The sequence below is a fragment of the Vibrio sp. AH4 genome (assembly GCF_030710545.1).
Classification (GTDB): domain Bacteria; phylum Pseudomonadota; class Gammaproteobacteria; order Enterobacterales; family Vibrionaceae; genus Vibrio; species Vibrio metoecus.
Genome location: NZ_JALAIV010000003.1, coordinates 115,343 through 173,013, shown reverse-complemented (window position 1 = coordinate 173,013; position 57,671 = coordinate 115,343). Strand labels below are relative to the sequence as shown.

43 protein-coding genes (2 of these 43 running past the window's edge) are annotated in these 57,671 nt (G+C 46.8%); 17 read left to right on the top strand and 26 right to left on the bottom strand.

The genetic code is table 11. The features are described 5' to 3' along the window. From MKA69_RS13910 to MKA69_RS13890, 5 genes are all read right to left on the bottom strand, one after another. Positions 1-623 carry the beginning of a DUF1566 domain-containing protein gene (locus tag MKA69_RS13910; protein WP_305848316.1) on the bottom strand. The gene continues 817 nt to the left of window position 1, outside the view, so the window shows 623 of its 1,440 coding nt (coding positions 1-623); the start codon lies at positions 621-623; its stop codon lies beyond the left edge, outside the window. Continuing rightward, positions 620-2,920 (bottom strand): proprotein convertase P-domain-containing protein, encoded by a 2,301-nt coding sequence (locus MKA69_RS13905; protein ID WP_305848315.1) that lies wholly within the window; start codon positions 2,918-2,920, stop codon positions 620-622. Before MKA69_RS13905 ends, MKA69_RS13910 begins: the two co-directional genes overlap by 4 nt. Before the next feature lie 9 nt (positions 2,921-2,929). Then, positions 2,930-5,071: a TonB-dependent hemoglobin/transferrin/lactoferrin family receptor gene (locus MKA69_RS13900; protein ID WP_305848314.1), complete on the bottom strand. Its 2,142-nt coding sequence runs from the start codon at positions 5,069-5,071 to the stop codon at positions 2,930-2,932. After that, positions 5,071-7,071: a S9 family peptidase gene (locus tag MKA69_RS13895; RefSeq protein WP_305848313.1), complete on the bottom strand. Its 2,001-nt coding sequence runs from the start codon at positions 7,069-7,071 to the stop codon at positions 5,071-5,073. The genes MKA69_RS13900 and MKA69_RS13895 overlap by 1 nt, the downstream gene beginning before the upstream one ends. 195 nt (positions 7,072-7,266) lie before the next feature. Further along, complete coding sequence (locus MKA69_RS13890; protein WP_305848312.1) at positions 7,267-8,613, bottom strand: DEAD/DEAH box helicase; 1,347 nt, start codon at positions 8,611-8,613, stop codon at positions 7,267-7,269. 328 nt (positions 8,614-8,941) lie between these two features. Between MKA69_RS13890 and MKA69_RS13885 the strand changes: the two genes are divergently transcribed. Beyond that, positions 8,942-9,190 carry an Lpp/OprI family alanine-zipper lipoprotein gene (locus tag MKA69_RS13885; RefSeq protein ID WP_001038492.1) on the top strand — a complete coding sequence of 83 codons (249 nt, stop codon included), beginning with the start codon at positions 8,942-8,944 and terminating at the stop codon, positions 9,188-9,190. Positions 9,191-9,260: 70 nt separating this feature from the next. Here MKA69_RS13885 and MKA69_RS13880 read toward each other — a convergent pair whose 3' ends face one another. Genes MKA69_RS13880 through MKA69_RS13865 form a run of 4 tightly spaced genes read right to left on the bottom strand, consistent with a single transcriptional unit; the run spans position 9,261 to position 13,352 of the window. Further along, positions 9,261-10,181 carry a L,D-transpeptidase family protein gene (locus tag MKA69_RS13880; RefSeq protein WP_305848311.1) on the bottom strand — a complete coding sequence of 307 codons (921 nt, stop codon included), beginning with the start codon at positions 10,179-10,181 and terminating at the stop codon, positions 9,261-9,263. Between the two features lie 8 nt (positions 10,182-10,189). Beyond that, positions 10,190-11,599 carry a deoxyribodipyrimidine photo-lyase gene (gene phrB / locus MKA69_RS13875; RefSeq protein ID WP_305848310.1) on the bottom strand — a complete coding sequence of 470 codons (1,410 nt, stop codon included), beginning with the start codon at positions 11,597-11,599 and terminating at the stop codon, positions 10,190-10,192. A 9-nt stretch (positions 11,600-11,608) separates the two neighbouring features. Next, positions 11,609-12,409 carry a MerR family transcriptional regulator gene (locus MKA69_RS13870; RefSeq protein ID WP_055027947.1) on the bottom strand — a complete coding sequence of 267 codons (801 nt, stop codon included), beginning with the start codon at positions 12,407-12,409 and terminating at the stop codon, positions 11,609-11,611. After that, complete coding sequence (locus tag MKA69_RS13865; protein ID WP_195708041.1) at positions 12,399-13,352, bottom strand: DUF523 and DUF1722 domain-containing protein; 954 nt, start codon at positions 13,350-13,352, stop codon at positions 12,399-12,401. Before MKA69_RS13865 ends, MKA69_RS13870 begins: the two co-directional genes overlap by 11 nt. Before the next feature lie 313 nt (positions 13,353-13,665). Between MKA69_RS13865 and deoD the strand changes: the two genes are divergently transcribed. The 4 genes from deoD (at position 13,666) to MKA69_RS13845 (ending at position 19,117) form a co-directional block, all read left to right on the top strand. Next, positions 13,666-14,376, top strand: a complete 711-nt coding sequence (deoD, locus tag MKA69_RS13860; protein WP_305848309.1) for a purine-nucleoside phosphorylase — start codon at positions 13,666-13,668, stop codon at positions 14,374-14,376. A 66-nt stretch (positions 14,377-14,442) separates the two neighbouring features. Continuing rightward, a complete protein-coding gene (locus MKA69_RS13855; RefSeq protein WP_055029282.1) occupies positions 14,443-15,912 on the top strand; it encodes a hypothetical protein in 1,470 nt (489 codons plus the stop codon). Positions 15,913-16,068: 156 nt separating this feature from the next. Further along, positions 16,069-17,556, top strand: a complete 1,488-nt coding sequence (locus MKA69_RS13850; protein ID WP_055027949.1) for a hypothetical protein — start codon at positions 16,069-16,071, stop codon at positions 17,554-17,556. Then, positions 17,537-19,117: a GGDEF domain-containing protein gene (locus tag MKA69_RS13845; protein ID WP_305848308.1), complete on the top strand. Its 1,581-nt coding sequence runs from the start codon at positions 17,537-17,539 to the stop codon at positions 19,115-19,117. Before MKA69_RS13850 ends, MKA69_RS13845 begins: the two co-directional genes overlap by 20 nt. 56 nt (positions 19,118-19,173) lie before the next feature. On the opposite strand, the gene MKA69_RS13840 is transcribed toward MKA69_RS13845, so the two are convergent. Continuing rightward, positions 19,174-22,431, bottom strand: coding sequence for a S41 family peptidase (locus MKA69_RS13840; protein ID WP_305848307.1), 3,258 nt, complete (start codon positions 22,429-22,431; stop codon positions 19,174-19,176). A 142-nt stretch (positions 22,432-22,573) separates the two neighbouring features. Next, positions 22,574-22,861 (bottom strand): GNAT family N-acetyltransferase, encoded by a 288-nt coding sequence (locus MKA69_RS13835; protein ID WP_055029280.1) that lies wholly within the window; start codon positions 22,859-22,861, stop codon positions 22,574-22,576. A gap of 130 nt (positions 22,862-22,991) precedes the next feature. On the opposite strand from MKA69_RS13835, the gene MKA69_RS13830 reads away from it, so the two are divergent. Next, a complete protein-coding gene (locus MKA69_RS13830) occupies positions 22,992-23,750 on the top strand; it encodes a flagellar brake protein (RefSeq protein ID WP_055029279.1) in 759 nt (252 codons plus the stop codon). 116 nt (positions 23,751-23,866) lie between these two features. Here the strand turns inward: MKA69_RS13830 and gltS are convergent, their stop codons facing one another. Then, the gene (gene gltS / locus MKA69_RS13825; protein ID WP_305848306.1) at positions 23,867-25,093 is read right to left on the bottom strand and encodes a sodium/glutamate symporter; all 1,227 of its coding nucleotides are present in this window, start codon (positions 25,091-25,093) and stop codon (positions 23,867-23,869) included. A 609-nt stretch (positions 25,094-25,702) separates the two neighbouring features. Between gltS and MKA69_RS13820 the strand changes: the two genes are divergently transcribed. The 5 genes from MKA69_RS13820 (at position 25,703) to sstT (ending at position 29,840) form a co-directional block, all read left to right on the top strand. Then, positions 25,703-26,614: a DUF368 domain-containing protein gene (locus tag MKA69_RS13820; RefSeq protein ID WP_055029278.1), complete on the top strand. Its 912-nt coding sequence runs from the start codon at positions 25,703-25,705 to the stop codon at positions 26,612-26,614. A 166-nt stretch (positions 26,615-26,780) separates the two neighbouring features. Then, on the top strand, positions 26,781-27,203 hold the full coding sequence (locus MKA69_RS13815; protein ID WP_305848305.1) for a hypothetical protein: 423 nt from the start codon (positions 26,781-26,783) through the stop codon (positions 27,201-27,203). After that, on the top strand, positions 27,200-27,790 hold the full coding sequence (locus MKA69_RS13810; RefSeq protein WP_000042308.1) for an SCO family protein: 591 nt from the start codon (positions 27,200-27,202) through the stop codon (positions 27,788-27,790). Before MKA69_RS13815 ends, MKA69_RS13810 begins: the two co-directional genes overlap by 4 nt. Positions 27,791-27,794: 4 nt before the next feature. Beyond that, complete coding sequence (locus MKA69_RS13805) at positions 27,795-28,247, top strand: copper chaperone PCu(A)C (RefSeq protein ID WP_000769875.1); 453 nt, start codon at positions 27,795-27,797, stop codon at positions 28,245-28,247. A 333-nt stretch (positions 28,248-28,580) separates the two neighbouring features. Further along, entirely contained in the window at positions 28,581-29,840 is a 1,260-nt protein-coding gene (gene sstT / locus MKA69_RS13800) for a serine/threonine transporter SstT (RefSeq protein ID WP_055033826.1), read from the top strand. A gap of 42 nt (positions 29,841-29,882) precedes the next feature. On the opposite strand, the gene MKA69_RS13795 is transcribed toward sstT, so the two are convergent. Further along, positions 29,883-30,635, bottom strand: a complete 753-nt coding sequence (locus MKA69_RS13795; RefSeq protein WP_305848304.1) for a phosphatase PAP2 family protein — start codon at positions 30,633-30,635, stop codon at positions 29,883-29,885. 229 nt (positions 30,636-30,864) lie between these two features. Here MKA69_RS13795 and MKA69_RS13790 point away from each other — a divergent pair, with 229 nt between their 5' ends. Beyond that, positions 30,865-31,695 carry an HDOD domain-containing protein gene (locus tag MKA69_RS13790; protein ID WP_305848303.1) on the top strand — a complete coding sequence of 277 codons (831 nt, stop codon included), beginning with the start codon at positions 30,865-30,867 and terminating at the stop codon, positions 31,693-31,695. Positions 31,696-31,751: 56 nt separating this feature from the next. On the opposite strand, the gene MKA69_RS13785 is transcribed toward MKA69_RS13790, so the two are convergent. Next, positions 31,752-33,626 carry a PhoX family phosphatase gene (locus tag MKA69_RS13785; RefSeq protein ID WP_305848302.1) on the bottom strand — a complete coding sequence of 625 codons (1,875 nt, stop codon included), beginning with the start codon at positions 33,624-33,626 and terminating at the stop codon, positions 31,752-31,754. A 292-nt stretch (positions 33,627-33,918) separates the two neighbouring features. Here MKA69_RS13785 and MKA69_RS13780 point away from each other — a divergent pair, with 292 nt between their 5' ends. Together MKA69_RS13780 and MKA69_RS13775 are read left to right on the top strand one after the other, a co-directional pair. Then, complete coding sequence (locus MKA69_RS13780; protein WP_305848301.1) at positions 33,919-34,479, top strand: hypothetical protein; 561 nt, start codon at positions 33,919-33,921, stop codon at positions 34,477-34,479. Positions 34,480-34,569: 90 nt separating this feature from the next. Continuing rightward, a complete protein-coding gene (locus tag MKA69_RS13775; protein WP_305848300.1) occupies positions 34,570-36,135 on the top strand; it encodes a methyl-accepting chemotaxis protein in 1,566 nt (521 codons plus the stop codon). Between the two features lie 75 nt (positions 36,136-36,210). Here MKA69_RS13775 and MKA69_RS13770 read toward each other — a convergent pair whose 3' ends face one another. The 3 genes from MKA69_RS13770 to MKA69_RS13760 all read right to left on the bottom strand — a co-directional run bounded on the left by MKA69_RS13770 (position 36,211) and on the right by MKA69_RS13760 (position 40,710). After that, positions 36,211-37,047 (bottom strand): arginase family protein, encoded by an 837-nt coding sequence (locus tag MKA69_RS13770; protein ID WP_305848299.1) that lies wholly within the window; start codon positions 37,045-37,047, stop codon positions 36,211-36,213. A 6-nt stretch (positions 37,048-37,053) separates the two neighbouring features. Then, a complete protein-coding gene (locus MKA69_RS13765) occupies positions 37,054-37,788 on the bottom strand; it encodes an IclR family transcriptional regulator (protein ID WP_055033831.1) in 735 nt (244 codons plus the stop codon). A 375-nt stretch (positions 37,789-38,163) separates the two neighbouring features. Next, entirely contained in the window at positions 38,164-40,710 is a 2,547-nt protein-coding gene (locus tag MKA69_RS13760; RefSeq protein ID WP_305848298.1) for a glycosyl hydrolase family 18 protein, read from the bottom strand. Between the two features lie 432 nt (positions 40,711-41,142). Here MKA69_RS13760 and MKA69_RS13755 point away from each other — a divergent pair, with 432 nt between their 5' ends. Next, on the top strand, positions 41,143-41,778 hold the full coding sequence (locus MKA69_RS13755) for a DUF2057 family protein (protein ID WP_000803881.1): 636 nt from the start codon (positions 41,143-41,145) through the stop codon (positions 41,776-41,778). A gap of 75 nt (positions 41,779-41,853) precedes the next feature. Here MKA69_RS13755 and MKA69_RS13750 read toward each other — a convergent pair whose 3' ends face one another. Both MKA69_RS13750 and MKA69_RS13745 read right to left on the bottom strand, forming a co-directional pair. Continuing rightward, a complete protein-coding gene (locus tag MKA69_RS13750) occupies positions 41,854-43,179 on the bottom strand; it encodes an IS4 family transposase (protein ID WP_305847582.1) in 1,326 nt (441 codons plus the stop codon). 136 nt (positions 43,180-43,315) lie between these two features. After that, positions 43,316-44,704, bottom strand: a complete 1,389-nt coding sequence (locus tag MKA69_RS13745) for a DASS family sodium-coupled anion symporter (RefSeq protein WP_055031279.1) — start codon at positions 44,702-44,704, stop codon at positions 43,316-43,318. 313 nt (positions 44,705-45,017) lie between these two features. Here MKA69_RS13745 and MKA69_RS13740 point away from each other — a divergent pair, with 313 nt between their 5' ends. Together MKA69_RS13740 and MKA69_RS13735 are read left to right on the top strand one after the other, a co-directional pair. After that, entirely contained in the window at positions 45,018-45,974 is a 957-nt protein-coding gene (locus tag MKA69_RS13740; RefSeq protein WP_305848297.1) for an AEC family transporter, read from the top strand. Between the two features lie 130 nt (positions 45,975-46,104). Then, on the top strand, positions 46,105-47,130 hold the full coding sequence (locus tag MKA69_RS13735) for an acyltransferase (RefSeq protein WP_055031281.1): 1,026 nt from the start codon (positions 46,105-46,107) through the stop codon (positions 47,128-47,130). 172 nt (positions 47,131-47,302) lie between these two features. Here the strand turns inward: MKA69_RS13735 and MKA69_RS13730 are convergent, their stop codons facing one another. From MKA69_RS13730 to glgB, 7 genes are all read right to left on the bottom strand, one after another. Then, on the bottom strand, positions 47,303-47,704 hold the full coding sequence (locus tag MKA69_RS13730; RefSeq protein WP_000258877.1) for an MAPEG family protein: 402 nt from the start codon (positions 47,702-47,704) through the stop codon (positions 47,303-47,305). 140 nt (positions 47,705-47,844) lie between these two features. Next, positions 47,845-48,792, bottom strand: a complete 948-nt coding sequence (locus tag MKA69_RS13725) for a hypothetical protein (protein ID WP_305848296.1) — start codon at positions 48,790-48,792, stop codon at positions 47,845-47,847. A gap of 37 nt (positions 48,793-48,829) precedes the next feature. Next, complete coding sequence (locus MKA69_RS13720) at positions 48,830-52,360, bottom strand: toxin VasX (RefSeq protein WP_305848295.1); 3,531 nt, start codon at positions 52,358-52,360, stop codon at positions 48,830-48,832. Beyond that, a complete protein-coding gene (locus MKA69_RS13715) occupies positions 52,350-53,153 on the bottom strand; it encodes a DUF4123 domain-containing protein (protein ID WP_305848294.1) in 804 nt (267 codons plus the stop codon). Before MKA69_RS13715 ends, MKA69_RS13720 begins: the two co-directional genes overlap by 11 nt. Then, positions 53,153-55,255 carry a type VI secretion system Vgr family protein gene (locus MKA69_RS13710; RefSeq protein ID WP_305848293.1) on the bottom strand — a complete coding sequence of 701 codons (2,103 nt, stop codon included), beginning with the start codon at positions 55,253-55,255 and terminating at the stop codon, positions 53,153-53,155. The genes MKA69_RS13715 and MKA69_RS13710 overlap by 1 nt, the downstream gene beginning before the upstream one ends. Before the next feature lie 127 nt (positions 55,256-55,382). Continuing rightward, positions 55,383-55,901, bottom strand: a complete 519-nt coding sequence (gene hcp-2, locus MKA69_RS13705; RefSeq protein WP_029628351.1) for a type VI secretion system effector Hcp-2 — start codon at positions 55,899-55,901, stop codon at positions 55,383-55,385. A 303-nt stretch (positions 55,902-56,204) separates the two neighbouring features. Further along, positions 56,205-57,671, bottom strand: the 3' portion of a protein-coding gene (glgB, locus tag MKA69_RS13700; protein ID WP_305848292.1) for a 1,4-alpha-glucan branching protein GlgB. It continues 723 nt past the right edge of the window; only the last 1,467 of its 2,190 coding nucleotides appear in the window; its start codon lies off the right edge, out of view; its stop codon occupies positions 56,205-56,207.

The window sequence follows — 57,671 nt, the reverse complement described above, 5'->3', positions numbered from 1 at the left end:
TGCACAATGCCCGGATCCTCTTCACCAAACGTTTGTGCCAAGGCAGCCAACACTTGTGGGCGTAGTTCAGGTTCGATCAGCGACAACATGTCCAACATATTGGCTTCGAGCTGCGCCAAAGCATTGTCAGTCAACAGGGAGCGCAAATCACGCGTGGCCACAATGCCACGTTGTTCTAATTGCCCAACAAACAAAGTGAGTGCGTCATGCTCGGTGTAACCGGCGAGCATTAATGCGGCGAACAGCGTACTCACGCCATTAATCACTCGCTCTCCGGCACGATTGAGCCCAGGAGCGGCTAACACCATGCGGGATGAGGTTGGGTGGGTGGAGCGAGCGGCACTCCCGCTGATCTCGGCCAAAATCGGTAGCGAGTAGAGAGATTTATCCACGCTGCGCAAAGTGAAGCGGCCATCGCTATCGGCTTGTGTCGTTAACTCACCATCATCACACATAAAATTCTGATTATGGTCTAAGCAAATTTTACTGTTCAGGGCGATTTGCTGTGCGACCAGAGCCCCAGAGACCACGTACTCCGGTAAGCTCACATCCGTGGTTTCCTCACCACCACCACAGCCCACCAACAGCAGCGCGCTATACATCAAAGTGTTGTGAAATTTCATTGTTGATTGCCTTTTTTCGCCAAACGACGACGGTGAAAAACACTCAGTAACAGCAGCAATACGCCGCTCAAGGACGTGCCGCCTGCGGCAATGTCTTCCTCTTCTAACGGTTTGTTCTGCTCTTGCGTTGCTTTATCGCAGGTATAGCGTTTAACTTGTCCTACTCCCCACAGCTGCAAGGTGCCGGTGTTGCCCGCCACATTGTCGAGGATTTCCAAACGCCAATAGCCATCTAACCGCTCACCGCGCAACACTTGTAGCGCCTTTTGGTGAGCCAATACCCAGTAGTCATCCAATTGCGCAACAGGCGTCGTTTGATTATTGAGGATTTCCACCCGAGTACCCTGAGGCGAAATCAAGGTGATACGAAGATCCTGCATATTGCTGTGATTGAGTTTTAAGCGCAGTGCAAAATCGTCGCCAACCGTGCGAGCTTCTCCATCTACGAAGAAATTGTAACTTTTGAAGCCGGAAGCAAGTTTGCCATCGTCACCCAACTGCGCATCACGCAACTTTGAGTCAATCGCAGTGAAGGTGTGATCCATTTGTGGAATACCAAACACTACCGGTAACTCTGCTTGCCAAGTTTGTGCGCTTAAATGCTGGGCATATTGGTAACGGAGATCGACTTGCACCGAGGTCGCAACACCACATTCATAACGGCTTGGAGCAGGCAAGCGCCACACCGCACTCGCCAGATTTTCTTGGCTGAACGTATGGGTTTGACCCGCCATCACCACCGTTGCTTGGGTGCTGGCAGAACGTTCAGCCGCCTTCACGTAGATGTTTTGGCTTGCCTGCGGATCAAGATATTGCTTAGCGAAAGCCACCTTAAACGGTGCTTTAAGCAAACCATGATGCTGAAGATTGCGCTGTAAGATCTGCTGATAGTCTTTGTCTGGATAAAGTGCGTTAGCGACATACAGCATGTTTTGCGCAAGATCGTGCATCAGCACCCCACGCCCGACACCAAACATCGACTCCAACACCACCGTGTTGAATTCATCAAAGGCACCCACACCATACTGCTCCACCGATTGCTTCAAACTTTGAAACAGCGGTGTTGACCACAGTTCATCCCCCAAGTAACCCGCTTCATGTTCATGAGCACGATAATCACCGGCTGAATAATAACGCGCCGCTAAGTTAGCCAGACTGCGAGTGGAAATGGTCGTTCCAAAATAGCCATCCCAGTTGAAAAGAGTATCAACTTCAAATGCTTTGCCCTGCTCAAATTGGTTGCGGTAACTATGCGCTCCTGCCCAATAATCGCCAAAGCCTTCGCCTAACGCCCCCGTGTGTCCATACGCCCAATCTGGCACGATCTGGTAATGAATCGCGTGACCAAACTCATGCCAGATGATGTCGGCATCCAGTGCATCGGGAGAGCCTCCTTGTCCAAATAAAATGGCATTCGGTCCCACATAATAAGACGAGTTATTGGTTGACAGTGCCGCGGCATCAAACAGTACAGGTTGCAAACCGGAGCCATCGGCTTTCTCAAAGAGTGAATAACCTAGTGACGTCAAATACTGCAACGAGCGATCCAGATGCACAAACGCCATCAGGTGAGCAAAGCCTTCATCGGCTAACTGAGTCGCTTGTAGTGACGCAATCGAATCCCAGCTCACCACACCTTTCGCCTCTAACAAACTCACATCACTGTCGGTGTAAACCGCACTGTCAGCTGCTTTCTCTTGGATCGCTTGCGCATCGACCATCTTTACTTGCTCGTTAGCAAGATAATAGCGACCACCCGATTGAAGCAATGACACTTGGGTTCGAACATACTGTGCGGGGTTAGGGTAGTCCTCTATCGTTGACCAAGGGATCAGAGGAGCCGCCAAACCATCCATAGTGCGCAGATCCGGGTCGACAATCGAGACTTGAACCTTAACCAAAGTCCCCGCCGTTAATTCTGGTGGTTGAAGCGCGGTTAAACGTTGTGGGGCAACCAATTCAGCGGCCACACTCGGCACGCCGTTAACCAACACGGTATCGTTTAAGCTTTTAAACACTCGTGTGACGTTACCCAGCTTGTCGGTGGACAGCACAATCGTCTTTTGCCCTTGTGGCTCACCATTTTGGGTCAAATCAAAGTTGTAGTGTGTGCCTAACAAGCTGGTTTTATGGTAACGCAGCGCAGCTTGCCCAACTTGCGGGTAATACTTTTGCACAAAAGCTAATGCCTCCGCATCGTTAAGCACCTTATCGCTTGTGGCTGGATAATCCCACTGTGCCGCCAGTGTCAGCGGTGCGAACAGGCTGGCTAACGTTAGAGTTAGTATTGATTTCATCGTTAACTCCTAGAACACATATTTAGCGTGCAGGGTGAAATAGCGTCCCGGCTCAGTGGAATAACGCGTGTCACTTTGCGCCACGCCCGCGACGTCTTGATAGCGGATGTACTCCTTATCAAGTAGGTTGACCACGTTGAAGCTGGCACTCCATTGAGCGTTCCATTGGTAGTTGAACCCCATGTCCCAACTCACCCAACCGGCAGTAGTCGCACATTCCGTTTCACTACCTTGCTCTGTGACGCAGGTGGAGACTCGGTTCATGGCACTCGCCCAGTTCAGGCGGCTGTATGCATCCCACTGCTCACGTTGGTAGTTGATCTGCACATTGCCTTCTAAGGGTGTCAAGGTACGAACATATTGGCCTTGGCCATCTTTTCCGTTGACATATCCCAGTTTGTTTTCAAAGCTCCAACGCTCATCTAAGCGATGAACTAACGACATTTCAGCCCCGTAGGTTTTGACTCCAGCGATATTTTGGTACTGCTGGATCACTGAACCCGTGGTGTCGTCATAGCCGATTTGTTTAACATCGATAAAGTTATCGAAGAGGGAATAAAACACCGCCGCATAGAGCTGAGTCTGGCCATTGTCGTATTTGCTGCCCAACTCGAAACTGTCACTGGTTTCAGCGCGCAACTTATTGTTGGGTTTGATCATAAATGGCGTCAGGGGAACGAAACTGTGATCGCTTGCGCCATAGGCCTTATCGTAACTTGGCGCACGAAAACCGTGGTTATAGCTCAGGTACGTGTTCCACTCTGGATGCCATTGATAGGCAATGGAAGCGCTCGGCGACCATTCGCTACTGCCCATCGTCACCACTTTGTAACCTTGAATGCGATCGGCACTTTTTGGGGTCAGTTTTTGTGCATCAAAGCGTAGACCTGCCGTCAACGCCCAATCACCGAGCGTGAGGTGATCTTGCCCATACACACCAAAACGATACTCGCGTGCGGGCGCAAAAGGCTCGTCCGGTTGCTGCTGCTCGCCCGACGATTCAATCACACGCATGGTTTTGGGACGTTGATAATCATGCCCATCAACGCTCATTCCATAAGCAACCTGGTGCAACTGTTCTCCCTGTTGCCACTCTTTTTGCGCATTGAGCGTGGCCCCTAACGCGGCATCGTCAAACCCTTCATCTCGTAATTCACGACGATAGGAAAGGATGCCCGAGCCAGAAAGATCGTTCGACATTAAACGGTTCGTTTGGGTGATATTATTTGTACTGCGCCAGTAAAGTTTCCCTTCCAGCGTATCCATCCAAGCCAAGTAAGCATCATAATCCGCGCCGACGCTTATCAGGCGCGTCTGGCTACGTTGATATTCATTAAACGTCACTAAATCCCATTTATCGTCTTTTTGGATCGAAGCGGAACCTTCACGGCGTTGCGCGTTATCATCAAAATATTCTAAGCGGGTTTTCAAACGCAACGCATCGTTCAACCAGTAATGGTGAGTAAGTGCGAGGTTGTAACCCTCCACTTCACGGTGATACAAATCCTGCTCAAAGTTACGCGTTTCTTCACCTTGCCAATAGTCTACCGTCAACAAAGTTTCGCCATCGCCACGGCGCATCGCCAACGCATGGCTGCCTTGGTAACGATTGCTGATACCGCTGTAAGTCAACGCGGCATCGACGTAATAGTCACGACCATGCAGATAATCTTCCGGCGTTTTACTTTCAATAATCACGACTCCGCCAATCGCACCAGAACCATATAGCGTTGAGCTTGCCCCTTTCACGACTTGGACTTGTTTGACCTGACTCAAGCTAAAGGTATTGCGACCATATTTGTCGTTAATATCGGCTGCGCCATAGCCATCAGCGCTTTGTACTCCATCGCGTACAATCGCAATGCGGTTGCCGGTCATACCACGAATCGTAATATTTTGTGGACGCCCCGCGCCGCCAGTGACGCTCACGCCCGGCTCTTGGTTCAGTGCATCATACAATTCAGTCTTGCCTTGCTTTTCAAGAGTTTCCCCTTCAAGCACCGCGACTGAACCTGCCACTTCTGACAACGGTTGTTCAATTCGATTGGCCGTTACCACCACTTCTTCGTAGTGACTAGGCTCAGATTCGGCATGAGCGAACCCCGCCGCGAGTACACTAAGTACCGCAGCTGATACTGGAGAAAGCTTCATTACTGCCCCGCTTTTCTGTTTTTATCTAAGGTGAGAAAGAAAGCATATTCACGCGCCTGTTTTTCGAGCGCTTGGCGCCGATCACTGGCGTGACCCGCCTGAAAATCTGTGGATAAAAGGTAAGGTCCCGCTCCTTGTGACAAGTCACTCAGACGAGCGAGATAACGAGCCCCTTCCCAATAAGGCACTCGGTTATCCCACCATCCGACATTGACTAATGTCGGTGGATAAGCCACCGCGCGCAGATTGCTCACCGGATCATAAGCGGCCATGACTTGGCGCTGTTCCGGCAGCGTAGGGTTACCCCATTCCTGATACTGTTGGGCGGTCAATGTTTGGCTGGTATCACTCATACTGGCGAGCACATCGACAAACGGTACTTGCAGTACAGCTCCGGCAAATACGTCAGGTTGCTGATTGAGCGCCGCGGCGACTAACGTCCCCCCCGCACTCCCGCCGATGGCATAAATGGCTCGTGTACCTTGATCAAAATTCGTCAAAAATCGAGCTGCCGCAAGGAAATCGTCAATGCCGTTCTGTTTATTCAGTCCAGCGCCAGCTTGATGCCACGCTTCACCGAGATAGCCGCCGCCACGCACATGAGCAATCGCGTAGATCATGCCGCGATCAAGCAAGCTGACAATTTGCGGCATAAAATAGGGCTTCATCGTCACGCCGTAAGCACCATAGCCATACAGCACCACACTGCTGCTTGGTGTTAACTTGTCTCGCCGATACGCCAACGTAACAGGAACCTTAATGTCGCCTTGCGCAACCCAAACCGTATGAGTTTGATATTGAGCAGAGTCAAACCCCGCGTAGCTATCTTGACTTAACGTTTGCCACTGTAACTGTGCTACATCCAATTCATGCCAGCTGGCTGGCTCGGTCATCGACATCGCACGCACTCGCAAGCGATTGCTAGATGCATCACCATTGCGGGAAATCCAAGCCACTTGTCCCAACGCTTTTAAATCAAAGTGAGTACGCACTTCGCCTTGGTAATCGAGAACCCAAATTTTCGGTGCTAAGGATTGATCTTCCACCAACACAATTCCTGCATCAAACAAATAAAAATTGCTCAGTGAGCCTATCTCTTTGTGTGTGATGAACGGTTGCCAATTCAGCTCCGCTTGCGGTAATGGTTGGCGATAAAGCTGGAATGTCCCTTGATGATTACTGTTGATGTAAAGCGTGTCACCCAACACATCGACGTAATACTCCACACCCTCTTCGGCACTGCGCAACCATGGCATCAAACGACCCGTTTGCGTATCCAAAAGACGTTGTTGGGTCGCGTTTTCATTATTTTGCTGTATCACGATATAACGCGAATTACTGGCAGAATAGAGCGAAAATAGCCACTCAGCCGATCGCCACTCACCAAGCTGAGTGGATTCGCCACTCGCTAACTCAAAACGTTGCAACTGAGTGGTGCTATTCAAATTGGATAAGTAATAAAGGCTTTTACCATCAGGAGCCCAAGCAAAGTAAGTGCTCGCAGTTGTAGAGATAACTCGCTCGGTACGATCGGTTACATGCACTAAGGTGATCCTAAACTGCTCGTCACCGCGGGTATCTTCCGCTAATGCAATCCACTCTCCTGAGGTATCCGGCATCCACGCGGCTAATTGGTAGTAATCAAAGGCATCAGCACGCACTGAGAGGTTAAGAAGTGGTTTTACCTCATGTTGTGCATTGAGTTTGACCAACTGTCTATCGCCATTCCATTGGATATCGTTGTACTGCTGATGCGATCGGATCAATGCCGGAGATGGCGCTTTATGTTGCGCCGTTTGTTGCCATTCTCCGACCAATGCCTGAATCTCAGAATTATGCGGTTCAAACCAGCGATCGGCTTTCGCATTTTGATCGCGCAGGTACTGTTGCACACGAGGCTCAGAACGGGAGTCATCACGAAGCCATTGGTAGGAATTGTCTGCGTAGGCATAAAAAACCGACAGAGATGTCGTCAGCGCCAATACATTGAGCAGTTTCATCGAAATAGTGATTACTATAAGAAATAAAAATCGGTCGCCACTCTAGCACAAATACAAACAAGATCAATTATCATTTGCATTAATTTAGAGTAAAACGTCTATTCGTCAACCCCAACTCAATAGATAGGCTTTTTTCGGTATAAAAAAACCGCCAGAAAGGCGGTTTTTATTCAAGCTTAGCTCAAGTTCGAGCAATTATTCGATCTCATTTTCCTGATCAAGTTCAGGCTTCGGTGCCACTTTCTTTTTCGGAATAAATACCGAATCACCCACTGCAACGTTTTGATAGAAACTCTTATCACGCGAAACTGGTTTTTTCGCTTTGGCCGGAGCTTTCGTTTTGTTCACACGTTTACTTGGCGCAGCTTTAGGCATCGCTTGACGTGGTTTTAGGCCTTTAAACTTACCTTGCAGCCCTTCCAGCACTTCAAACTGAATTTCTTGTTGTAAGAAAGCTTCTACTCGTTTGAAACTATCCCAATCTTTAGGCCCAACCAGTGACATCGCATCGCCTTTGTTACCCGCACGACCTGTACGGCCGATACGGTGAACGTACTCTTCCGTATGTTTTGGCATATCAAAGTTGATTACATGGGTGACCGACGGAATATCAAGCCCACGAGAAGCCACATCGGTGGTCACTAAAATCTTAAATACGGTGCGCTCAAACTGGCTCATGATGGTGTTGCGCTGTGTTTGGTTTAGGTTACCGCTCAACGCAACCGCTTTGAGGTTACTCTTATTAAGTTTTTCTGTCAGGCGATCGGTATCAGCACGCGTTGCGGTAAAGATGATCACTTGTCGGTACTCTGCATCTGCGAGAATGCGATCCAACAAGGCTTCTTTATGGTCTAAATGGTCACACAGGTAGAAGTGTTGAGTAATGTCTTTATGCTCTTCACTACCAATGCCAATCGCGATGCGTTTTGGCTCATTGAGCATTTCCATCGCCATGTCATTCACATCGGCGTGATCCAAAGTTGCAGAGAACATCAATGTTTGACGACGACGATGCTTCGCGGCGTTATGGATACGGCGCAACTCTTTGGCAAAACCCAAGTCCAGCATACGGTCGGCTTCATCCAACACCAGCGTTTCTAAACCTTCCAGAAACAGTGAACGGTGATCTAAGTGATCGGCTAAACGTCCCGGCGTAGCCACAATAAAGCGAGGACCACGAGCTAACGCCTTTACCTGATCGTTAAAGTTCTCACCACCCGTGATTAATGTCGCCGTATAGCTAAGACCTGCAAGCATAGAACGCAGTTCACCATACACTTGTTTTGCCAGTTCACGAGTTGGAACCAAAATGACGCCGCGAGGATCTTTTGCCGAAAATGCTTTGGTTTTTAAAGATTTGTGCAACATCGGCAGCACAAAGGCCAACGTTTTGCCCGAACCTGTCTTAGATGAAGCCAACAAATCGCGCCCGGCAATCGTTAACGGAATCGCCTGTTGTTGAATCTCTGTCGCTTGTTTGAAATTGTAATGCGCTAGATTTTTCAGTAAGCGATTATCTAAGCCTAAATCTTTAAATTGCAAAGTATTCTCCATCTTTGGTTCTGTTTAAAAGTACGAAGTAGATCACGAAAAAGCCCATTATGATAACGCAACTCACCCGTTCATAGATAGTCGAGGGATAAAATAATCCCAAAATGAATAAGTCTATCCAATACAAAAACCTCAACCCATAATCTAAAAAATAAGATGCCCGACAATTTATTGATTCATTGTCAAATTCTTGGATTTTTTTAACTTTTGAGGGCTAGTTTTGCGCAAAATAGCGACTACAATTGAAGCGTCCATATTTTAATTTCTCATAAGTATAGGACGTAACTGATACCGACTTTACCAAGTTAAGGAGTTCTCTATGAACAAGATGTTAATCGCAGCAGCAGCGTCTTCCGTACTTCTACTAGCGGGTTGCGCCTCTGGTCCTGATGAAGCTACCACTGCAAAAATGAACGAAATCAGCAATCAGGTCAGCGAACTGAACTCGCAAGTTGCTGCACTGACATCAAAAGTGGATCAAGCAACTGAAGCAGCTAAAGCTGCTCAAGAAGAAGCTGCTCGCGCAAATGAACGTATCGACAACATTGCTCAGTCTTACACCAAGTAATTTCTGAGTCATTGACCGAATTGAAGAGCCAGCAATTGCTGGCTCTTTTTTCTCTGAGGTTAAATAGCCATTACTGCTCGGCGGACTCCCAAACGGGCGGTGCAATCTCGACCGGCACACCATTTTGCGCCAAAATAGCGGCACGCGCTTTAGCATCTGAGACTTTATTTTCGTCTAACCACCAGTTCAGTTCTTGTGGCATCACTAAGGCGTGTTTAACACCGTCACTGCGCGTTAAAGGTTCGTGCACTTCAATAAACACACTGCGATCCGGCTCTAATGCGACTTTGATCGGCTCGTTAATAATACGAACTTTCTCACCACGTTCCACTTGCTGAAATAACCATTCGATATCTTTCGGATCCATACGAATGCAGCCTGAACTCACGCGCATACCGATCCCAAAATCTTTGTTGGTGCCGTGGATCAAATACTCGCCCGATCCATAAGCCAATCGCATCGCATAATCCCCCAGTGGGTTATCCGGTCCTGCTGGTACCACGGCGGGTAAAATATCCCCTTTGGCTTTATGTTCGCTACGGATCGATTCCGGCGGTGTCCAAGTCGGATTTTTGCGCTTACTGCTGATGGACGTTTGCATTACAGGGGTATCACGCCCAATCCGACCGATACCAACGGGGAAAATATGCACTTTCCCTTCATCAGGACGAAAGTAGTAAAGACGCAGCTCAGCCAGATTAATCACTATCCCTTCATACGGAACTTTAGGCAGGATAATTTGGGCAGGAATCGCAAGAACGAAGCCTTCTTGTGGCAAAAAAGGGTCGACCCCACGATTGGCGGCCATCAACGCTAGCAGACCAATATCGTACTGTTTAGCAATGTCCGACAGGGTTTGTCCTTTTTGAATTTCATGGTACTGCGTATTGCCGACAATACTGCTGCCTTCAACCGGCAACTCAAACACAGCAGCATTCACCCCGTAACTGATGACCCACGCACAACCGATTGCCCAAACTTTCTGCCACATACTGCTGATTATCCCTTCGCTGTTTTATACAAGCGTAAGGTTACTTCTCTTTCCTGTTTATGATCAACTAGTCGCGCAGGATATGACACGCTATTGACCGCAGGATAAGTCCAAGGTTGGTGGATATACGCGGCCGACATTGAGCGTAACTCAGGTACCCAGTGCCGAATAAATTCACCTTGTGGGTCAAATTTCTCCCCCTGGCTGACTGGGTTAAAAATTCGGAAATACGGTTGTCCATCGCAACCCGTGGAAGCGCACCACTGCCAGCCACCGTTGTTGGCCGCATAATCACCATCGATCAGCTTACTCATAAAATAACGCTCGCCCCAGCGCCAATCGATGTGCAGATCTTTAGTGAGAAAACTCGCCACAATCATGCGCAACCGATTATGCATCCATCCCGTTTGATTAAGCTGGCGCATCGCGGCATCAACAATCGGATAACCGGTGGTTCCTTCACACCAACGTTGGAATTTTTCGTTATCGTTCCACCATTCAAGTCGCGAACCCCATTCATGAAAATCACGACTTTTTGAAATGTTGGGTTCAATCGCCACTAAGTGTTGATAGAACTCACGCCAAATCAGCTCACTTAACCAGACTTGCGCCCCCTCGCTAAGCGCCCCCATCGAAGATTCTCGATACAGACGAGCCACACATTGTCGTGCCGATAACGCACCAATCGCCAGATAGGGCGAGAGCACACTCGTCCCTTCGCGCGCTGGAAAATCACGCAGCTGATGGTAATTCTGCACTTGCTCTCGGCAAAAATCGCGCAATTGATTACGTATGGTTTCAAAATCGACTGGCCATGATTGGCTATCGACTCTTGGGTAATCGAATGTTTGTGCTGAATTCCAAACCCAACTTGCCCATTCACTTGACAGCGTCCATGGCTCCGCAGGCTGATTTTTGGCAATGATAGGCGGCTGAAACAGACTCAACCAAGCGCGTTTAAACGGAGTAAACACTTTGAAGTGTTCGCCTTGCTTGGTACGAACGCAACCGGGGGGAAGGAGGCATTTGTCATCAAACGTAGTCCACGAAATGCCTCGCTCATCCAACAACAGCTCTGTATGTCTATCGCGTTGCTGCTCATCGAGTTCATAGTCACGATTGGCAAAGACTTGCGTGGCATTCAGCTTGCTTGCCAACTGACTCACCGCCTCTGCAGCGGCCTTAAAATCCGCCACTTGTTGGTATAACAGCGGCACATTAAGTGCGGCGAGTTCTTGTTGCAGTTCGCCTAACCGCCGCCAGATAAAATCGGCTTGAATCGGCGCTACATGATGTTGTTGCCACTGTGCCGGTGTTGCAATATAAACTGCGGCGACAGGTTCGCCGCTCGCGATCGCGGCACTTAGCGCTGTGTTATCCAAACTACGCAAATCGCGCCGAAACCAAACTAATTTCATACGGATACCTTACTGCTGTTGAAGCTGCTGTAATACTTCAGATAACACGCATTGTTGACCAAACTGCTGCTGCAAATGCGTCAATGCCGATTGCTGAATAGCGGGTAACGGGCGATGAGCATGTAGGGCTAGTATATGAAACTGCGCTAATCCAACATGGTCTTGTAAGCCACGAATATCGTCAACGGCTTCAAGCAAAGTCACTTGGTAGCCCTTTTCCGCCCATGTCAGCGCCCACAGCCATGCGTTAAGAGATCCGGCGTCGTCCAAGCTCAGGCACAAACATTTGCCTTTACTGGCCGCTTTATTTTCGGCATCCAGCACAAACGCCAATTTAGTGAGCATAAGAGTGCGGAATAACCCCATTTGCAGTGAGCGCAGCGGCCCTTTCACCCGTTCTAACGCTTCTAACACTGGGTGTATAAATTGGTTTTGCATCACCTCTAGCGGATACTCTTTCAGCACAGTGGCAATAACCTGCTCAGCTTTAGAGCGTTGCAACGCAGCCAAAGCGGTCAATAGCACCTCACACTCTTCCAACTGCGTCACTGACTGCGGGAGAAATTCCGCCTCTGGTGTGCCACTTTGTAATAGAGCGCCCACTTTGCCAATCGCCACCCCTTTTGCTAGCCAACTTTGGATCTGGCGGATCATCTCGATGTCTTGTTCTGTAAATAGGCGATGGCCTTTTTCAGTGCGATCAGGTTGTACCAAGTTATACCGACGCTGCCACGCTCGTAGCGTCACTGGTTTTACGCCCGTTATTTCCGCCACTTCACGTATTGCGTAGTGTTTTTCATCACAAGCCATAGCGTAATTTCAACTCCGAAGGATAAGGATTGAGGTAGCGTTGCTGATCCAGATACGGATCGGGGTACAACGCGAGGTAATGTTTCAATAAAGTCAGGGGGGCGAGCAAAGGCAGTTCAGCTAAGCGGTAACTTTCGATGACCTGCGCTAACTCCGCTTTTTGCGGCTTGTTGAGTGAGCGTTTGAAATATCCTTGTAAATGCATCAACACATTGGTGTTGTTTTTACGGCTCGCGGGGTGCGCGAGCGCTTGCATTAAACCTAAACGATATTCCTCAATAAACTGATCCAATGGGTACTGCTTCACATTGGCCACCCATTTTCCCAAAGCACGGTAGGACTCGGGATGATGCGCCATCAAACTCAATTTGTAGCGTGAATGAAATTCAACCACTTTCCTTGCACTCGGAGCTTCCCCCATACTGGTATAAAAATCATGTAGGCAGTAAATCCGTGTAATAAAGTTTTCACGCAATACCGGATCATGCAGGCGACCATCTTCTTCAACCGGCAACCACGGCATTTTCTCCATTAAGATGCGAGTGTAAATCCCCACCCCTTCTTTTTCGGCACTATTGCGCTTGTACACTTTGACTCGTTCCATACCGCAGCTGGGGGATTTCGCGCAGACGATATAGCCACACAGTTCCGCGTTGCTAAGTTCTGCCACTTTTTGTTGTGAGTAACTTTCTAACGCTTGGGTATGGTCACGCGTTCCATCCTTGGTTTCCACCAATGCAATACGTTCATTTTCTGAAAACAGCCGCAGCGTCGGACGTGGCACCGGTAGACCCATTCCCATTTCAGGGCAGACAGACACAAACTCCGCGTAGCGTGAAAGTTCATCCGTGACGAAATGGCTGATTTTATGCCCGCCATCGAAGCGAACCTTGGCTCCGAGAAGACAAGCACTGATGCCAATTTTGAGTGGTGTGGTCGGCATACGAGTCTCCAACACTTATCTGTACAATAAAAATTTATGTACAAGATCTATAGCACGTGATTTTGTGCTGTACAAATATTATTTTTGTACACCAAAGACAGGTACATAAAACCAAACGATTGGCTCAACGCTTGCCTTATCAGTTTCAACATATTTGGTTATCAATTGGAGATATCCGGAGCCAAAGAGAGTAATTTGTGACGATGCTCTCAAGGAGCCCCATCCATAGTGGCTAGTATTGGCGCAACAGATAAATCCTCAGCCAACAGGATTCGTAATCAATGTATTGGCTGAATTGAATTGGAGAATAACCATGGCAACCCCACACATTAACGCACAACCCAGTGATTTTGCTGAAACCGTACTGATGCCAGGCGATCCGCTGCGTGCGAAATACATTGCGGAAACCTTCTTGGAAAACGTGAAGCAAGTGTGCGATGTGCGCAGTATGTTTGGCTTTACCGGCACTTATAAAGGCAAAAAAGTTTCGGTGATGGGTCATGGCATGGGTATTCCATCATGCAGCATCTATGTACATGAATTAATTGCTGAATATGGTGTGAAAAACATCATCCGTATCGGTAGCTGTGGTGCCGTGCGTGACGATGTCAAACTGATGGATGTGGTGATCGGTATGGGCGCATCCACCGATTCAAAAGTAAACCGTATCCGCTTCAGTGGTCATGATTTTGCCGCCATCGCCGATTACGACTTGCTAGAAACCGCAGTAAATCAAGCGCGAGCTCAACAAGTTCCTGTAAAAGTAGGGAACGTATTTTCAGCCGATTTGTTCTACACCCCAGAGCCAGAAATCTTCGAAAAAATGAAGAAGCTGGGCATTTTAGGTGTGGATATGGAAGCGGCTGGCATCTACGGTGTTGCCGCTGATCTTGGCGCACGTGCGCTGACCATTCTGACGGTGTCTGACCACATCTTACGTGGTGAAAAACTCAGCTCTGAAGATCGTCAAAAGTCTTTTAACGACATGATGAAAGTGGCGCTTGAAACCGCAATCAACATCTAATTTATCTTGTCATCACCGTCAGGCTGAAATACTCCTGACGGTCAGAAATACCCCGAGGGGGAGATCGTGCCTAACGACCAACTACCACCGGACGCAGAAGGTTTACAACTCAACTTTTGTAAAACATTGGCGTGTGACAACTTTGGATTGAGTGAGGCAAAGCATTACGTTTTGCAGCGCGTAAACCCGAAACGGCCAGCGATGGTTTGTCGTGAATGTGGAGCTTTCCCCCCCTTACTTAATAATCACGAAGTGGTGAATGAACTGCACCGCTTGCGTCAACTGCACAGCGAAGGGCTACCCGCTTGCCATAATCCGGCTTGCGTCAATGCCAGTTTATCCGTACATACTCATAAGCAGTTGTATCATGCCTTCGGTTATAGCGGCGATCGCCAACGTTATCGTTGTAAAGCCTGTCACTCGACGTTTGTGGATAAATGGTCAGGCGCCAATCATAAACTCAACTTCCAAGAATCTCTGCTCGGGTTACTGTTTACAGGTTATTCGGTACGTGAAATTTGCCGTAAGCTCTCAATTAATCCGAAAACGTTTTACGATCACCTTGACCATATCGCGAGCCGCTGTCGGCGTAAACTCGCCATGATTGATGCCCGCTGGGTCAATCATGCCAACACTTACCAATTTGCTTCTCACTATCAACCGTTACAAGCACACAGCGGCAACGGAGTATTTTGGGTAGCGACTGGGGATGCCAAAACGGGCTATATCCTGTGCCAGCATCTCAACTACTCTGCCAATGAAGATCCAACCGGCAGCGTGGATCACGATCCCTACCAAACCCCCGCTCGCTTTGTACCCCGTGAGTATTTGGTTGAAGCACAAGCTTTCACTCACAAAGAGAGCGCAGCACTGCGTGAACGTATCGATAACCGCTATCAACTGATTTTGGCACGAGGCAATGTGGAAGACCCATTAGGTAATATGGCTCAATTCCACTACCCATCGAAAGGCGCGGTGATCCGTCCCCCCTACACCTCTTATGCCCATTATTTACATGTGTTGGATATGTGTGATCCTGAAAAACGGGTTTCGATTTTCATGCCGCAAGATCCTCTACTACGTTCGGCAGCATTGAGCGTCAGCCTATCGCGGATTCAACGTCAAAATGTTGACCTAATGTACGTAGAAGAAGACCAAGATTGGCAAGCTCCAACCTCATTCGACAAGACCGATATCGTGCATATGGGGTGGTGGCGAGATCGCTGGGCCATCGCCCACTCTGGTAGTAAAGCTAAAGGGGTCTGCTACCTAGCGGGCAACAACCCTGACCCACAGCACTGGTTACAGCACGCTTCTACTCGACAAATCGAATACTATCAAAACCGGTTCCAGTTACTGTTTGAATCGTTTGTTAATGAACCTCGTCGCAAACTACGTCCGGGAGGGATCCAACCCTTATTGGATATTTTCCGTGCATGGCATAATTTATGCTATCAAGATAAACACGGATTCACGGCAGCACAAAACTTAGGTTTATCGCAGCACCCTCTAACATTAAAGGAACTTTTGTCCTAAATTGCTTAGAAGAACAGAGTGTGAGATAGCACCAATTATTGTCGAATGACTTGATAAAAGTGTCCGTTTTTTCACATGAATTCGTGTTTAATGACGCCTTGTCCTTATAATGGGCAAGTCATGACGAGCATTAAATCGCCCAAGGACGACTGTATTTTGGACAAAAGCCAATATCTTCTTGAAATGGAAATCGAACAGCTCAGATCCCGTATTGAATCTGAGCCTGATAAGGTATTCATCCAAGCAGAACAGTGTTTAGTTCGTGCTCGGCAAATTCACTTTACCTCAGCCATTATTGAGTCACTGATCATCATGTCCCGCTGCCTCTGGTGCAAAATGGACTACCGCTCAGGCCTCAAATACATCAAAGAAGCGAATCAGAACCAGAGTAACCTCGATACAGATCATTTTCTGCCTGAAATTCTGCATATTCATGCCTTACATTACTGGGGGCAAGCCAAGTATTACACCGCACAGCAGTTTTGGATTAACGCATTAGAACAATCCGCATTGGTGGATGAACCAGAAACCGAAATTGAGTGCTTGATCGGCCTTGGTAATATTTGGCGTATCACAGGAGAGTATAAACTCGCCTGCTCCACTCATGAGCTAGCCGTAAAAGTGGCTAACAATACGCGCATTGGTTGGCTTGAAGGTAAAGCACGCATTTTATGGGCATGGGATCTCTACCATCTCAATCAATATGTCGATATGTTGACTGTGCTTGATGGGGCAGAAGAAGTGCTACAAAGTAACAGCAATGTGACTTGGCAAGCCGAAGTATGGGACTTCCGTGGTTTAGCTTTGCTTGGGCTAGAGCGAATAGAAGATGCTGAAGAAGCCACCCGCAAAGCCCATGAGCTGGCTGTGGCGAATAATCTCACTTGGATGAAAGCCCACTCATTCATCAGCCGTGCACGCCTAGAGCTACTGCGCAAAAATTTTGCGGTGGCCGCAGAGCTTTTAAGCAACGCAGAAAAGGCTGCCACGTCTTTTGATAATGGTGAACTCTTATCGCAAATCTGCTACCAGCAATCACGCGTGGCAGAAGAAAATGGTGATGCGCAGGCCGCGTTAATCGCCTTCAAAAAATACCGCCGCTATACCGTTATGATGCTGCGTGAACAAACCATGCGCGTGGGGATGGACAAAGCTCGTTCCTCAAAGCGCCAACTCGAACAACGAGCACGTAAGTTGATTAATCGTATTCGTGGCCAACACGAGTTTGATCCTGAAAAACATCTTTCCAATGTGGTCTCTGAAACCTATTGGTGGGAACAGTTGGTGCTGTTCAAAACCGAGCTGAAAAAATCGAACCACGCTGTTGTGGTGATCCAACACCCTAGCGCCAAATACATTGATGTGTGTACCGAAGTCATCCACTCTCTGTGCGCACCGCAAGATTTACTATCACGGCTCAGCAGTGACCGCCTCGGTTTGCTGTTGGCAGAAAAGGGCGAAGCCGCCTTAGAAATATTCCAAGTTATGGCCAAAATGATTGAGATTTACCCGTGGCACCGTAAAGGATTAGATGGCCCACTCCCCAAAATCACTCTCCAAGATATTCTGTCTTTCCCGTTTACGTTGGAACAGTTGATTGATAGCCAAGCACAGGAAGCATCGTATGGAAACCCTGCTCAGTAAGGTTAAAGAAGCGGGGCTAGACGCGGCCGCCGTCGCTGGAGAAGAGGCGATCATCTTCTGGAACCATGTCAGACAGCATGTGGCGACGACCGCTCAAGAGCGCGCGCAAAGTTATATCATCAGCGCTGAGTACCGCCGAGAAATGAAACAATGGCAAACCAGCATTGAAGAGCTGCGAGCGGCACTGTCACTCTTAGAGCTACCCGCGGATCTGGAGCTACTCCTTTCGGTTAAACACAGCCTAAGCGAGCGCTTGCTTGATCATGGCGATTATGTCGCTGCACTTTCCGAATACGTTGCGATCTCCAATATTGCCGTTGAGCATGGCATGATTGATGACTATGTGTTGGCCGTTCTTGGTATGGGCAACTTATGTGATGCCTATGGCGACCATAACCGAGCATTACGCTACTACCAGAAAATTGACAGCATAGATCATGCGATCTCCAGCCGCGCACTGCGTCTGCGCTACAAGCTGTATATGTTAGCCTGTTACATCAGCCTTGGACGTTATACTGCCGCGAATGACCTGATCAAAGAGTGTGAAGAACTCAGCATTCTGGTGAGTGACAAACAGCTGACGGGGCAAATTATGCTCTATCAAGCTCGGCTTTATCTACAACAAGGCAAAGTCCAGAAGGCGATGATGACGTTAGCCAATGCGCAGTACTCTTCATCCCTCACCCCATCAGACTGGCTCTCAAGCATGCTGCGTATTGAGCTCGCACATTGTTTATCTAAAGCCGGTAAAGCGCACCTTGCGACTTTGCTGCTTAGTAGCACCGAAAAGCGGTTAAAGAACATCCAATCCCCCTTTCTGGAAAAGTGCCTCTATGAAGCTTTCAGCGACGTTTGTGAGTTAGAAGGCCTCTTCAAAACCGCCCTGCAGTATGAAAAGAAAGTGTTTCGTATTGAAAGCGACTTAATGAAGCGGATCCCAATCAGTGAATTAGGTGCAATCCAGCTACGTCGCCTGTCGCGTTTTGAGTTACAACTCAAGCTGATCCTCTCCGAACTAGAGAATAGAGAGCTTAAAGAAACCACGGAAAACCAGAAAAATACCGTATTGCAGTTACAACAAGATGTGTTCACCGATCCACTAACCAAACTGCATAACCGTCGCTGGTTAGATGTGAAGCTCAAAGATTTACTCCTTCACGAAACGTCGTTTGCTTTCTTAGTGGTGGATATTGATCACTTTAAATCAATCAATGATGAGCTCAGCCACTTAGTCGGTGACAAAGCGATTGTGAATGTCTCTAGTGAGCTCGCGACTTATTTTAAATTTCGCGGCGCTTCCTGTGTGCGATTTGGTGGCGAAGAATTTCTGGTGATCTTAGAAAACGTGACCAGTGAAATGGCACAAATGCACGCCGAGAACTATCGTCAGCGCATTTTTGATTTCCCATGGCAAGAGGTTTTAGGTGAACGTGGCTTAACGGTCAGTATCGATATCACCCTACATCGCGAGGGTGAAAATACGCAACGTACTTTTTATCGGGCTGATAAAGCGCTATACCGCGCGAAAGCAAATGGTCGCAACCAAGTGTGTTTGGAGTAAGCCGAGATATCAAAAAAGCCGCTCATTTGAGCGGCTTTTCACTTTCAAAACTCCGTTTACTGCGAATCGATTTCGATGAGTAACGCTTCAACTGCAGCGGAGAGCTGGCGGTCTTCTCCCGCGACAATCGATTCTGGGTCGTTATACACCAAAATATCTGGCACGATCTCTTGGTTTTCAAACCAACGCCCTTGATCATCTTTCAGACCCAACTGTGGCACTCCATAAATTAAACCCGGCTCTTGTTGCTGCTCCCAAATCACAGCAGTTCCCGTACCGGGAACACGTTCGCCAACGAGTTTACCTAGCCCCTCTCGTTGGTAGAAATAAGGCACAATAGAGCCATCGGAGTAGCTATCAGCATTCGCCAGCATAATGCTCGGTTTTGCCCAACGACGCTCAGGGAATGAAGAAACGACATACCCATCTCGTGTCTGAAGTGATGAATGCCGAGTTCCGGAAAGAATTTCCATAATTTGATCATGTAGCCAACCGCCTGCGTTAAAGCGTACATCAACCACTAAGCCTAATTTATCTCTTTCTCGTCCAAACATATCGTTCTGCATTCGTTCAAAACTGGCTGCATCCATCGCGGCCAGATGCACATAACCTAAACGTCCACCGGAAAGTTTTTCCACTAAAGCGCGTCGCTGTTCAACCCATTGTTGGTAGAGTAATTCGCTTTCTTCATCTAGCCCAATCGGAACTAGAGTGAAGTTTTGGGCTTTCTCCTCACCGGGAGCCAGCACGCTCAGCCGAGTCAACTTGCCTTGGGTAAAATTGAGAAAACGGTGTATGTCTTGCTGATCAGAAATCTCTTTACCGTTAACCGAGTAAATAATCGCTCCCGCTTTGATGGGGGATTGATAGGTATCGGCAGGGCTACCCGGTAATACGCTTTTCACTCGGATCCCTTTGCCCCGGTAACGATCATCATAATAAAGCCCAAGCGAAGCAGGCTCTTCCCAGCTTGGGTTGCTGGCAGCAAAGGAAGCCCCTGTATGTGAAACGTTCAACTCACCAACCATCTCACTCAATAACTCAGCAAAATCGGAGTAAGTTCGAATGCTTGGGAGATGTTTACGATACTGTTCACCATAGCCAGCCCAATCCACACCATGCATTTGGGAGTCATAAAATTTGCTTTGTGTTAACCGCCAAGCATGTTCGAACAGGTAAGCCACTTCCGCACGAAAATCAAAATAAGCATTCGCTTCATAACGTACAAACTCTGTCTCTCGGGTCACCACATTGAGATTTTCGATCCCGTGTTCACCAATAATAAGTAGGCTTTCGTCATCCGCCGCCATCGCCAACAACATGGCATCTTCACTAAACCGACTAAACAGCGTCATCATTTCCCCACTGCCCAAATCAATCTGCGAAATTTGTACAGAATCGCCGACACGGTGAGCAATGATCAAATGGTGGTTATCTCGGGTTAAGTGTTTAAAAATGATATCCAGTGATGTCGGCGTCATGCGCATGGTGCGTAATTTCAGCCCTTGGCTTTCAACCATAGTCGCAGTGATGGGGACCGATTCACGATCATTGTGCTCATGATCGGCAGCCTGTTCGTCATCAAGCCATTGCTGCTCAGCGGTCTTACCAAAATTAAATTTGGCTTGGCGATTGAGCGCCACACCGTACACATCAAACTGTACAGGCAGGTCATCAATATCACGTAATCCTTTGGCATCCGTTAACCAATAGACCCATTGCCCATCCACACTAAATTGCGGAGCCGACTCAGAAAATCCGCTATTACTCAGGTTGATAGGGGCTTCACTACCATCAAATTTCAATAGCTGAACATCGCTATTAAAAGCCGCACGATCTCGCGTCACGAGATATTGGCTGTCAGGAGACCACTGGTAATCAAGATCTGAATCGATATAGGAATACAACGTTTGTGCATCTAACAGGGTATACGTTTTATCTTCCTCAATATCATACACTTTGAGCGTATTGCTATTTTCACGGTAGGCAATTCGCTTTCTATCAGGAGAGTAAAGAGGCTGTGTCAGGTCTTCTGTCGCAGTCAACAAAGGTTCCTCCACAATATCGAGCGATGTGGAGAAGCTTTTTCCGCCATCATTCACGTAGCTTTGGTAAATATCCCAACTCCCACCGCGCTCTGAGGCATAAATCAATCGATAACCATCGCTCGAAAATGTAATGTTACGTTCTGCCTCTGGGGTATCAGTGATCCGCTTGGTTAACCCTGAGAGTAAGGAGACCACATAAACATCTCCCCGTGCGATAATCGCCACCTCAGGAGAGCTGGGTGATACCACCATTTCGGTCGTTTCATGGTTAAAATTCACCGAATGACGACCATCCGGCATTGCGCTACGGCGTATCGATACGGCAACTTTTTGAGGTTGTTTCGCTCCAGCTTGGAGTCGCCAGATCTCACCATCAAAACCGTATACCAAGTCGCCTTGTAAGCTGGCACTCAAAAACCTTACAGGGAGCTTCTCATGTGCGGTGATGGCGACGGGCTCGGAACCATCAAATCGCTGTTGCCATACGTTAAAGCTGCCGCCCCGCTCCGAAAGATAGTACATCGATGAACCATCGGCGCCCCAAACTGGGTTACGGTCTTCACCTCGGAAGGAAGTCAGTTGAACATGTTGCCCGGTTTGGGGCGACCATCGCCAGATGTCCCGCGTTGCATCTGATATTGCACCTTTGCGCCACGGCTGTTCATCTGAGGGTTGATTGGTATAGAGAATATCTCTTTGTGTCGGTGAGACTGCGAGATCGCTCACTGCAATCGGCAGAACCATTCGTTCACGCCCGCCCGTCACGGGGATGGAATAAAGCTGAGCGGTGAAACTCCCCTGTTTGACATTGGCATCGGCTTTATCATCTCCCAATCGGCGTGATGCAAAATAGAGTTGTGTTCCGTCGGCAGAAAAAGCGTAGGGAGTATCTTTAGCCCCATGATAAGTCAAACGACGGCTTTCACCGCCTTGCACTGCAAGAATAAATACATCGCCTTCACCATAACGGTTCGCAGAAAAGGCGAAAGATTGGCTGTCAGGAGACCACACCGGCATCTCACTGTATACGCCACTTTCAGTTAAGGCGATAGCCTCTCCTCCTTGTGCCGGCACCAACCAGATTTGCCCAGCATAAGTAAACGCAATCTGCTGCCCATTCGGTGAAAGCGCAATATCTCTTAACCACGTGGGATGTGAATAAGACGGTTCTAGCTGCTGATTTGCACTTGCAATGCCCACCATTGGGGCATTCATAAACAGAGCCAACAGCAACGCAGAACGCAAAGTGAAACGGGGCAAGGGCATCGTTTTTCCTTATCAGTAGATTGGCATACATCATTTTTTAAAATGAAACGTTACCCTAACTCGATAAGAACGTCTAAATCATTTCATCTGATAAAGACGATTGCCCCACCCTCATAACCTATATTGGCGAGAAATGAGCGATTTACACCGCGCGATGACGTAAGTGTTGCCACTCAGGATGGCGTTCAAGGTAGTGCACAACATAACTGCATACCGGTACCACCGTGAACCCTGCACGTTCAATTTCAGGTAATACACTTTCCATCATCACTTTTCCGTACCCTTTGCCTTGTAACTCGTCAGGCACTCTAGTCGAAGTAATATGCAGCACGTTATCTTGTTGCTGATATTTCACTACGGCTTGATAGTCGCCTTCCAGTGTCACTCGATAGCAGTTATTTGCAGCATCATGTTGCACAACGTGGGTCATACTGAATCCTTTTCTGATAGATAGATCAAATTTGTTGGAGACTCTCTGAATTGAATCTACACTTATCTCACCATAGAATTCAATGGACTGAACGACATGTATAAGTCGTATCGCAACACGGAGAGGTTAAATGAATTCACGGCCCGCTGAAAAAATTGATGATAATAATGGGCAACTGCAGACTCAACGAAGCAAGACCGTTTCGACGATAAACAGCACGGATGCGCTGGCGATGGTCGAACACGGTAGTGAACTGACTTTAAGTATTACCACCCCAGTGGGAACAAAATTTGTCTGCCGGACCCCGTTTATTGGGACTCATACCGACAAATTTTTGCTCGTTGAAATGCCCAAAATTTCTGCTGACGATTTGCAATTCTTCTTTCAAGAAGGGTTCTGGATGAACATTCGCGCCATCTCACCAAGAGGAGAAGGCGCACTGATTCATTTCCGTAGTCAATTGATGCACATCTTGCAAGAGCCCGTTCCACTCGCCTTTTTATCGATCCCGAATACGATGCAAGTCTCGCAATTGCGTAAAGAGCCAAGGTTTGAGCTGAATTTGGCAGGTAAGGTCGTGTTTGATGAACACCGTGGTGATTGTGAGCTACGTGACTTATCCCGTAGTGGCTGTCGTTTCATTACGCCACCTTTAGGCAAAACTTACCAAGTCGGCGACCTTGTGGCTCTTGAGATATTTTCTGACTTACGGGGGACCCAAAGTTTCCCACCTTTGACTGGTAAAATTTGTAACTTACAGCGTTCGCTACATCATGCGCGCTATGGGTTGGAATTTAATGAAGAAGGCAAAACTAACGCTAAAAACTTGCTCGCTCAATTGAAGTTTAATGGCACCAAATTAACACTCAATACAGACAAGAAAGCGTAACCCTTTGAAAGCACCACGGTGAATAGCGATGGTGAGATGACCATAAGAAAACCCCCAGTCGAACTATAACGACTGGGGGTTTTTGTTAATGAAACAGCGCGCGATCAATCAAGAGATTATCCCAAAAAGGAAATGTACCCTTGGAGAATGATCAAATTCACGATATCGATGAAAAAAGCCCCCACAATCGGTACCACCATAAACGCTTGTGGTGAAGGGCCAAAGCGTTTCACCACTGAGCCCATGTTCATCACGGCAGTAGGGGTTGCGCCTAAACCAAAACCGCAATGCCCCGCAGAGATCACAGCGGCATCGTAGTTTGCTCCCATCACTTTAAACGTAACGAAGTAGCAAAAAATCCCTAATACCACAGATTGAATAGCCAAGATCACCAGAAACGGCAGTGCTAAATCAAAAATATTCCACAATTTCAGACTCATCAGAGCCATGGCCAAAAATAGCGATAAAGAAACCGTCCCCAAAATATCGACCGTTTCAGCATCCACCTTGCGTAACCTAGTCACCTCCAGCAGATTAGTGATAAAGACCCCAATGAATAAGGCATACACAAAATCTGGGATCATCAACCAGCGGATCTCAAATGTCTTAACCCAAGCCTCAAGGTACTTCGCCCCTGTAACGCATATGAGCAAGATAAACAGAATTTCAATCACCTTTTTCGCGGTGACTTTATCTTCTTCATATTCGTTATACGTCACTAACTCAGGAAAACGCGAGTGCGTTTGCGTACCGCGCCCGTATTCAGATTCAATACCGTGTTTATCGATCAGCTTCTGCGCAACAGGGCTACCAATGATACCGCCAATAATTAAACCGAACGTGGCTGATGCCATCGCGATTTCTAAAGTGTTCGTTAAGCCATAGTTTTCCGCAAACGTATTGGCCCATGCGGCACCTGTGCCATGCCCACCAGATAACGTAATCGAGCCTGCGATTAACCCCAATAACGGATCCAAGCCCAGCCCAGCAGCCAGCGAAACCCCCACCCCATTTTGGATGATGATGAACACTGAAGCGACCGCCAAAAATAGAAATACTTTCGCCCCACCTTTCACAAGCTGGGTGTAGTTCGCGGCGAGCCCCACAGTGCTGAAGAACATCAGCATGAAAACGTTTTGCAGTGGCAGTGAAAATTCCATATCGATGCCCTGAAAGTGTAATCCCGTGATCACACAAGCAACCACTAATCCACCGACAATCGGTTCGGGAATATTGAACTTCGTTAGAATGGGCAATTTGGCATTAATAAAATGCCCTAAGAACAGGACGCTGATAGCAATCAGGAAAGACTCTAATGCTCCAATTGAAATGATCTGATTCATAGTACCTCTTTATTTTTCAGGCTCATCTCTCCTTGATAAGCGGGCGTCAAAACCATTTGGCGACGCCAAAACACAACATCACTCCAGTGCGATAGTTATCCTCTAATAAACGGCCAAACGACCATATAAAGCAATGATATTGAACGGACAAATTTCCATTTAATGCTAATTTCTAGCAAAAAATTAGTGAAAATAGCGGGCGATCATACCCAAAAGACAAAAAAATAGCCAATCGCAAGAACCGCGATTGGCTTATATATGGTGTGAACAATTCTATTCACTAACAACGTCAGTTGGCTAGGTGACCCTCGGCTTAACAAGGGTCACATAAACTAATGCACGAACTGTGCCAACTTAATAAACCCTTATTTTTGTGATGCTTTGTCAGAAAATTCTGACTCAAACCCCGATTTGTTGCAATTTGCAATTTGCAATTTGCAATGAAACCGCAATATGAATATGAACCTTATTGTTGAGCATCAGGTAATGTTATCGCTCGCCGAATCTACCGGAGTTGCAACGAAGAAACCTATCAACCGCTTAGCGCTTAACTACAAGTGAAAAAAGAACGGGTATACTATCCGCCTAATTCAATTGGCAGGAAAAACAATGAACTACTTGAGCACCTACTTCAAAGGGCTAGCAATGGGCGCCGCCGATGTTGTTCCCGGCGTTTCTGGCGGAACCATCGCCTTCATTACCGGCATTTATGACACTCTGCTTGAAAGCATTCGCCGTATCAACCCTAGCCTAGTGGGTGTGCTAAAAGCACAAGGCGTAGCCGGTGCCTTTCGTCATATCAATGGCTGGTTTTTGATCACGTTATTTGGGGGCATCTTCACCAGTATTGCTACCTTGGCCAAACTCATTTCTTGGCTGCTTGTGGCTCATCCCGTGCCAATCTGGTCATTTTTCTTTGGTCTGATTGTGGTTTCTGTGTGGCATATGCTGCGCCAGGTTGAGCAAAAAACCTTTTCGCGCCTACTGTGGCTGATTGCCGGAGCCCTATTTGCTTACGGGATTACCGTGCTAAAGCCGTTACACTTAGAGCCCACTTACCTCAATGTCATGCTCTCCGGAGCGATTGCCATTTGTGCCATGATCCTACCCGGTATTTCTGGCAGCTTTATTTTGCTGCTGATCGGTATGTATGCTCCAGTACTTGGTGCGGTAAAAACACTGCAGATCGATATTCTGCTGCTGTTTTTAAGTGGATGCGTGATGGGCTTGCTCAGTTTCTCACATGTACTCTCTTGGTTATTACGACGCCATCGAGACATCACCTTAACTTTCCTGACGGGTCTGATGCTCGGCACATTACCGAAAATCTGGCCTTGGAAAGAAACACTCTCTTGGCGTGTGAATTCCAGCGGAGAACAAGTTCCGTTGCTGCAACGCAATCTCTCTCCTTTTGAGTTTGAAGCGCTGACATCACAGCCGTCACAATGGGTATTGGCAATTGTGCTCATGCTTGCCGCGGTTGCGCTGGTATTGGGGCTAGAAAAATACGCAGAAAAGTAGTTTTCTGATCCGATAGCACTTTCTGTCATCCTCAGCAGAATCACATCAAGGCGATCATATCGCCTTGATTTTTATAAGAGCCGCTGCACATTTCCCCGTTGATAAACCCTGAAATAAGTCGGCTCATGCTAACATCACCTCACTCACTCAATTTGGGATTACTGATGTGAAGAATATACTCAAAGGGATTGCGCTCCTCCTTGCGCTCTGCGCAGGTTTTTTTGCCAATGACCTCCTCACCTGGTTGCAACAACCCCAACGAAACCTCAGTGATTACTGCTTACTTTCGACGAGTGATTGTCAGCAAGCGGGAGTCACTATGCGCCTTGCCCAAGATAACGCTCATCCGCTGATGGCAAATCGACTCACTGTGCGCTGGCCAAATACCAACGCACAAAACCTGATCTTGACCTTAGAAGGTCTTGAAATGAACATGGGCAGCGCAAAATTTTCGCTATCCCCCAACGAAGAAGGCACCTACGTCGCAGACATTATTTTGCCTGTCTGTACCGCTGACGCGATGACTTGGATTGGCGAGTTGAGCGATGGTCAACAAACCGTTTACCCAGCAATTAGGATGGAACGATGAGTAAGAATTGGTCACTGATTTTAGTGGTGGCTTTCACCCTCGGGTTTGGTGTGAAAGCGTATCTTGATAGCCAACATAAACTGGCGGCAGAAAGCACTGCTCCGCTAGCATTATTGGGTGAAAACCAACAAGCGGTACAGCTCTTTGATCCAGCAGATCCCAGAATCCGCATCGTCTATTTTGGTTTTACGCGTTGCCCAGACGTTTGTCCAACTTCTTTAGCCATGCTATCGGCGGCCTTAAACCAAGTCGATGACAACGCTAAATCACAATTACGTCCGATGTTTATTTCGCTTGATCCTGAACGCGATGATGCCAAGCTCGCGGCTCAATACGCCCACTATTTTCATCCCATGATCGAAGGTGCATCAGGCTCAATCGAGACCACGCAACAGCTTGCCCAAAAATACGGTGTCATTTTTCGTAAAACGGAATTACCCAATTCAGAGCTGAAATACACCTTAGATCACAGCTCTTATTTCTATTTCTTGCAGCCAGATGGCACCTTGATCAATAAAGTGCCGCATACCCAAGACCCCGCACCGATCGTGGATGCGATACAAAAAGTCATACATTCAAAAGGATAATTTGATGAAACTGAAAACCATGCTTCTTGCTAGCCTACTGCTTAGCACATCAGCCTTAGCTCAATCAGACATCATGGTTCACCAAGCTTATGCGCGTGCGACTCCTCCTGCCGCAGTCAATAGCGCCTTTTTTGGTGAAGTAATGAACCACAGTGATGTGGAGCGCTACATTGTTTCCGCCAGCAGCGAAGTGGCTGCCAAAGTGGAGCTGCATGACGTCATTAAAGAAGGTGATGTGATGAAAATGCGCCAAGTGCCTGAATTTGTTATCCCTGCCAAAGGTACCTTAGTGTTAAAACCAGGCAGTTTCCACATCATGCTGCTTGAATTGAAAAAGCCACTGCAAGAGGGCGAGAATATCGAAGTGGAAATCACGTTTAAAAACGGGGAGAAGCAAATGATTACGGCACCGGTGAAAAAAGTGATGTCCGGTATGGCTGAGCACAGCTCTCACTAGCGTCTTGATGAGTAAGCACTGTACCGCAGGGCTTACTCAACTAACTTCCCCTCACCACTACCCTCTCACCTCTTTCCAAGCCTTATCCATCGTTCTGTTTTCCCCTCTTTTTATTACGTTTTTTACTTATCTGTGTCGCATGCACAGTCCTCAAGCTACGCTTTTTCAGCACTTGGCAACAAATTCATCACTTCCTCTCAAAATCCACAACTTATCACGCCGATTATCAATTATCGGTAGACACATTATCTTGTGCGGTTAATATTGGAGACCTTCAGGATTTATGACTGAAGTAACAATAATTCAAATCTTTTATGATTCGCAGGGATAACTATGCAAAACAACTCGTTTTTCGCCCGTTTTGCGCGTGGAAATCTGGTATTACAAATCTTAGCTGGCATCCTGTTAGGTGCTGCCCTAGCTATTTTTTCACCAGAAAACGCCCAAAAAGTGGGATTACTAGGTAATTTATTTGTAGGTGCATTGAAAGCCGTTGCACCAGTGTTGGTGTTTATTCTGGTTGCGTCCTCTATCGCTAACCAAAAGAAAAATCAACACACTTACATGCGTCCGATCGTTGTGCTGTACCTATTTGGCACCTTTTCAGCAGCACTGACCGCCGTTATTCTTAGCTTCCTGTTTCCAACCACACTCGCGCTTGTCAGCGGTGCGGAAGGAGCAACACCACCGCAAGGTATTGCAGAAGTTCTTAACACGCTGCTGTTCAAATTGGTCGATAACCCAGTGAATGCTCTGATGAGCGCTAACTACATCGGCATTTTGGCTTGGGGGGTGGGTTTAGGTTTAGCGCTTCATCATGCCTCTGCAACCACCAAAGCGGTATTTGAAGACCTCAGCCATGGCATCTCACAAATTGTGCGCTTTATTATTCGTCTCGCGCCATTTGGTATTTTTGGCCTAGTAGCCGCAACGTTCGCGACCACAGGTTTTGGTGCTCTGGCCGGTTATGCTCAATTACTCGCCGTACTGCTCGGGGCAATGGCCTTTATCGCATTAGTTGTGAACCCGCTGATCGTTTACTACAAAATCCGTCGTAACCCTTTCCCACTGGTTTTACAGTGCTTACGTGAAAGTGGCGTGACCGCATTTTTCACTCGTTCTAGCGCCGCGAATATCCCAGTGAACATGGCGTTGTGTGAAAAGCTGAAGCTCGATGAAGATACGTACTCAGTTTCAATCCCTCTGGGTGCCACCATCAACATGGCTGGCGCAGCCATCACCATCACGGTACTGACTCTCGCTGCGGTTCATACTATGGGCATTGAGGTCGATCTGATGACAGCGTTGCTCCTGAGCGTAGTTGCTGCCGTATCGGCATGTGGTGCATCTGGCGTTGCTGGCGGCTCACTGCTGTTGATCCCGCTGGCGTGTGGTCTGTTTGGTATTTCCAACGATGTCGCGATGCAGGTCGTTGCGGTTGGTTTCATCATCGGCGTGATTCAAGATTCAGCAGAAACGGCGTTGAACAGCTCAACCGACGTTCTTTTCACGGCAGCGGTTTGCCAAGCAGCCCAAGAGCAAAAGGCAACGAGTTCAGCAAACCGTTATGATTCAGAAGTCACTATGAAATAATGCTTTCGCATGACATAAAAAATGGGCGTAATGCCCATTTTTTTATACCAAATGCATACGCTGCAACCACGGCTGCCAACGGGTATGTTGTAACGGGTATGTCTGGGGTACCATCAAATACAACACGCCCACCAGTAAAGCCGCCCCCAACAGATCAACGGGGTGATGCATTCCAAGCCAAAGGCGGCTATACGCAACACTGGCTGCCCAAGTGATCAGGAACCCCAAACTTAAGTAATGTCTCTTCTCGGCTAATAGGCTACCAAAGTAGAGTAAGCAGACCATCGCAAACACGGTATGCCCGGAAGGGAAAGAGTAATCGGTTTCACCCTGCCAATGCTGCACTCGCCACGGGCTGACTTTAGATTCCATCGCAATCATCAGGGCTTCTTGTCGGGGCTCTGAAAGTTTATAAAAATGTCCCGCATTCGGAAGAAGTAGAGATTGTGTCATCAACTCGGTGTATGGCCTTGGCTCTTGGGTTACCGCTTTCATCCCCACTTTCATCACCATCGCTAAACCAAGCAATAACACTAACTGAATGGCTTTATTTAACCATTGCTCACGAGGAATTTTGCAGCGCCATCCGACCCACACTAACAAAAACAGTAGCGACAATAAAAAACCTTCTTTACCTGCCGAGTGTGTTAGATAAGTCATGATCTTACCCACCGTATCATTCACCGGTTGAGTAAAATCCAGTTGCAACGACAAAATGGTTAAAGGAACCAATAGAAAGACAAACATCAACAGTAACATTAGGGCACGTTTGCAACTTATAATCCGCGCTTTCATCATCTACTCCCATCCCAGTACAGGATGAGCATTGTAAAAAAACCTTATTCTGCAATGCCAATATCCTGTCAATTTGCTGGCAAAAAATACTCACCGACCTCTTCTCTTTTTACAATTCTATATAACAAGGATTTAACAATCAGGTTCCACTTTTATCTCATTCGGGAGTTGTATTAGTAAAAATCCATAACCTATATTTTGATTTAGCCACTCAATAAGGAGAAGGAACATGGTCAAAGATGCTTTGCTTAAACGTTTGAATGAACTCCCCAGACTCTCTAAAGTTCTACAAGAGTTGTTAGATTTGGCCAATCAACCGAATGTAGATTTTCATCAGCTCAGTAAAAAAATCACGTTAGATCAGATCCTCACCGCGCGTTTACTACGCATGGCAAATTCGGCTTATTTTGGAGGTAATGGTCATATTGCGACAGTGAATGATGCCATTATCCGCGTGGGTATTGATTCGGTTCGTACCTTGGTTGTGGCTTCCGTCCTTTCGAGTACCTTTCCGAAAATTGAGACGCTCAATTTGAATGACTACTGGATAAATACTTTTGAAACGGCGCTGATCGCCAGCAAAATTGCAGAGCAAGTCGGCTTAGACAAAGCAGAAACCTTCACCACAGGTGTATTGCATAATATTGGCGAGCTGATGATTCATACGTTAATGCCAAGTGAAGCGAAATTGATCGAACAAAAAATTGCCCAAGGGGTTGATCCGCTGACCGCTCAAGAAGAGATCTTGGGGATTTCCGCTCCTCGGATTGGAGCCATGTTGGCAAAAGAGTGGAAATTTCCATCAGAAATGGTTGATGCAATAAAGCATTTTGATGAACCACGCGAAGCAGAAATCTCACCGAAATTAGCCGTAGCGATCCACTTTGCTCGTGATATCCATCGATACTGGGATGAACTTGCACAAACTAAAGATAAGTCGGTCTATCTAGCCGATCACCCAGATTCACGCTTGCTCAACATTTCCGCTTCCTTCCAATCCACCATTGACGGTGTACGCGGTAATGGCAAAGAGATAGCCACACAGATGATGGCAGCCTAAAAAATCCCAAGAAGCGTTAATCGCTTCTTGGGATGAAACTTGGAGGTTAAAAACGCTTATGCGCCAATCACCCCACCATCTTCACGAGTGATCATCATAATGGTAGAACGAGGCTTGCTATTACCACCGTACGGGAAATGCGATGGCGCAGCCTCTTCACCAGGATGCTGCACACCCACAAACATGGTTTTGTGATCTGGGCTGAAGGTTAAACCAGTAATTTCGCAAGCAATTGGCCCCGTCAGAAAACGCTGCACTTCTCCGGTAATCGGGTCACCACACAGCATTTGGTTATTACCCTGCCCTGCAAAATCACCTTCATTCGAATAGTTTCCATCAGTTTGGATCCACAAACGCCCTGCAGCGTCAAAACCAATCCCATCTGGGCTGTTAAACATGTTGTCTGCCGAAATATTTTCGCTACCCGCGTATAGGGTGCCTTTGTGAACGATTGGATTACCTGCAATCAAGTAGAGATCCCAAGCAAACACGTCACTGGTGTGATCGCCCTGTGCTGGCATCCAACGAACGATCTGCCCGTAGTTATTCTTCTCGCGTGGGTTAGGGCCACCAACAGGTTGACCTTCTTTGCCACGGTTTTTGTTGTTAGTGAGCGTACAGAACACATGCTTTTTATCTGGATGAACGGCTACCCACTCCGGACGATCCATGGTTGTTGCGCCCACTTGAGTCGCGGCACGACGTGCAAAAATCAGCACTTCGGCTTGATCTTTAAATCCGTTTTCAGGAGTGAGGCCATTCTTGCCAAAGCTCAGCTCCACCCAGCGACCGCTGCCTTTGAGTTCTTTATCATTCATCTCGAACTTAGCCACATACAGCGTGCCTTCTTCGAGCAATTGACGGTTCTGTTCATCATTACCCGCTTGATAACGATTTTTAGAAACGAACTTGTACAGATGCTCGCCACGTTCATCATCACCGAGGTAGACAACAACATGACCATCGTTATTGACAACTAATGCCGCATTTTCATGTTTAAAACGGCCAAGGGCCGTACGTTTCAGAGGCGTGGAATTCGGATTGTGCGGATCAATCTCCACAACCCAGCCAAAACGGTTCGGTTCTTTAGGGTTTTTAGTTACATCAAAGCGGGCATCGTGTTTATGCCATTGGTAGTCACTGGGTGCCGCTGCGATACCATAACGTTTTTGATCCGCATCCACGCTGCCTTCCTGATCTGCACCAAAGAAATCATCAAAATTCTCTTCACAAGTCAGGTAAGTACCCCACGGCGTTTGACCGTTCGCGCAGTTGTTAAACGTACCAAGTACTTTTAAGCCGCTTGGGTCATCGGACGTTTTCAGCAAATCATGGCCAGCAGCGGGGCCGGTCATTAACATCGGCGTATATGCAGTGATTCGGCGGTTTCGTTCACCTTGACGATCAATCATCCATTGACCATTCTTACGAACCACTTCTACCACAGTGACGCCGACAGCCGCTTGTGCTTTACGCACATCGTCAGCCGTCATCGCTTTACCTTGATGATCAAATAAATATTCGTAGTTGGTGTATTCATTGTTGATCGCAAGCACACCACGATCTTCATTGATCGGGAAAAAGCTCATACCATCGGTGTTATCACCAAACTGCATCTCTTGTGCTTTGGAATCCTGTTTGCCACTTTGGTCGAACTCTGGAGCCTTAGCAAAAATAGGGTCGCCCCAAGACATCAACGGTGTTGCTTTGTAGCCTTTAGGAACAATAACCGTATCTTCTGTTGAAACTGGGATCGGAGAAAAATTGAGTAGTTTGGATTTGGCTGGCGAGGCAACGGCTTGCGCTACTGGGTTAAGTGCGAGAAATGCACCAGCACTCACCGCGGCACTTCCGGCCAAGAAATGACGTCGGGACAGTTGCGCTTCGATCATTTCACTAAATTGGGATTCTTGCTCATCACGCTTCCACATTGGGGGCTCCTTGACTTTATGTTTATATCCTGATGATTCAGGTTAAGTAAATGTTGCGCAAGAGTAGCTACCTAAGATGACTGCTCGGTGAAATTTCTGTTGCTAAAACATGACAAAGCAAGAAAGAAAACCAAAGGTTTAATCATAATTTAACTATTGAATTACGCATTCAGCGCTAAGTTGTACTATTTTTCATTCATTAGCCTACTGCTAATCAATCAGTTGTATAGACTTTCATCCTGTATCCGATCCAATGACTTGAGTTTACCGCTTCAAGCAAAAAGGAGTTTTTATGTACAAATCTCTGGCTCTTTTGGTTCTCGTCAGCCTCCCAACTCTGGCTAACGATTATCAAGCTCAGCTCACGCAATACGTCCAAACAGAGGTCAAACAGATCGCCGCCGATCCCATGATCATCGATGCAGTCAAAGCGCAGAATGCGAAAAATGCCAACCTCACTCAGGGCGATATTGATCAGCTCGACAAAAAGTGGCGTGCAGAAGTCGGCCAAACCGATCAACCCATGATTCAGTCCATTCTCGGCACCCTTGCATCACAAAAACTGCTGACCATTCAAAATGGGAGTGATGGAAAAATCACTGAAGTGTTTGTGATGGATAACAAAGGTCTCAATGTCGCACAAAGTGAGGTCACTTCTGATTACTGGCAAGGCGACGAAGCAAAATGGCAAAACACGTACCCTAAAGGTACAGGGGCGTTCGATATCAGTGATATTGAGGAAGATGAATCAACTCAAATGTTCCAAGCTCAAGTGAGCTATACGGTGACCGATCCCAGTTCAGGGGAAGCGATTGGGGCGATTACCGTCGGCATCAATGTCGATGCACTGTGATCCCAAACCCTCTCCTACCCACTTGAAGCTGAGATTTCTGGCAGCTTTAAGTGGGCTTGAACCTTACAGCATGGTTAGGTGGTTGAACTTATGAAATTAAGTATTAGTCGGATTCTCTTGCTCAGCGTGTCTGTTCTCAGTTCTCTTGCTCTTCTGTCTCTGACTTATTTAACATGGACAAAAAGCGTACGGGAAATGAATGCCATCAGCGCTGAAACCTTTGAAAAAACGGCTCTTTCTCTAGCGGATAATGTTGCCACTGCCGTACGTTTTAATAAAACCAATGCACTTGCCGAACGAGTGGAGATTGAGCTCAATGCGAACCCAGTCCAACTCAAGAATGTGTACGCTTTTAATAGCAAAGGAGAAGTGCTCTATAACGCTAAAGACACCAACGATACCTCCTCAAATTTAGCTCAGTGGTTTTCTCAGCTACCTACCGAAGGCACCCAATTAAAAAACTCGGCCGATGGCAATGGCTTATTTATTATCGTCCCCTTAAAAGCCGGAAAAAATGCAGATTTAGTCGGCTACCTCATGACTGAATGGGGATTCGATAAAGTTCAAGAAGTGGCTAGCCAGCTTCGTAATCAAGCTTTTATGCTCAGCCTCATTTTTATTGTTCTTACCCTCGTTGCGCTCTATTGGTTACTACGCCGAACATTATTAATGCCATTAAATGAGCTAAGAGTATTGTGTGATGCGTTAGCCAGCGGCAATTGCGACCTTGGCTCGCGGATTAACTTTCGTAAAGAGAACGAATTGGGGCAATTGGCAAACGCGATTGATAATTTCATTGCCAAAGTAGAAAGTACCTTTGCCCCCATTAAAAATCGGATTGTGGAAGTCACCGATATCAGCCATAAAGTAGAACAGCAAATTCGAAACTTGGAGGGGAATATCCACAACCAGCAAACTGAGATCACTAGCTCAGTGGATATTGGGCATCAAAGCCAAAACAGCATTCAAGCGGTAACCGAGAGTATTTCTGCGGCATCCGAGTCTTTAAAACAGGCGGTCACCAGTAGTGAAGACAGTAAAGTTCAATTACGTGAAGCACAAACACAAAATCAGCAATTAGTCGAAAAAGCAGAGATCACCACCAAAACTGCCGCAGAGTTAAATACTCAAGTTGAAAAAGTGACCGATATTTTACAAATGATCCGCAGCATTGCCGATCAAACCAACCTTCTCGCCCTCAATGCCGCGATAGAAGCAGCAAGGGCGGGAGATAATGGGCGAGGATTCGCCGTCGTTGCGGATGAAGTGCGCCACTTAGCAGAAAAAACCTCTGCGTCCACCAACCAAGTTGAGGCTCTGTTGACTCAGCTCTCGGGTTATTCCAAAAACCTGATTGTGTATATGGAAGAAAGTTTAGTCGCATCAAAAAATTGTGTTCAAGCCATAGAAAGTGGCTCAAGTCTCGTAGATAAAGCGATTATCGATGTCAATCAAGCTAACCGCACTAACCAAAATGCGGTGCATGATAGTCAGCTGCAGCATCGTTTAGTTGAACAATTGTTGGGACAATTGAGCCTGCTGGATGAACATGCGCGTGAGCTATTAGGCGACAGCGCGACAATGAGCCAACTGAGTCACGAACTCATGAAATCCGCCAACCAAACTCGTAGCAACCTCAATCAGCTCTCTCATTAAGCATAAAAACGCAAATGGCAGACGATGAACACGTCTGCCAAATTCAGCAATAGAATGGGATAACAGGTTTGTAAACTACGCGGCTTGCACCAAATGAGGTGCTAAGTCCATCAACTCATCGACAATTTCTTTCGTCTGTTTTGAGTAAATCAACTTATCTTTCGCTCCCACAACTTGGATGTAGCGCACTTTACCAGACAGCGCCATTTGGCGCAGTACACGCAACACAATTTGGTTATCCAAAACCTTGTGCTCTTCCAAACCATTACCTGGAACCAAAGAAGCTAAATCAATGTTAATCACTAATTGTTCATTGTGCTCAATATAGCTACTCAGTTGGCTTTTAAGTTGCGTACGATTTAAAAAACCGCACTCTTCATGGCTTACCCAATCGCATCCCAGATCTTCGGCATACTCTCGGGTTTGTGTATTGGCATGTTCTGTATCTATCCCGATACAAAACAGTTTCGCTTGTGCAAAGCGAGATAACGCAAAATGAAATGCACTCCCCACTTGCAAATCCAAGGTTTGCTTTAACTCGAAACCATGTCCGATATGAACAATGCCGATATTCATATTGTCTTGTGCCAACACGGGTAAGGTATGTAATACCATTTCATGGCAGTTAACAAAAGCAACCGGAATTATTCCCATTGCGACTGATTGGCTAAGTGCTTGTTGGTAGTGCGTATCGCTTTTTCCCTCAAGCACATAATGGGTTGCATCGGCATATTTCATACCAGATTGTTGTTGGTACAACCAATCGGAAGCCACATCTAAGCTTTGCTGCGCAAATTCAAACTCGACCAGTGACATCGGCTTTACACGTTGGCACACCGTCATAAAACCAAACGTAGACGTAGGATGGCTAGGTGTGCGATGTAAACGGTAGCGTTTGAATAAGCTAAGCATGATCAATTACCTTTCTGGTGGCAACGCGCGTGCGGCTTGCAGTACATGTAAAATTATCCGTTGTTTGTTGCTTTCGACTCGATGAGCAGGTGCCATCACCGAAATTGCCCCAATCAACTTACTCCCTTTCATTACCGGAGCACTGATCCCCGAAACTCCGGGATCAATTTCAGAGGTACTCACGGCATATCCATGACGACGTATTTTTTCAAACTCGCTCTGCCACTTGTCTAACGTCGGATCTTCGCCAAAATAGCGCAGGATCTTTTCACAACGAGCAGCAGGCATATACGCCAACATTACTTTAGATGAGGCACCTCGAAGCAGGGGTTGACTTTGACCCTGGACGAAGCTGCATCGAAGCGCCTGCATACTTTCTTTTTGGCTAACGCATAGGGCTCGATAACCGACAGGCACCATATACGCGGCCATTTCCCCAGTCTGTTTTTGTAGACGACTTAACACAGCTTCAACCGCATCAAGGTTATGTTGACTGGTCTCATAGCTTCTCATCAGCAGCAACGCAGCTGGACCGATGATCAAGGTTTTGTCGTGTGGACTCTCTTCAATCAAGTTCCACTCTTTCAACAGTTTTAAATGGCGATACAGACTGCTTAACGGAACTTGAAGCTGTTCACTAAGTCCTTTCGCCGATACAGGCTCTGGATTGACTGCAACTTGCATCAGCAATTGCAGTGATTTTTCATTAACTTGGTTTGCTGACATTTTTGTTTCGTTCATGTGTGCTTTTTAGCCTTTAATGGTTGGCACCTCAAATCTTGATTCTTGTATATCGAGAAATAGATAAGAATTAAAGGATTGCATTCCCATTTAGTGAGAATGAAAGAGAAATTGAACAAATTAACCGATAAAAAGCGCAAGAGCCGAGCGTAATCCACCTATTCATGGTGCTCACAACCCTATGATTTACGGTTCATGGCGTGAAACGCTCCGTGGATCATCCGGGGTAATTATCACTAAGAGATAAGAACATTCTCAGTTTGAAATATCGCACCCAAAGCTTAAAACCTTCCGATATAACCAGAAAAAAGAGGCTCTGCACATGCAGAGCCTCTCTTATCCATTGAGAATGGACTTTTATTGCCTTCGAACAAATCAGTTAGTCGAACAACTCGCAGCACCGAGGTCTTTCCATACCCCCCACTGGCCTGACTTGCTTGGGTCTTCACCACGTGTCCACCATTTGGCTTCCCACGTTTTTCCAGCCCAAGTCACTTGCTGACCGCCAGTATAGATGCTTTCGGCATTCCACAAGTTGGTACACACATCACCACCTGTTCCTGCCTTTTTCTCCACCAATACGGAGGTTGAGGCTTTACTTGTGGCTTTGTCATCACTCACTGTCACCGTGAAGTCCAGTGTGGTGTCTTGGGTATACTCTCCTGCCACAAAGGTCACTTTTGCTCCTTGCACCGTTGCATTTAAACCAACCGGTAGATCCCAAGTAAAGCTCAGCGGATCTTGTTCTGCATCGCTCGACGCTGAAGCATCAATCACCACTGTCGTTCCTGCTTTTACTGATGCAGGGGCAGAAACGGCTGCGACAGGTGCGGTGTTGACAGGTGTCGTGGATTTCGGATTGACGGTAACCACCACAGTATCGGTTGCTGTAGCCCCCTTGTTATCAGTGACTGTCAGTTTGAAAGTGAAAGTCTGCTTGGTTGCCACTTCCGCAGCGTTAAAGCTTGCTTTCGCGCTATTTGCTGCTGTTAACGTCACTGCGGTGCCTGCGGTTTGCTCCCACAAGTAGCTTGCAATGGTTCCATCACTGTCTTTTGAAGCACTACCATCTAAGGTTACTAGCGCAGGGCCAGTCACGGAGACATCTGCACCGGCATTGGCAACAGGGGCCTTATTGACGGGTGGAGGAGTACTTCCCGCTAAGCTTTCTTGCATCGCATTCAGAATATCGCCGTTATCCGCATCGATTTCCCATGAGAACAGACCGGCTAAGCCAAGGTTGCGTACGTACGCCCCTTTTGCTTTCACTGAACGATCATCATCAAACGTAACTAATTGACCTGTGCTACGGTTCCACACCCAAGGCGCTTCTGCTTGCTCATCGTAGCCGTATTCAAAACCGTTCACGCCGGTTTTATTGGCTCCAAGCATAAAGTTCTTAACGCCTTTGTAATCAATGACGCCCGCTTCCCATACGCCTTGCGCCGTCGTGCCTTTCAACTTGCCATTACCAACGCCCGTCATTGGGTCGTTAGGATCTTTTAGAGAAGCAGGAGTTACGCCTTCCCAACCACGGCCATACATTGCTGCGCCCACGACAAGTTTGCTTGGTGGAACCCCTTGTGCTAACAGCAGTTGAATACCATTATCGGTCGTATACGCGGGGCCTTTGTACGGTTCGCCGTTTTCATCCACGCCTTTACCATCACATTGACCAGGACGCATGAAGGATCCACAGTACAGCGCGGTTTGGTGGCCCAATACGTTGTTCCAGCCGCCGTAGAAGTCATAAGTCATTGCGAAGATATAATCCATGTACTGAACGGCTTGGCCGTAGTTCACATCTTCAATCTTGTCATGGCCAACACCGATAGCCGAAGTCAGTTCATACTTACGACCCGTTTCCGCTTCAAGCTCATCGAGCATAGCTCGCAGTTCTGCCATCAAGGCTACGTAAGCTGGGCCATCTTTTATCGGATCGCCAAGATCAGCCGCTTGGCCGCCGCCGCCCGGGTATTCCCAGTCAATATCCACACCATCGTAGAATTTCCATGTTTTCAGGAAACGTTTCACAGAAGCGACAAACACATCGCGCTTCGCTTTATCGGTAAAGCTGAAGAAGGGATCAGAGAGTGTCCAGCCACCGATCGATGGGATGATTTTCAGATCAGGATACGTTTTTTTCAGCGCCATCAACATGGCGTAGTTACCTTTGATCGGTGAACTGTACTGATGACCTGCTTGCGGGAAGCTCTTTTGATAAGCAGCCCATGGATCGTGAATGACCACTTCAAAATCAGGCACACCCTGACACGCTGTTTGCAGAGCGTTAAAACTGTTACCGCCAACCGATTTCAACGATTCGTTTGGACCACAGATCGGAATAAAGCCATACAAAATATGAGTCAGATTCTGACCAGGGATGTTATCCACCGTAAACTTACGATCATAAATACTCCACTCAACAAAATAAGTCCCAACCACGGTATTCTGCGGCGTAGTGTAAGACTTGTTGTTAGGGTCAACGTTCATTTTCAATGGCTTGAGGTGTGAACCATCGGTGTCGGCGATCGTGATTTCCGTTGGTGCACTCTTAGTACAACTATTCGCATCACACGCTTCAACTACCAATTGGTATACACCGCCTTTAGGGTAGGTAAATTGAGCGGTAGTTTGGCTACCTTTGATTGGACCAGAAGCCACTTCTGCACCATCAAAATAAATCTTATAAGTGTTGCCCGTTTCACCGCTCCATTGATTGAATTTAAGTGTGATCGGTGCTTGGTCGTGATATTTCACCATCTGGTTGTAACCCGCCGTGCTTTCCATCGCGAGTTCAATTTTCGAGAATTGCAGATTGTTCGACCCATACACGTCAACACTAGGAGCCGAGGGTGCTGCCATTGCCATGCCCGAAAGAGCACAGGCAATACTTGCGGCGCACAGAGTAATTCGATTCATAAGTTATATCTCTCTTTCCTTAGATGTTTCACTTTTATCAATGACTGCCAGCGCACCTATACATGGCATGAAGGCATCGATTGTCAGTATCTGAGAGACTTTTTTATTTGCGAAAAAAAATTAATCACTTTTCGAGTCATAAGTCGCTAATTTTCCGAAATCAGCGAGAAGTTGCAGAAATTAAGCAATCTTGAGTCAAGAATTCAGAATTTTGACAAAACAAATTGGCATTCATTATTGATTTACGCTATCAGACTGCACGTTTACAGAACATTTACCTTATATTGTACGAAATGTATTCTGATTGATTTTTCTGTTAAGTTTCAGTGAATTTGCTTTGCTTTGTGGAGGTCAAACCTTGCCTTTTACTCCTGAAGAGCGCACCCTTTGCCGCACTCGTCACAGAACGAAATACACAAAAAGGATTGATAAATGAAACCTATGCAGCGTCTCACTTGTTTGCTCGCCCTCTGCTTTGCCGCATCAGCAAGCGCCAAAGTCACTATGGATATTCCCGATACGATTGATCTACTGGTGGTAAACGGAGAAAGCCCGAAACTCTCCGGCGGCTTTTTTGACGCCACGAAAAAGCTTGAACTAGAAGATGGTGAGCAGCAAATCGTCTTTCGTTATGCGCCATATTTCAGCCAAGGTAATGATCGCATCATCATTGACAGTGAAGTAGTGATTGCCACTTTTGAGGCGGCTAACCAAGAGCTCAATTTTGATATGCCCAAGTATCGTGATGCTCCACAGGCAACTAAAGCGATCAAAAACATGCAGTGGCGGCTGGTTGACCAACAGGGTAAAGCAGTTGAGCTGCGTCAGGATCGCCTCATCAAAGATGGTATGCAGATTGGACGTAATTTTGAATTTGAAGCCGCGGAATATAATAAAAAAGGCGGCGTTGCGGCATTAACGGGCTCGATCGCGGTTCAACCCATTGCCCAGCAAGAGATTTCCAATGCAACCGCCATGGCAGCCGCAGAAGAGATGCTGCATTTTTGGTACAGCAAAGCGGATGGAGAGACTAAAGCTCGCTTTAAAGCCTTTGTTAACCAACAGTAAACGCTCTTTTTCTGCTGATTGCTCTACGCAAAGCGGAATACAAAACTAAACGAGGCCTCAAGGGCCTAATGCCGTTCACTTAAGGTGAGCGGCATTGTATTTTCTAGGGTATCGGCTTGGCTTCTTCTTCACGACTCTAGGGAAGGCTCTTTCTCGCCTTGGCTCAAGTATTAAGCTTCCACTCATTGCGTAGAAGTTTTGCAGTTGCCTTGGTATTGCTCCTGGTGACGAGTAGGGAAGTCCCACTATTAGGCGCATGATGTGGGCTAAGGCTCCATTGAAGCTCAGTTGGTATGGCAAGTAGTCTCCATTCAACGTATTACACATCTGCACCATTTGATATCTGACTAAGTTGTATGTCAGGAGTATTCCCCAGAGCTCTTGTCTCACCAGCTCTGGGAGTCGGCTTCGCAGTGTAAGACGGTTACCAAGCATGTATTGCTTTTGCTCTCGGTACCCCTGTTCAATTTCCCAACGGTATTCATATAAACCGACTATATCTGATTTCGGATAACGCATCGGGTCAACCATTGAGGTGAGAACATCGTATTGTTTCCCCTCTTTAGCTCTCGTGATTAAACGTACCACTACCTCTTCTTCTAGCTCTGGCCATTTCTTACGCGCTTGCGGGTTACTCTTCAGTTTTATCAGTTTATCTTGTCGGCCAAAAGACTGAACAACTTCATAAATCAGCCCTTTTTTCATGGGGATAAGCCAATGTCGATTGATGCCTTGCGAACACCATGCTTGAAGTAAACCTAGGGAGTAAAAGCCTTTGTCGAAGAGCGTTAAGCTGTTATCGGGGGTTGTGTCGATAAGCTGCTCTGCCAGCTTCATTTCATTAACGGTATAACAGCCAAAAGCGCTGCCTGTGATTAAGTGACTGCTCAGCTCCATCTGACAGACCATACGTACCTGTGGGTACTGTGTTTCTTTACCATCCCGATTAGTGGGCTTAGCAAACGCTTCAGCGTTATCTTTTGAGTCTTCTGTTCGCCATAAAACCCCATCAACACCCAGTAACGTAAGTCCGTTCCAGTTTGGTAAGTTAGCCTGTTTGAACCAATGACGTTGCGTACACTCAAAGAGCGCTTTAGCCGCTGACTCACCAAGGTTTTTTCTTCGCTGTGTTAATGCACTTGGAGCAACGAATGGCTTGCCTGTGCGGTCAACAATATCGAGCATATTTACAATGTCAGCCATGGATTTATCGTTATAGATAGCCATGCCAACCAGTAACCATGCCATCGACTCTAAAGTGAGCTTTCGTTTTCTTAGAGTCACGGTATCCGTAAGCTGATAAGCACTATTGATGAGTTCAATGGGCAGGAGGTCTGCGAGTGTTTCAACGTGATTGGGTTTATAACTGTTGATGATGTCGAGGGCTTGAGAAACGTGCATAAAAAAATCCGATAAACAGGGTCTACCGGATTTTTACATACAGGCAGGATCGTTCAACTGATCTGCCGATTAAAGTCTTAACTGATCGGCATTAGGCCTCAAGGGCCTCGTTTTTTATCGCTCTATAACTAGTGACTTACTGCCAAAACAGCATCGCAATCGCGGTGAGCAGTCCAATACACGCAATATTGAGATAAAGCCCAACCCGCATCATCTCGCTCTGCTTGATATGGCCTGATGCAAACACAATAGCATTCGGCGGGGTTGCCACTGGCAGCATAAAGGCGCAAGAGGCCGCAACCGCAATCAATACCGACAACAGCACTGGCGACATGCCAAACGCTTCCGCCACAGTGGCAAAAACAGGGATCAGCAGAGCCGCACTTGCGGTGTTACTCGCAAACTCAGTTAAAAACACCACAAAGGTTGCCACTACTAGAATCACCACGAAGATCCCCATATGGGAAACCATATCGCTCAGAGCGTTGGCTAAAAATACACTGGTTCCGGTTTGTTTCAGCACGTTACTCAAACACAGGCCGCCACCAAACAGTAGCAAGACGCCCCAATCAGCGGTTTTCTGGATCTCTTTCCAATGCACCACACGTGCAAAGCTGAGCATTAAAATCGCCCCTAGCGCCACCAACGTATCAAAGCTTTTGAAACCACCCAGCGCAGCGTTGATTGGGCTACTGAAAATCCATAAAAATACGGTTAAGCCAAAGATGCCAAGGGTAACAACTTTGCCTTTATCCCAATTAACAGGAGTATGATCTAATTCAAACGTGCCATTGAGCGTTGGCTTTAACAGGAAGTAAAGGATTGCAATCGCCATTGGCAACATCATCATCGCCGTCGGTAAACCAAACTTCATCCAGTCAGTAAACGAGAGTCCGACCTCAGCCGCTGCAATCGCATTCGGAGGACTACCAACCAGAGTCGCGATACCGCCAATACTTGCGCTGTAAGCGACACCCAACAGAACAAACACGTAAGTGCTGCGTTGTTTGTCTGCATCGACTTTACTTAATACCCCCAACACCAGAGGCAGCATCATCGCAGCTGTGGCGGTATTGCTGATCCACATCGAGAGCAGTGCAGTAACACCAAACAGCATAAAAACCGCCACGCTCATCTTGCCTTGTGCCATTGCGAGGACTTTATCGGCAATCACTTTATCCAGTCCTTGATGATGCATGGCTGCCGCCAGTGCAAAACCACCTAAAAATAGGAAAATGATCGAGTTGGCGAAGTTATTCAGCGCCGCTTGGGTTTCGAAAATACCAAAAAAAACCGCCATCACGGGGACGAGAATCGCGGTGACAGTGACGTGCAGCGCTTCAGTTAACCAAAGCACCGCAATGAAGGCGAGCATACTGATCCCTAATACCACATTGTGTTCAAAGGGGAGGAAATGGTAGAGCGCGAGAAAAAGTGCAACATCCGCCAGAACAATCAGGCTGTTACGATGAAGAAACCATTCTCGGGTATTGGTGGGCAAAGGGACACTATCGTTTCTGTTCATTATTATTTTCCTTATGAGGGCCTTTAGGCGACGCCATGATCCCACAGATTCAAACAGAAAAGACAATTGTCATTACAAAATTGTTAACCACATCAAAGGCGTGATTACAATTTTAACACATTGAAATAATTTGAGATTAATCAGGAGCACGCTTAGTAATCAGATGAGTTATACGAGTGTTTAAAACTCATTCACCACTTGGATATAAACGCAACAAAAGTCGCAGACTGATAATTGCCGCAAATTCCAATTTGCCTTCATACCGATCTGTGGAAGAATGCAAAGCTTGCGAGCGTATATCCAAAGGATTGATATGACAGACATCATTGCTCAACTACAGTTTTCCGCCACCATCACAGGCCCCATCTGCCTTATGCTCGGTTTGGGGGTGCTTTTTAAACGGATTAACCTGATCAATGAGAATTTTATTGAAGTCGCATCGCGGATTGTTTTTCAGGTCACCCTCCCTGCAATGCTGTTTTTGAGCATCGTCAGTTCAAAACACGATTTTTCCTCAAGCACTTCCTTAGTGATATACAGCTTAATCGCTAATGTGCTGTTTTTTCTCTTCACCCTATTTAGTACTCGAAAACTGATCGACAAGCCTCATGATTGGGGAGTGATCACGCAAGGTGGCTTTCGAGCCAACACCGCCATTATTGGTTTGGCTTATGTCGCGAACACTTATGGCAACGCGGGTGTTGCTCTGGCGGCTATCTACGTCGCCTCAACCACAGTTTTATTCAACATTCAGGCGGTGATTGCCCTCACCCCGCGAGGAGAACACAACGGGTGGCAGGCAGGAAAATTAATGTTTAAAACACTGACCAAAAACCCGTTGATCATCTCCATCGTGCTTGGTTTTCTATGTTATCTCGCCAGTGTACCTGTTCCTAAAATTGTGACGGATGCTGGACACTACTTTGCCAATATGACCCTGCCATTAGCCCTGCTTTGTACAGGAGGTTCGCTGAATCTCAACTCGTTGAAGGATGATCGTAACTCCGCTTGGTTTGCGACCGGTTATAAGCTGCTTCTCTCGCCTTTACTGATCACAGGAGGAGCTTGGTTATTCGGTTTTAGAGGTTTAGATCTTGGTTTGCTTTTCTTAATGACTTCAGCCCCCACAGCAGCAGCTAGTTATGTGATGGCACGAGCGATGGGAGGGAATTCAGCTCTTGCCGCTAATATAATCGCCCTCACCACCGTATTTTCACTCTTTACCTGTACACTTGGTATTTTCTTGCTTTCTAGTTTTGGATTGATCTAATCACCACAGGTGAGCACTGGATCGCAAATTTAAATTTCAAATTCTGAGCATAGGTAAAAAGCGACTTAAGTCAAAAGAATCCCAGTTTGAATGGCGTAAGGTCGGCGCTTTCCAATTTCTGGGTGTCGTTATGCTAAACCACAAAAAAATCGCCAGCTTAGAGCTGGGGCGCGTCATCGCCATGTTGGTTATTATTGCTTTGCATTGCCAACTATTTACCACCTATTGGCTCACCAATGAAGAACCATGGGTTGCCTACTTATTTAACCAGTCCACTCGTTTTGCAGTCCCACTCTTTTTCCTGATTTCAGGTTATTTGATCCAACCCAAACTTAGCCTGAGCCCGATGCAAACCTTGCGTAATTATTGCTCTCCATTACTGAGGATATGGGTGATTTGGAGTGTGATTAGCCTACTGATGCCATTTAATCTCGATATCGTGGCTAATCAAGGCTACCTTGCAGAACGTTCTGGTTATTGGGGATTTTTGCTACAAAACCCTCTTAATTCACTGCTTGAAGGCGGGCTAGTACATCTTTGGTTTTTGCCAGCTCTCATGATTGCGGTCACCATCATGGCAATGTTGATCCGCCAACAAAAAACACACTGGATGCTACCGATTGCCATCGGGTTATACCTCTACGGTGAATTTGCAGGAAGCAGCGCCGTCGTCACTGGCATGAGCGCGCCCATCTATACTCGTAACGGCCCATTTTTCAGCACCTTGTTTGTGGTGGTCGGTTATCTGATTCGTGAAAGGCACATCCTGTGGCAAGCGCGCTCTGCGCTGTTATTAGCGATGCTGGGAATGGCTTTTCACTTCGTCGAAGCCTATGGCTTACATCAACACGGACAGGTGTTTAACACCAATGACTATCTGTTTGGCACCGCTTTGTGGGCGATTGGGCTGTTTCTTTTCCTACTCGCCAAACCCGATCTAGGCCGAAAGCCTTGGGTATTTTCACTATCACAAAGCATCCTCGGCTTTTACGTCAGTCACTTGTTAGTGGTGATCATGATGATGAACCTTGCCAGATTTTTAGGGCTTACTGGATTAGAAAAAGACACACTGGTTCTATTTGGCACTTTGCTCACCACTTATCTGCTCGTAAAAGGCTTAGAACGTACACCACTTAAGCACCTGTTATTTCGATAGCAATAAACGTGAAACCACAAAGGGAGCCATGGCTCCCTTTACTGTTTACCGGAAATAGTACTTATCCCCAAACAACTTGGAGTTGCAGGTAGGCGGCAAATGAGTTCATCCCCATGAGCATAGACAAACTATGTGATTAGGGTGAACGAGCGAAGCCAACACCGCTGCAGCTTCAAGTAGGAAGGGGGTAGAAGAACTTGCTATAAGGCAATGCCCATAGGTTTAACACCATCAGTACCGCTAAGCAGCCAAAAGTGAGCTGCATACCACGCACACGATTAGGAATGGTGGCTTTAAACATCGAATCAGCGTGTAGTACCCGCCCCACCACAAAGGCCACGCCGAGTGCGTGAATCCACCACACATTAACCCCATTAATTTCAGCTAAACCGAGTAGGATTAGGAAAATGGGAATGTATTCCGTCGCATTACTCTGCGCACTGCGCGCCCGAACTAAGGCATCCACACCACCATCGGCAAACAGCACCTGATGTTTACGCCGCTGACGAATCACCTGTACGGCTAAATAAATCAACCAGCCGCACAGCACGACGGCATATCCTGTTGTGACCATAACCTATCCTTATTTCTTATTGGCTTGACGCGATGAGTGTAAGTGCAAATCAGAGAAAAGCAAAAGCGCCGCAATGCGGCGCTCAAAACTATACAAACGATAAGCAATAAACCTCGTTTAGATAAAGGCAGTACCCATCACTAAGATGGTGAAAAAACATTCAATACTGGGCCACTATCTGGCTGATTTTTTTGCTGCTCTGCGATTTTTTTCAGGGTTTGCTGATATTCTTCATCACTCATATCACGCCAGTATCGCGGATTGCGTCCAGTCTGCTTATCATAGGCGGCAGTGGTTGGGTCTCTTTCACGTGCAGGCTCAAGCACTAAAATATCGGGCATGGGTTGGCTGATATCCATGTAACGTTGGATCATATTCCACAACCGATAATACTCTGCCACCATCTCATTACTGCCAATTAGATTACCGATCGGCACCCCAACGGAATAATCATTGTATCGATGCACCAACATCAGGTTGTAATTTAAGTGCCCTTGTGGGCTAGGAGCGGACATCAGCACACAATCAAACTCAATAAATGGATGGCTAAAACGCTCTTTATTGCCTTTTTTAAACAGCGTTACCATGCCAGTTTGGCGATTGAGGCTATACACTCGTTTACTTTTTAAAAAGGGCGCCAGAAAAAGAAGCCCAGCACTAACCAACTTAAAATGGCCATAAATAAGTAAACAAGGAAGTGTTGTATACAAAGTAACAGTGCCAAAATCGCCAGACCAATCTTTCCATCCATACGGGCCAAATATCATGCCAGAAATCATGATCAGGTAGAGAAGCGGTAAGAAAAAACACAATGCTACTTTAGCTAAGCCTACAATAAATAAGTACAACTGAGTCCAATTCGAAAAAGTTTCACTATTTAAACGTTTTTCATTCCAATAAGACGATTTGCCTTCTTTTTTTCCGAGCTTCTGATGATATGAAGGTGTAATTTCCCCAGCTAAAGAGAGAGCAATGGTCTCATTGGCTTTCGTAAAAGGAAATACCTGCCCTTTGGTTAAGACACGCCGTAAAAAACCTTGCGCCTCTTTTGGTGGTTGGAGGGTGAATTGCTCTGAGTTATAAGCCATTATCATTCCTAATGTTTTTGATGACCGATGCTACGCTTTACGCTAATACGGTATTGTGCGCCCAATCTTGATCACTGTTGTTATCTAAAGCAAACGTTGGAACCACATGCACAGCGCGCGAATCATCATGCTCTTCTAATGCTAATGTCGGAAAGCTGGCCTGCTCAACGTGCAGCTTGGTTCTGAGCACAAAAACGGGCTGGTAGCTATACTGATAAGATCGCATCATCAGCAGGCTAAAATCGGTATTGTATTCAGGCACGGTTAAATCATATTTAACAAAATAGGCAGTGCCTTCATTACGCTGCTCTTGATGGATAACCGTAACATTGTGCGAGCTTAGGTTAATCAGTTCACTACTTTCCCTTGAGCCCGTTCGGCTACTTGTTATGGTCTTTTTTTCAATCGCTTGCCGAGCATAAAACTCAACTCTGACCGATTGAGAATTGAGTAACGCCGCTAAATTGGTATTGACATGGATAACATGGGTAGCACCTAATGCTTGCATCTGCTGAGTAAACACCTCGGGGAATTCGGTCTGTGGGCCTAATCGGTACGCTTTAACCGATAGATTGAAAATCAACCCAATAAACCGCTCAAACGCCGTCGTCGGGTCTTGCAAATGTGCGTAAGTCGCCGAGGGTGACTGACCAAACGGACCATTTTTCAGCCACGCCTCCATTGGGGTATCTTTCCAAAGCATGTAGAGCGCGAAACCTGCAACAGACAACCCAATCCCTAACCATGCCACCGGTCCCATACCAAATAACACCGGAGCACTGGCGGTAAAAAAACCTGTTGCAACCGTGGTGGTCAGTGTTCCTATCGCCACCATCCCCATCGCAACGCTGGCATCAAGATCATTTTCTTGCCAACGGCGCATCGCATCCCAACCAGCAATACCCGCAGTTAAAAAACCAGCGCCAATACTTGCTAATTGTAATCGGCTGATGCTGGAAACCAAACGCACCTTTCCTTCATCAAACGTCATTTTTTCCACAAGGAATTCAGGCATAACAATCGCTGGTTTATGTGAGGCTGTCGCCAAAGCAGAGGCATTTTTTGTATACAGATTTGAAGCATGAGTGAGCGCAATACTAAGATCCGCCGCGGCACTTAGCGCGTTAGCAGAAGAGTAGAGAGTATCTGTGCGCTTAAACGCTTTCTCAAAATGCTGCTGATTATTTCTCAGGTTAATCAATTCCACTACCGCAATAAAGTAAGGAATTCTGAATTTTTCATAAGCATTACTGACGTTGAGATCCGTACGATTCATATCGCGTAACGCTCTTTGCGTATTCGCTTGATTGAGGGCCGCCGCCATTTGGCTTTCTTGAGAGACCACCACCACTTTAAGTGGTGATTTAGCCCCGACTGAACCTCGATTTTCTGAAATCAGATCACTGGAGCTAAAAGCATTTTTATTGGTCGATACCACCAATTTACCCGAACGATCATACAAACGACCAAACGCTGATTTCTTTTTCGAGTCGACAAATTCACGATCAGCAGCACTTAGCCCATAGCTCAAACCATGACCGTGTACACCAACGACAATACCTTTCAACTCTGAACCACTGACGGGTACATAAGTGATATCTCCCCACATTTTGGCATTAGTGGCTTTCATTAAACCGAGTACAGGGGCATAAGCGGCGTTAAATTGGATCACTTTCGCTTCACTGATGAGATCTTGGCTTAGGTTCAGCAACGTATCAAAGTAACCCTTTAAAATATCATTCATGATACTGGCAATACGCCGTTCAAGGTTAAAAGCCTTTTCCTGGTTACAATTGGAAGGCGACATAAAAGCCAGATCCATCACTTGTAACTGCTCATCTTGAATGAGCATCTCCTCTTTCGACCACAAAGCTAACGATTCAAGCGTTGCAAATCCAGATCCCGAGTTAAATGGCGGTGGTGCGCTATAGCTAGCTTGCTCCAAATTTATCGTACCTTCTTCTGGAAATAATATTCGGTGCAAAGGATGGTTATCTTTTGGAGAGAGGATTTGTCTAGCGGTTTCTAAATAAGGTGAACGAACGTCACTTTCAGGGTTTGACATTTGATCCAATTTATCAATATTCACGCTCAGAGCACTCAGCGCATAGCCAACAATCACATGCGCAGCCGATGCGTTAATATCGTTCATTGAACTGATATCACGCAGCACATGAGCCAATCTCTTCTGGTTCACCTGCAATTGGAGTTTCTCTTGCAATACCTTTACATCTTGGCAACAAAACTGTCGCTCAGTAGTACGTAATGTTCTGTGGAAAACGCCTCCATAGTAATTGTCTATATCATTACGATATTGATAGTAAGGGTTTTCTTGTTGTCCGAACTTGGCTGGAACCACCAATTTTTGCACTAGCTCTGCAGTGCGATAGTACTTTTGTTGACTCATATCGATATAGACTTGCTGTAAATACCCAACAGCAGATTGAGTAAGAAAAGCGTGATGTCTTAAGTCAAAAAGAGGATCGTCCAATACAATTGCTCTCAGATGACGCTTTTTTGCATCTTCTAAAAAATCTTTCGAGTCATCAATAGTCCACAACTTAGCTTGATTTGGATCTGAGTTGATAATCTCAATCAGTGCGGCTTGCTTAATAGCATATTCATATCGATGAGGTTGAGCATATTTAAAAACCTGTACCGCCTTATCACCGTCGTCATTCGCGGATAAGATTTCCTCTTTAATGGTTTGGTAAGTGCGTGTTACCCACTCCCCAGAGAGATCACGGTTGAGATTACTTGGCTCAGCAAGAAACAACTCCAACTCTGGCGCTCTTATTCGCATTGGTGGCAGTAAGCTAGCTTTCAATACATCGACATTGCTATCCACATTCAACTGATGAAATGCAACAGCTCGTTGAACTAACTCGTTTTGATTCGCCTCAAGATAATTAAGGTATTGTGCACTCCACTGAACTTCTGAAAAGGCAAGATGGATCCGTGCACCCTTGTTATTCTCTTTAGCCGGTATCCAAATCTCTTTTAGTGCCACACCAGTTGCGATTCGAGCTTCATCTTTAAACGGTTTATCTCTACCAGTACGATATTGGTAAAGATTGACATCTTTAAGAGAGTAATCACCGCTATCTTCTGGGCTAATTTGAATTTCACGCCATACTTTATGGTTGTAAAAGATATAAATAAAACCGGCTCGAACAGGAGCAATTCTCTCTTTATAAGTTAACGATGATTGATAAGTAGGTAAAAGCGTTAAAGGTAAAACTGCATGTACCAAATAATCTTGCTCGTCTTTCTTTCTTGGTATGTCTGCTACATTTTGAAAAAGCGGTAATTTGATTGGATCACCTTCCGCTTCAATTTTCAGCCAAACATTTCGATTGGCACTCTCATCACACCAATCCCAACTGTATACCGTACTTTCATCAAGTTCAGGATCAATACTCTTTTTCGCTTCTAGAGCAGCCTGCTGTGACATATCAGTTAAGTCATAAAACTCAAAGTCTTGTTCAGAGCCATGTTGTATACCCGTTACTTCAATGAAAAACTTTTTACCATCACAGCTCGGACTTGAAGCAAACTTAGTAGACATATGCGCTCTCCCTAGACATTAAGTATTCTATGTGTTCGACGATATTTTCTGATGTTTGATGTGACTTCGAATGAAAATTAAGATCATTGAGGGCAACATCATAGCGCTGTATTAAATGGCGTAATCGAGAAGAAATTTTAGGCTCTGTTATCTGGTGTTGTGAGCAGAATAAATGAACCATTTTCTGTTTCTGCCAATTCAACTCTTTAATATTGTTTTCTGTAGCCCACTGCACGATCTCATTTTCATGATATTTATCATTGAGCGCATTTTCCTGAGATTCTGTAAGAAGCCAAAGATTTAAAGCAAGCTCCCCCCCCTCACCAACGACTTTGCTCCATTTAGCTAAATCACTGTATGTTTGACGATAAAAATAAAGGCTGCTGAAACATCCCAACCATTTGCCAGTATCGTTCGTATATGAACGCTCAAAAAAATAACTTGCCACTGAAGGACAATAATAATGAAACAGCCCTCTTCGATTACCTGAGAATTGAATATGTAATCGATTCCTTAGTTGAGCTAAGGCAACATTAAAAGAGACATTAAGTGGTGCAGAAAAATACAGTGTATGTTCTTTAGGTAAGATGTTTGTCATTGGATCTTGCTCATACAATGCAATCAACAAAGGGCTACGATCTAGTAATGACTCAACTGATGTCGATAAATATAACGGCTCAACCAAATGTCCAGAGATGTTGTTATAAACCTCAGCGTGCATATTATGATAATGATTAACTAGAGCGAACCAGTTAACTTTAACTCCATTACAATGGCTATCGAGAACTAACATTATTTATTGTTCCCACAAGGGCAATCACTTAACGGGCAGCTTCCATCAGAGCGCTTTTGACATACCTGAGTGATCGGCATTTCTATTTTTACATCAGCAATGACCTGCTGGATTAGGCTTGCTGTCGGTAAGATAAAATCTATCTCATCTGGCGCACTTAGAGCCTCTAATCCAAATGGCAACTCGGCCATTTTACCGCCATAGCCTGAGCCGCTGCCTGCGCTGCCGCCGGAGTTGAGGTTAATAGCAGAGCCGACGACGTGCACACCGCCGGCATCGACTTTGATAAAACTGCCACCCGCTTTTATTGTAAGCTCGTTGCCTGCTTCCAAGACCAGTTTGTTACCCGCTTTAAGGTGAACCTCTGTGCCTGCATCGTAAATCGCTTTGCTGCCGATTTTTTGCTGCAATGAACCACCGATTTCGCTGCTGCTGTCGAGTTTGACGAGCGTACGACTCTCCCCCTCCACCGTCAGGTGTTGATTGTGCTTAATCTGAGTGAACTGGTCGTTTTCAACGGTCAGATGTTGGTCGTGACGAATGACCGTGGTGTGGTCGTTTTCCACCAAACCATCGAAGTCTTTCTGCGCATGCAGGTAGATTTGCTCTTTGCCCGCTTGGTCTTCAAAACTGAGCTCGTTAAACCCCTCCCCTTGGTGCGTCTCGGTGCGCAGCACGGTTTTGGTTTTGTGCTCTGGCAAGGTGTATGGCGGCGTGTTGGTCGCATGATAGGTGCGTCCGGTGATAATGGGTTGGTCTGGGTCACCGTTTAAGAAAGAAACAATCACTTCATGGCCGATGCGCGGAATGGCGATAAAGCCGTATTGACTGCCCGCCCAACCTTGTGACACCCGCACCCAACAGGAGCTCTGCTCATTGCCATTCGAGTAACGATCCCATGGGAAGTGGATTTTTACGCGCCCGTGTTCATCACAGAAGATTTCTTCGTCTTCAGGGCCTACGACCGTGGCGATCATTGGGCCATCGACTTGCGGTTTAGGTTGTGGCTCGGCGCGCCAGTGGAGATGCCCTGGAATTAAGCTGAACTGATTGCTGTAGGTGGTAGCGCCGCTGCCGCCGTCTTCTTGTAACGCTTGCGGCTGCTTACCTTCGTGATTCACCGACACCACCACCCAATCGCGGTTCATCGCGGGGTCAAGGTGCTCTTGTAGGTCAAACTTATAGCCGGCACGCAGTAGCGGCTGGTTACTCTGCCCAGTCGCGGTGTGGGCATGGCGGCGCAGATAGTCTAAACGAATTTGGCTAAAGGCGGCGCCGTTCACATCATCTTTGTAGCGCCCCGGCGCATCAAAATGTTGGTAGCGGGTTTGCTGATAATCCAGCTCAGTACCCTGCACGGTTTGTAAAAAGGAGTAGGCTGGCTTTTTGAAGCTGTAGTCTTTGAGCTGAACTTCGCTGACTTCTGCTTGGGTGCGATAGGTTAAGCCGTGGATATACGGTGTATCCATCGTGCCGCCCGCTAAAGCGTTGTACGAGATAGGCTCCGGCAGTTTACTTAGGCTGTCACTGGCATCACTGAAATAGAGGGTATGTTTGCCCGCTTCATGGACAAAGCTGTACACCAAGCCCTCTTCAGCGGCGAGGCGGTGCAGAAAGTCGATGTCACTTTCACGGTACTGCACACAAAACTCACGCTGCACGCAATCACGCTTAAGCGCAAAAGCGTAATCGTTGATGCCCATCTCTTGCAGCAAGATAGAAATAATCTCAGGGACAGTCTGCTTTTGGAAAATGCGGCTGTTGTGGCGCAGGGATAAGCGCTCTAAGGCCGGCACTAAGGTGAGTGCATAGAAAGTATGGTGATGGCCGATATCGCCTTGGCTAAAGGCACGCACGATGCCATGCACGCGCTGCACCAGCTCTGAATTGCGGTAAAGCTTGAGCTCAGCACGCTTATCGACCATCTGCTCAGCGGTCAGGTTGGATAACCGGCTCGCCAATTGCACTTCGTAGCGAAACCCGTAACAGGCTTGCCCTAAAAAGACGCTGTTGGAGAGTGACTCCTGCCCGTGAAAGCCTCTGACTACCAGAGTCTCATCTTCCAGCCCTTCCACCTCAATGCTGTACGCTAATGTCGCCATCCTGTCTTTCCTTCCCCTACATTAAAAATGGCAAAACCTTAAACCCACAATACCGCGTCAAACGATACTCTGGGTTTAAGGTTCACAGCCGCCCACCCGAAGGTGAGCGACATACTCGCAGCGTAAATTACGCTTCGATTGGCTTACGCCAGTCATCCGCACCTGAAGTACCCGCGTTAACGTGGTCCCAAGTGATTTTGCGGTAAGACAGAGACACAGTTACATTCTGAGTAAAGTCAGATTTTGCTGGGTCTTGGCAGTGTGGCATTTCACAGTGGATATCGACGATAGACGCGTTTTCCAGCTTAGTAGTGAAGAAGTTTTCTTGTTTGCCCTCGATAGACGTGCGGTACCATTTCAGTTCAACGGTTTTCAGCTTCTCACCTGAAGAGAGCGCGTTGTACAGCAGAGGAACCGCTTTGTTCAGCGCCACAGTGAATTTGAATGGCTTGTGAACACGTTGGCCTGAAGGCTGACCAGATTGTGGGTCAGTCGGTACGGTCACAACGTGGTCAAACTGCTGAACCAGCATCTCATCTTCGTGGCCTTCAACGAATGAATCGCCGATAGAGTCAGCAGTACATGCGCCTGCAGTGATAAGACCCTGAGTTTGGCCTTCGATAGAGATATAACATGGAGTTGGCATGGCTATTTCCTTTCTAAAAAATCATTAAATAATGAAAGCGTTAACGCGCTAAGCGCACCGTCGCCATAGAAAGAGCAAGGTCGATGCCAACTTACTTGCCATTAAAAATCAATGTGTTATTCAATTACCTCCATCAATAAAGCAAAAAGCTGCCTGTACTTGAGCAAGATCTTGCTTGGTGGGCAAAAAGTGTCGGCGCAGTGAAAACCGATCTCTCTGAAAAATCCCACCATCGGCGATAAACAATCAACCCGCCGCAGCGGGTTGATTGTTTTATGATGAGATAACGAGAAGTCGCGTGACTTACTCCGCCATCCACTGATAAAACAGGGTCGCGAGCGGAGGAACACGCAATAACAGGGATTGATCTAAGCCTTCACTACCCACGGCTTCGCTACTGACTTCCTGCAACACAGAGTAATCGCTACCATTGTATTGCTTGGCGTCGGTATTGAGCAGCAAGCGGTAACGTCCCTCTTTGGGAACGCCTAAGCGAAATTCCTGCTGCGGAACAGGCGTGAAGTTGGTGATCACTAACACACGAGCGCCAGCTTCATCCATACGCTCATGGGCGATCACGCTGAGATCGGCATTATCTTGTAAACGCCATTCGAAACCACGCGGATCGCAATCAAGCTGATGCAGCGCAGTTTGCGATTGGTACAGATGGTTCAAATCACGCACTAGGCGCTGAACCCCAGCATGGCGTTCAAACTGAGTCAAAAACCACTGCAACTGACCATCGTGATTCCATTCGGCGGTCTGCCCTAACTCGGTGCCCATAAAGTTGAGCTTTTTACCCGGCTGACCATACATATAGCCCAAGTAGGCGCGTAAGTTAGCCGTTTGCTGCCACTCATCGCCCGGCATTTTGTACATAAGTGAGCGCTTACCATACACCACTTCATCGTGTGACAAAGAGAGCACATAGTTTTCGCTAAACGCGTAAATCAGCGGGAAAGTCAGGGTATTGTGGTGGTATTTGCGATGAACCGGATCTTCTTTAATGTACGACAAACTATCGTGCATCCAACCCATGTTCCACTTAAAACCAAACCCTAGGCCGCCCATAAAGGTCGGTGCAGAAACACCGGGGAACGCCGTCGATTCTTCAGCAATCGTCATCGCATTCGGGAAGTATTTGTACACCTCTTCGTTCATCCACTTAAAGGTGGCGATGGCGTCGTAGTTTTCGCGTCCACCGTCAACATTCGGGATCCATTGATCGTGACTGCGCGAATAATCGAGATAGAGCATCGAAGCCACCGCATCAACACGAATACCGTCGATGTGGAACATCTCAAACCAATACAGTGCGTTAGCAACTAAGAAACGGCGTACATGCTCACGACCAAGATCGTAGATGTAAGAGTTCCAGTCTTGATGCCAGCCGCGGCGCGGATCCGGATCATGGAACAGTGGCGTACCGTCAAAATTGGCCAGACCGTGAGAATCTGATGGGAAATGTGCAGGTACCCAATCAAGCACCACACCAATCCCCGCTTGGTGACACAAATCGACAAAATATTTGAAATCATCTGGCGAGCCGTAACGGCTAGTCGGTGCAAATAGACCAACCGGTTGATAGCCCCAAGAGCCATAAAACGGATGCTCCGCGACGGGCATTAGCTCAACATGGGTATAGCCCATATCAGCCAGATAAGGCACCAATTGATCGGCCAATTCACGGTAATTGAGGAACTCGCCGTTTTCACCCCGCTTCCATGAGCCGACATGCAGTTCATAGAAAGAGAGCGCTTGTTTACGCTT

What these genes read in the sequence shown, in the direction of transcription:
- MKA69_RS13905 (WP_305848315.1), bottom strand. Translation starts at nt 2,920, where the DNA reads ATGAAATCAATACTAACTCTAACGTTAGCCAGCCTGTTCGCACCGCTG.
- MKA69_RS13900 (WP_305848314.1), bottom strand. Translation starts at nt 5,071, where the DNA reads ATGAAGCTTTCTCCAGTATCAGCTGCGGTACTTAGTGTACTCGCGGCG.
- MKA69_RS13895 (WP_305848313.1), bottom strand. Translation starts at nt 7,071, where the DNA reads ATGAAACTGCTCAATGTATTGGCGCTGACGACATCTCTGTCGGTTTTT.
- MKA69_RS13885 (WP_001038492.1), top strand. Translation starts at nt 8,942, where the DNA reads ATGAACAAGATGTTAATCGCAGCAGCAGCGTCTTCCGTACTTCTACTA.
- MKA69_RS13880 (WP_305848311.1), bottom strand. Translation starts at nt 10,181, where the DNA reads ATGTGGCAGAAAGTTTGGGCAATCGGTTGTGCGTGGGTCATCAGTTAC.
- phrB (WP_305848310.1), bottom strand. Translation starts at nt 11,599, where the DNA reads ATGAAATTAGTTTGGTTTCGGCGCGATTTGCGTAGTTTGGATAACACA.
- MKA69_RS13870 (WP_055027947.1), bottom strand. Translation starts at nt 12,409, where the DNA reads ATGGCTTGTGATGAAAAACACTACGCAATACGTGAAGTGGCGGAAATA.
- MKA69_RS13865 (WP_195708041.1), bottom strand. Translation starts at nt 13,352, where the DNA reads ATGCCGACCACACCACTCAAAATTGGCATCAGTGCTTGTCTTCTCGGA.
- deoD (WP_305848309.1), top strand. Translation starts at nt 13,666, where the DNA reads ATGGCAACCCCACACATTAACGCACAACCCAGTGATTTTGCTGAAACC.
- MKA69_RS13845 (WP_305848308.1), top strand. Translation starts at nt 17,537, where the DNA reads ATGGAAACCCTGCTCAGTAAGGTTAAAGAAGCGGGGCTAGACGCGGCC.
- MKA69_RS13840 (WP_305848307.1), bottom strand. Translation starts at nt 22,431, where the DNA reads ATGCCCTTGCCCCGTTTCACTTTGCGTTCTGCGTTGCTGTTGGCTCTG.
- MKA69_RS13835 (WP_055029280.1), bottom strand. Translation starts at nt 22,861, where the DNA reads ATGACCCACGTTGTGCAACATGATGCTGCAAATAACTGCTATCGAGTG.
- MKA69_RS13830 (WP_055029279.1), top strand. Translation starts at nt 22,992, where the DNA reads ATGAATTCACGGCCCGCTGAAAAAATTGATGATAATAATGGGCAACTG.
- gltS (WP_305848306.1), bottom strand. Translation starts at nt 25,093, where the DNA reads ATGAATCAGATCATTTCAATTGGAGCATTAGAGTCTTTCCTGATTGCT.
- MKA69_RS13820 (WP_055029278.1), top strand. Translation starts at nt 25,703, where the DNA reads ATGAACTACTTGAGCACCTACTTCAAAGGGCTAGCAATGGGCGCCGCC.
- MKA69_RS13810 (WP_000042308.1), top strand. Translation starts at nt 27,200, where the DNA reads ATGAGTAAGAATTGGTCACTGATTTTAGTGGTGGCTTTCACCCTCGGG.
- MKA69_RS13805 (WP_000769875.1), top strand. Translation starts at nt 27,795, where the DNA reads ATGAAACTGAAAACCATGCTTCTTGCTAGCCTACTGCTTAGCACATCA.
- sstT (WP_055033826.1), top strand. Translation starts at nt 28,581, where the DNA reads ATGCAAAACAACTCGTTTTTCGCCCGTTTTGCGCGTGGAAATCTGGTA.
- MKA69_RS13795 (WP_305848304.1), bottom strand. Translation starts at nt 30,635, where the DNA reads ATGAAAGCGCGGATTATAAGTTGCAAACGTGCCCTAATGTTACTGTTG.
- MKA69_RS13790 (WP_305848303.1), top strand. Translation starts at nt 30,865, where the DNA reads ATGGTCAAAGATGCTTTGCTTAAACGTTTGAATGAACTCCCCAGACTC.
- MKA69_RS13785 (WP_305848302.1), bottom strand. Translation starts at nt 33,626, where the DNA reads ATGTGGAAGCGTGATGAGCAAGAATCCCAATTTAGTGAAATGATCGAA.
- MKA69_RS13780 (WP_305848301.1), top strand. Translation starts at nt 33,919, where the DNA reads ATGTACAAATCTCTGGCTCTTTTGGTTCTCGTCAGCCTCCCAACTCTG.
- MKA69_RS13775 (WP_305848300.1), top strand. Translation starts at nt 34,570, where the DNA reads ATGAAATTAAGTATTAGTCGGATTCTCTTGCTCAGCGTGTCTGTTCTC.
- MKA69_RS13770 (WP_305848299.1), bottom strand. Translation starts at nt 37,047, where the DNA reads ATGCTTAGCTTATTCAAACGCTACCGTTTACATCGCACACCTAGCCAT.
- MKA69_RS13765 (WP_055033831.1), bottom strand. Translation starts at nt 37,788, where the DNA reads ATGAACGAAACAAAAATGTCAGCAAACCAAGTTAATGAAAAATCACTG.
- MKA69_RS13760 (WP_305848298.1), bottom strand. Translation starts at nt 40,710, where the DNA reads ATGAATCGAATTACTCTGTGCGCCGCAAGTATTGCCTGTGCTCTTTCG.
- MKA69_RS13755 (WP_000803881.1), top strand. Translation starts at nt 41,143, where the DNA reads ATGAAACCTATGCAGCGTCTCACTTGTTTGCTCGCCCTCTGCTTTGCC.
- MKA69_RS13750 (WP_305847582.1), bottom strand. Translation starts at nt 43,179, where the DNA reads ATGCACGTTTCTCAAGCCCTCGACATCATCAACAGTTATAAACCCAAT.
- MKA69_RS13745 (WP_055031279.1), bottom strand. Translation starts at nt 44,704, where the DNA reads ATGAACAGAAACGATAGTGTCCCTTTGCCCACCAATACCCGAGAATGG.
- MKA69_RS13740 (WP_305848297.1), top strand. Translation starts at nt 45,018, where the DNA reads ATGACAGACATCATTGCTCAACTACAGTTTTCCGCCACCATCACAGGC.
- MKA69_RS13735 (WP_055031281.1), top strand. Translation starts at nt 46,105, where the DNA reads ATGCTAAACCACAAAAAAATCGCCAGCTTAGAGCTGGGGCGCGTCATC.
- MKA69_RS13730 (WP_000258877.1), bottom strand. Translation starts at nt 47,704, where the DNA reads ATGGTCACAACAGGATATGCCGTCGTGCTGTGCGGCTGGTTGATTTAT.
- MKA69_RS13725 (WP_305848296.1), bottom strand. Translation starts at nt 48,792, where the DNA reads ATGGCTTATAACTCAGAGCAATTCACCCTCCAACCACCAAAAGAGGCG.
- MKA69_RS13720 (WP_305848295.1), bottom strand. Translation starts at nt 52,360, where the DNA reads ATGTCTACTAAGTTTGCTTCAAGTCCGAGCTGTGATGGTAAAAAGTTT.
- MKA69_RS13715 (WP_305848294.1), bottom strand. Translation starts at nt 53,153, where the DNA reads ATGTTAGTTCTCGATAGCCATTGTAATGGAGTTAAAGTTAACTGGTTC.
- MKA69_RS13710 (WP_305848293.1), bottom strand. Translation starts at nt 55,255, where the DNA reads ATGGCGACATTAGCGTACAGCATTGAGGTGGAAGGGCTGGAAGATGAG.
- hcp-2 (WP_029628351.1), bottom strand. Translation starts at nt 55,901, where the DNA reads ATGCCAACTCCATGTTATATCTCTATCGAAGGCCAAACTCAGGGTCTT.